Below are 55,311 nucleotides of genomic sequence, written 5' to 3' on the forward strand. Positions count from 1 at the left end.
AAGTTCTTGAACGAACGGCTGGCCGTCGGGCCGCGCTGGCCTTGGTAGTGCGAGCCGTACTTCGCTGAGCCATACGGGTTGTCGACCGGGCTGGACAGGCGGAAGAAGCAGAGCTGGCCGACCTTCATCCCCGGCCAGAGCTTGATCGGCAGAGTCGCGACGTTGCTCAGCTCGAGCGTGACGTGACCGGAGAATCCCGGGTCGACGAAGCCGGCGGTCGCGTGGGTGAGCAGACCGAGGCGGCCCAGGCTCGACTTGCCCTCGACGCGGGCGGCGATGTCGTCGGGGAGGGTGACCGTCTCGTAGATGGAGCCGAGCACGAACTCGCCGGGGTGCAGGACGAACGGCTCGTCGGCCTCCACCTCGACGAGACGGGTGAGGTCGGGCTGGTCCTCGGAGGGGTCGATGTAGGGGTACTTGTGGTTGTCGAACAAGCGGAAGTAGCGGTCGAGCCGCACGTCGATGCTGCTGGGTTGGATCATCTCGGGATCCCACGGGTCGAGGACAACCCGTCCATGGTCGATCTCGGCACGGATGTCGCGGTCGGAGAGCAGCACCACGCCAATGTAGTCGGCGTGGTGCTGCCACGTTCGGTCAGTGCACCGGCGTCTGGCGCGGACGTTCGAGAGGCGATGAGGTCTTGGCTCAGCGGTTCGCCGAGGCGACGCCCTCGGACTCCTGGGACCCGCTGTCCTCGCGGCGGTGTTCGCGGATGCGCCAGATGACGAACCCGATCAGGACGACCCCGAGGATGACGAAGGCGACGTCGCGCCCGACGACCTTCTCGACCTTCGCGTAGGACGCGCCGGCGAGATAGCCCGCGGTGACGACGGTCGCGCCCCAGAGCACTCCGCCGGCGGCGTTCCATGCGAGGAAGGTGGGGTACGGCATCTTCGCCGTCCCTGCAAGCGCGGGCATCACGGCGCGGAAGAAGGCGGTCCACCGTCCGAGGAACACGGCAGCACCACCGCGCCGGGCGAGGAAGTCCTGCGCTCGGTCCAGGCCCTGCTTCCGCTTCGCGAGAATGCGCCAGGAGAGGATGCGCGGCCCCAGGTGCCGCCCCACCTCGTAGCCGACCGAGTCGCCGACGATCGCGCAGACGATGACGGTGGCGAGCACGGCCGCGAGCGACACGTGCCCCAGCTTGGCCGCCACCCCACCGAGGAGCGCCGCGGTCTCCCCCGGGATGACGAAGCCGACGAAGAGCGCGTCCTCGGCGAACACCACCAGGCCCACGACCAGAAGGACGGCCCACGCGGGCGCGCCGAGGACCTGGTCGAGAAGCGACGTCAAGGGCGGGCCTGCCTTGTGAGGATGTGTGCAGGGTGGGGTGGATGTTCGTCGCTCTCGACACTAGCGGCGTCTTCCTGAGCGGCTGCTGTGGCGAATGAGCCGCCTGGACGCTGCCGGGCCCATCGTGCTTGGCGGGCGGCGCCGAGCGTGGAGCTCCCTCGGGTTAGACTTCCTGCCGCGCCATCAACCTGATCCCTGTTTGCAGGGTCCGGGCGGGCGCTTGCCGGTGTAGCTCAATGGTAGAGCGCCAGCTTCCCAAGCTGGACACGCGGGTTCGATTCCCGTCACCGGCTCCACCACGTCTTCGCAGCGGCGCTCAGCGCCTCCGGAAGCGGCTGGCGGAGAACGGCTCGAGCGCCGGCACCGTCACGCCGCTGACGATCAGCTCCGTGAGCGCAGCTGCCGTGCCAGGTGCCAGCGTCACGCCGAGCATGCCGTGGCCCGTTGCGACGTAGGTGTTCTCGAGCCGACCGAGCCGACCGATGATCGGCAGTCCGTCGGGTGTCATGGGTCGCATCCCCGCACGCGGAGCCGTCGTCGCCACCTCCGGCGGCCAGTGGCGGAAGTAGGCAGCAGGCCCCCGCCGGATTGCGGCGACCCGCACCTCGTCGACACTCTCGTCCAGGCCGCCGAGCTCCATCGTGCCTGCCAGCCGAAGGCGCCCGTCGAGCGGCGTGACGGCCACCTTGGCCTCCGACAGGCTCACAGCGCTCCGCAGCGGCAGAGGCGAGGCGTCGACGGAGTAGCCCTTGCCCGACCACACCGGCAGCGGCTCACCGAAGAGGCGCGACAGCGGCCCCGTCCACGCCCCCGCGGCCAGCACGAAGGACTCACCCTCGAAGCGGCGTCCACGCGACGCGATGCCCGTCACCCGATCGCCGCTCAGGACGACCTCGTCGATGGGCGCGTCCTGGACGACCTCGACGCCGAGGGAGGCCAGTCGCGCGCGGAGCGCAGCCATCAGGGCACCCGGGTCGACGAAGCGTTCGTTCGGGAAGTGGATGCCGCCCCGGACCGCCTCGGAGAGCAGCGGCTCCTGGTCCCGCACCGCGTCCCCGACGAGAACACGCGACGCCACGCCGTGCGCACCCACCAGCTCCAGATCCTCGGCGTAGTGCTCGAGACGGGACTCGTCGAGGAAGGCCAGCAGCAGCCCGGTGTGGTGCATCTCGAAGTCGAGCCCGTCGGAGTGGTACTCGTCGAGCATTTCCATGCTCCCGGCCGCCAACCGGAGGTGCGCCTCGAAACCTCGGCGGTAGTCGCGCGCGTTCGAGTGCCGCGCCATGCCGAGCAGGAACCGGACGAACTCGGGGCGCACGGACGGCCGGATCGAGAGCGGACTGTCCCGACGGAGCATCCACCTGAGCGTCGACAGCACCATGCCGGGCGCTGGCACCGGCCCCGAGACGGACGGCACCACCCAGCCGGCATTGACGTCGGAGGCGCCCTGACCCGGCGTCCGCGCATCCACCACGCACACCGAGCGACCCTCGCGAGCGAGGCGGTACGCAGTGGTCAGGCCGATGATGCCGCCACCGATCACGATTGTGCTCACGCCTCACCCTTTCAAACACCCGGTATGCCGCGTCGCCCCGTCCCGAGGACCTCGCGCGAGTCCGCGGTCTCCGGTTCGGGGTGCCCACGGGAACCACGCTCCAGCGTCTCAGGGCACCACCCGCTCGGCGACCCCCGCGAACTTGCGGACCCGGCCCGAGCCCAACCAGTGGGCCCACAGTCGGTGACTTGAGATCAGTCCCGCAACCACGTCCTCCTCACCAGCGGCCCTGACCTCCGCTTCCACCCCGATATACGCCCCAACCAATGCATCCACCGTCCTGCGATGCGTGGCGCTCCGGTCCGAAAGCCAACGCAACCGCAGGCCGAGGCTGGCCAGGTCGGACTGGAGGTCGGAGAAGGTGGTGAGCCACACAGTGTCCGCGTCCGGCATCGCAGCGCGCTCCGCGGCGCTGAGGGGCCGACCCGCCTCGACCGTGAACACGAACCGACCGCCGAGCGACAGCGCCGCAGCGACCTCGGCCAACAACCCACGCTTGTCCCGGAACGCCAGCAGGGTCTCGAGGAGCATCACGACGTCGAAGTTCCCAGGCGGCAATGGTGGCACCGTGGCCACGTCGAAGCGCGCCTCCACACCCTGATCCGCAGCACGCAGTCGAGCCCCAGCGACGGCGTCAGGATCAGCGTCGACTCCCAAGTAGTCGCAACCGAGCTGGCGCGCAACGAGGAGCCCCGGTCCACCCACACCACAACACAGGTCGAGCACCCTCACGCCGTCGCGGACCCCGGCGCGCTCGGCGAGCCAGAGGATCTCCGTGGCGCTGACGAAGCTCTCCTGACCGACGAACTCCCCCGGTGGGAAGGCCGACTTCCGCGCCTGCCAGAGGAGCCGGTCGACGAGCGGCCACGTGGCGACCTCGGTGACGCTCACGGCGCACCACTGCCAAAGGCGCCCAGGAAGCGGTCACGGAAGGCGCTCATCGGCCACACCGCAGACCCCTGCTCCGGTCGCAGCCCAGGGGCCCATCCCCACCCCGAGACCCGATCGATGACCTTGGGGTCGCGGCTGATGACACTGATCGGCACGTCCCTGTTGCCCCCGAACCCACTGACGATGGTCGCCGGCTGGTGGTCCCCCACGACGACGAGCACGAGGTCGTCGCTGGCCTGGTTCTCGACGAACGACAGCACGCTCGTGAGCGAGTACTCGATCGACGACCGGTATGCCGCCGGCACGTTGGCGCGGTCGCCCCACAGGGCGGCAGCGCTTACCGCCTTGCTCTCCACCTCCCGATAGATCGACCCGTCTCCGAGGACGCTCGGGTCGACCATCGTCGGCAACGGCGCCCACGGGCCATGGCTCGAGGTCAGCTCGATCTCCGCCATCACCGGCCGAGGCCTCCCCTGCCCCAGCTCCGCCTTCGCGAAGGCCGCCAGGGCGTACTGGTCCGGCATGGCCGAGAAGCCGAACCTCGGGCCGGCATACCCGAGAGAGGAGTCTCCATAGACCTCGTCGAAGCCATAGAAGTCGCGCCCCTCCGGCCAGCTCCCATGCGTCGACGGCAGCACCGCCACGGTGCGCCAACCGGCGCGGGAGAACGCCGATGTGAGGGTCGTCCGATCAGCCGACAGGAGCCGGTCGTAGCGCGACTGGTCGCTCACGGGCAGTCCCGACTGGAGCGTGGAGTGCGCGAGCCAGCTGCTGCCTCCGAACGTCGAGGACGTGAGGTAGCCACTTCTCGCGGTGAAGCCGAGAGCCGCCAGTCGATGCGTCCCATCGTCCAGAACGGTTCGCACAGAGGCGGATTCGGACCCTTCCAGGGCCACCCGTCCGTAGCTCTCGACAAAGACGAGGAGCACATCCTTGCCAGCCAGTGCCGACAGCTCCCCCGTCGCTGGCCTCCAGTAGCCGTCCACCGCCAGTGCGCCTTCGAAGCGTTCACGATCCTGGTATGCCGTCCGAGCGGCTTCCATTTTGCGTGCGGCATACGGACCCAGACCGTTCAACGCGACCGGTGTCGCGGAGGCCAGGTGCGCGCCTGTCAGGGCGCAGACGACCCACACGCCGGCGAGGGCTGCGACAACCCGACGTCCTCGGCGACGACGGGACGTGAGGACGCCGACGAGCTGCCCCACCGCCCAGGGCGAGCCGATGAGGAGCCCGGCAACGAGAAGCACGACCGCCACCACGCTCCCCGCGGCGGCGAGCGGGCCGAACGAGTCGCGCACGAACGCCACCCCCGAAGGCACCAGGCTCCCGTCCGTGACGACGTTGAAGGGCCGGTCGAGCACCGTGAACGCCGCGAGGTCGAGGGTCTTGAGCAGCGCGACAACAGCAAGAACCGACCCGGCGAGCACCGCGAGGAGACGGTGCCAGCGGGGAGGGACGACGAGCCCCGCAGCCCCCACAACCACGACCTCGACCGGCAACCGCAGCGATCCGAGCAGTGTGAACCGGTCGGGCTGGTTCGGTGCCACGAGGGTGAACCACAACAGCGCCACCACCACCGTGGCCGTCAGCGCGGACCTCGCACCGCGCCACCGCGAAGAACCGGCACGAACGTCCCGCCCTCTCCACAACGACCACACATCACGACCGAAGGACTCGGCCAGGAGGGCGAGCGCCCCGAGAACCACAGCCACCGTCAGCGGTCGAGGCAGCACGTCCGCCACCGCGACGGTGAGGGCGATGCCCACCGACGCAGTCACGACCTTGCGCCAGTAGCGGAACTCGAGCGACCCCCTCATCCACGGCAGCACCCAGCCCGCCGCCCCGAACACGTAGCGCACCAGACCGGCGGCGAGGACCCACCACCCGACCACCGGCACGGCCGCGACGCTCAGCACGAGGATGAGGAAGGCGTCCACCTCGCCGTCGAAGCGACCACCGATGGCGGACACCGTGCCCGTGCGACGAGCGACCACGCCGTCGACCGCGTCGAGAGCCAGGGCCGGGACGGTCAGCATGACGAGGACAACGGTGACGTGGTGCCCGAGCAGGGACTCGGTGGTCAGCCCGGCCACCGCGCACGCCAGAAGGCCACGACCCAGGGTGACCACGTCCGCCGGCCCCAGGGACTCCCGCTCGGCCCGAACCAGTGCTCGCACGAGGAGCGCGAGAAGCCCCAAGCCGCAGCCCAGGGCCACCGCCCAACCCCCGACACCGACTCCCACCGTCGTCCCCAGGGCGGCCAGGACCGACACGAGGACGACGCCACCAGCCACAGCCGCCGCTCCCACCGGCGCCGCCGCAGCACCGGCTGTGTCCACCCGCTCGACGGTCGTGCGGCTCACGACGCCTCCGCCCGCGCTCAGGCCTCGAGCCGGAGGTCGTCCAGCGGCTCGAACGTGTGGTCTCCACGAGTGGCCTTGGCCATGAGGTAGCGAGCGTTCGACGGACACCAGTACACGCCCGTGGCAACCCGTTCGGTGACCTCGACGCCCAGACGAGTGAGCTGCTCGGCCTTGTCCGGGTTGTTGCTGAGCAGCGCCACCGACGGCAGGCCCAGGGTGTGGATCATCTGGGCCGCCACGGTGTAGTCGCGGGCGTCAGCGCGAAAGCCCAGCGCGAGGTTCGCTTCGTAGGTGTCGAGCCCGAGGTCCTGCAGCGCGTAGGCGTCGAGCTTGGCGTACAACCCGATCCCTCGACCCTCCTGGCGCAGGTAGAGCAGGTATCCACCGACCTCCGCGATCCGCTCGACCGCCTCACGCAGCTGAGCTCCGCAGTCGCAGCGCTCGCTGCCGAAGACGTCACCGGTGAGGCACTCGCTGTGCAACCGCACGAGCGGCGGCTCTCCACCCGGGGCACGCGTCGGCTCGTCGCCCAGGCCCAGAGCCAGGTGCTCTCGGCCGTCGACGAGGCCGTGGAACGTCAGGACCCTTGCCTGAGTGCTGTAGCCGTCGGCGAACCGCAGCGGCACGCTCACCTCGGAGCGCACCGACGCTGCCGGAAGCCTGGGCCTCATGCCACCACCTCCGCCGACTCGTCCTCTGCGAACCGGTCCGAGAGGGCGTAGCGCAGGAGGACGACGTCCTCAATCCTGCGAACCTCCATCAGCTGTGCGCGTCGGCCCCGGTTCCACGGGAACGGACCATCCCCGACGACCCGGTGTGCGCGAGAGTCCCCGACGAAGAACGGTGCGACGACGACGTGGAGCTCGTCGGCGAGCCCCAGGGTGAGGAACTGGGTGTGCACGTTCTGGCCTCCCTCGACGAGGAGCCGGCGCACACCCCTCGTCGCCAGGTCTTCGCTCACCGCGACCACCGACGGGTCGCTGCCCGCGTCGACGACCGTCGCCACTGCGCGCAGCCGATCCCGCGTTCCGGGGACGGACCCGGTGGCGCAGTAGACGAGCTTGTCGCAGTTCCCGGTGGTGAAGAAGGCGGCCGAGGGATCGAACGAGGTATGCCGTGTCACCGTGACCTTGAGCGGTGACGGTCCGCGCCCCTCGGCGACGCGCCGCGCCTGCCGGTGCTCGGAGCGTACGAGCAGCCGTGGGTTGTCGGCGCGCACCGTACCGGCACCGACGAGGATCGCGTCGGCCCTCGCCCGCACCTCGTCCACGCGGTCGAGGTCCGCGGCGTTGGACAGGACGAGTCGGTTGCCCGAGCTGTCGTCGAGGTAGCCGTCGAGCGACATCGCGCAGCTGAGCACCGTGTACGGCAGGTCAGTCATGCCACCACCTCTCTCCTTGCGTCTGCGCCAAAGGTGGCTGGAGCAGCCGCATCGGCAGACGCAAGGGAAACGGTTGGTGCGGTTGGTGCTGTGGGGACCGTCCGTGCGGGGCGTCGTGATCGAGCGACGAGGAGCAGGGCGGCACCGGGGAGGGTGCCGACGAGGACGATCACCCCGAAGGCCACGGCGACCGCGAGCCCCTGGCTCGCGGTGGACCCGCTGGCGGCGAAGGCCCACGCCGCGACTCCTTCGCGCGGACCCCAGCCGGCGAGGTTCAGCGGTATGCCGGCCGCCACCAGGACGAGCAGCGCGAGGGGCGCGACGTCCGCCAGCGGCATACGGACTCCGACAGCACGGGCGGCGAGGGTGAAAGTGACAACGTGGCCACCGACGACCACGAGCGAGGCGGCCGCGATCCTGAGGACGGCAGAGGGTGAGGACAGTCGTCGCGCGTCGTCGACCACAACTCGGCCGAAGGATGACCAGCGTGCGAGCGCCGTCACTCCCACTGCAACGAACGCTCCCCCCGCGACCACGAGTGGCAACGCGGTGAACGACCCACCAGCGGCCAAGGCGGTCAGCGTCACTCCAGCGAGGACGACCTGGCCTGCTGTGCGTTCCCACGCGACCGCCCGCAGGGCCCGGCCGACGTCATCGACGAGGCGACCGTGGTGGACCGCGCGGTCCACGTCCCCAAGCACTCCGGCGGGAAGGGTGACGTTGAGGAACTGGGCGCGGTAGCAGGCAGCGACCGCCGAGGGCATCGACAACGGGACCCCGAGCCGACCGGCGACCACGCGCCACCGCCAGGCGGCAACCACCGTCGTGACCGCAGCGAGCGCGGCACCCGCCACGAGGACGCCAACATCCAAGCCGTGCAGGGCAGTGCTGACACCCTGGGTGCCGAGGTGGAGGAGGAGGGCGAGGAGGACCACCGCCCCACCGACGGTCCGGGCCCACCTCCGCTGCGCTTGCGCGGTCATCGGCCTCCGATCGCGTGCTGGCGTTGCTCTGCTCCTTCCCTCTGACACGAGGGCCAGGGCCGCGGGGTTCACTTCCGGCTCCCGACGTTCGGTGCGGGCAGGGCCAGCAGGTCGACGTGCTGCACCGTGACCACCAAGAGGCCAGCGGCGAGCTCGGCCCTACGCCGCTCGAGGTAGGCATCACCAGCCGCCGCCAGCTCCGGATGCTGCTCGGTGGCGGCTCCCACCCAGCCATGCAGCCACTCTGCAGTGAGCTCTGGGCTGTGGGCGCCCAGGTGCCACGGGGCCCGGTCCAGCTCGACCCGGAAGCCGGCGTCGGTGAACAGGCCCGCCGCGATGCCGGCCGCTTCCGGGCCGAGGAGCGTTCGGCCCCCGACCCTGCGTCGCTGGTGCTCGTTGAAGGCTGCCTCCAGCTCGACGTCCAGGGGTTCCGACGGGTGAAGCCGGACGCATCCGGTGACCGAGAGGGTGAGCAGCACGGGGCAGTCGGCTGCCACACAGGCCGCCACGAAGCGCTCCAGCTCGTCGGCGCAGAACATGTCGAGCAGCGCGGAGGCCGTGAGGATCGAGGCCCCCGCGAGATGGTCGGCTCGGAGCCGGGTGATGTCCGAGCGGCGCGTCTCGACCGTGACGCGGGCACCGTCCGCGGCTGAGTCAGGCGCGTCATCCGCAGCAGCTCTCAGCAGGCGCGGGTCCCGGTCGTGGAGGACCCAGTGCTGCGGTCCGGCCACCAACGGTGCCAGCCAGCGCCCCATCGACCCGCTGCCGCAACCGAGGTCGTGCACCACCATCGCGGCGTCGCCGACAGCGGTCCGCCTCTCAGGGAGCGCCTGCGTCAGCCGATGCACCAGGGCAGCCGATCGGGCAGCCGCATCCGCGGGCTCCCGCAGTCGCAGCCATCCTTGGCTGACGCCGGCGGACAGGTGCGACTCGACGGTGGTCATGCGGCCACCTGCCGGAGCACAGAGCCCAGCGCATCGGCTGTCGCCGACCAGTTCGCGAGGACCTCGCGGCGCTCTCGGGCTGCCTCGCGCAGGGCACCGCGCAGCGTTTCATCCGTGAGCCACCGGCGCAGTGCCCGGGCGAGTGCCTGCGAATCCGCCGCGGGGACGAGCATTCCCGGCCGCTGACCGCTCGACGAGCTCCCCAGGGTCGACGGCACCCCGCCGACCTCGCTGGCGACCACGGGCACGCCTCGGGCCAGTGCCTCGGTGACGACCATGCCGTAGGTCTCGGTTCTGGACGCGACGACGACAAGGTCGGACCCGGCATACCGCGCGTCGAGGTCGGCACCCACACGAGGACCGTCGAAGGTGATCCGATCCCCCACGACCGAGCCCGCGGCGCGCGCCCGGACGCGGTCCGCATACCCCCTGTCGATGTCGAGGGAGCCCACGCACCGGCACGACCACTCCAGGTCGGTCATCTCGAGAAGGGCCTCGACGAGCACGTCCTGTCCCTTGGTCTCGGTCACCGCACCCACACACAGCAACCGGCCTCCCGCACCCACCACCGGCGCGAGGGCCGCGACGTCGACCCCCGGCTCCACCACACGCACTGACACCGGATCGAGGCCGTAGGCACTCATGAGCCAGTCGCGGGTCCAGCTGCTCGTCGCGACCACCCCCGCGACGGCATGGAGCACCGCGCCCTCGCGCCGCAGCATCTCCCCGCCCCCGCCAGCCTCCGTGCCGCAACCCAGCGGCAGGTGGACGAGGACGAGCAGCCGCAGACGGCGCGCCTGCGGCACCATGACCTCGGGCAGGGCACAGGCGAGGAGTCCGTCGACGACCACGACGCTCCCCTCGGGGATGGCGCCGAGGGCAGCCCCCAGCGCAGCCCTCGACCTCCCGTCCCATCCCGGCCACGGCCCGGCCACCTCGTGGCGGCCCACCGCCCATCCACGGGCTCCCAGGCCCGCGCACACCTTCTGGTCGTAGGTGTTGCCGCCGCTGGGCCGGCGCGGATCCCCCACCCCGGCCGGGACGATGACGTGCACGGTGCTCACGGGGCACGCTCGTAGGACGCCCAGGCCACGTGCGACTCGCGGAGGGTGACGGCGATCGCCGACACGCGCCCCGCGGCGACACCGAGCTCACCCGACGTCAGCCGGTCGGCCATCCGGTCTGCGACGACCTGGGCCAGTCGCTCCGTCGTCGTGTTTACCCCGGAGAGGCTCGGGTCCTCATCGAGGTTGCGGTAGGACAGCCCGCCCATGACAGCCCTGAGCGCCTGCGACGCCCGGCCGATGTCGACGACCAAGCCGTCGGCGTCGAGCTCCGCGACGCGGAACGTCACATCGACGACATACGTGGCGCCGTGCAGTCGCTGCGCGGGACCGAACACCTCACCGCGCAGGCTGTGCGCGACCATCATGGAGTCCCTCACAGTCACGCTGAACATGCGCCCTCCCGGTCCGGCTCGTCGTAGCTGATGGTGTGGCACAACGCCGGCAGGCTGCCGTCGGCGAGGTTCCGCAGGACCACGGGCAGGTCCTCGAAGGGTGAGCAGCCGGTGAGGAGAACGTCGAACGCCGGGTCGCGCAGGAGCTCGAGGGCAAGCACGAGCCGGTCCCGCATCGACCGGTTCGCGCGTCGCGCCGGCGCCACCATGCCGACCTGGCTCGCCCGGATCGACAACCGGCCCGAGTGGAACCTGCCCCCCAGGCTCAGCGTCACCTCGCCGTCGCCGTACCAGCTGAGGTCCAGCACGGTCCCCTCGTCGGCGAGGAGCTCGAGGGATCGCTGCAGACCAGCAGACGTCGCGCTGGCGTGGACCACGAGGTCTCGCCCGCCCAGCGCCACCTCCGGCAGGGCGAAGCCGGCGCCCAGCGCGGCTGCCACCTCCGCCCGCTGCTCGTCGACATCGACGACGGTGACCTCCACGCCGGGCATCCCGGCCAGCAGCCGGGCCACGCACAGCCCCACCATGCCGCCGCCCACGACCGCGACCCGGTCGCCGACCAGCGGCGCGGCATCCCAGAGTGCGTTGACGGCAGTCTCGACCGTTCCGGCAAGGACGGCCCGCGACGGCGGAACGCCCTCGGGCACCACCACGACCGCCTCGCGAGGGACGACATAGACCGTCTGGTGCGGGTGCAGGCAGAAGACGGTGCGCCCCACCAGGTCCGCCGACCCTTCCTCCACCACCCCGACGTTGAGGTAGCCGTACTTGACCGGCCCCGGGAAGGTGCCCTCCTGGAACGGAGCCAGCATCGCGGCATACTGCGAGGCCGGCACGCCACCACGGAAGACGAGCGTCTCGGTCCCCCTGCTCACCCCGGACCGCAGGCTGCGCACCCGAACCTCCCCCGGGCCCGGCGCAGCGAGCTCGACCGGCCGGATCTCACCGGCGCCGGGCTCGCGCAGCCAGAACGCTCGGGCCGTCTCCGTCATGGGCGTACCTGTCGCACAACTCAGTACACGACGCGGGGGCGCCAGCGGTTCACCCGGTGGTGAACCAGATGTCCGGCGCGACCGTGATGCATGGCAGTGGGACGATCGGGTCGTCCCGGAGCGGAGAAGACCTCATGCGCATCCGGATCGTGACAGCACTGGCGGCCCTCGTGTCGGCGGCCGTGCACCTCATCCTGTTCTTCGACGGCTACAAGGACGTGGACGTCATCGGCCCCGCGTTCCTCACGAACGCGGTGGCCGGCGTGATCATCGCGGCGCTGCTCCTGCGGTGGCACCACTGGATCCCGGCGTTCCTCGTCGCAGGCTTCGGGGCGAGCACCCTGGGGGCGTTCGTCCTGTCCGCGACGGTGGGGCTGTTCGGGATCCACGAGAAGTGGACCGGTGGGTGGGTGCTCACCGCGGCCGTCGCCGAGGTCGTCTGCATCGTCGGTGGTCTCGTCCTCCTGAGCGAGCAGCTCCCTCTGCGAGAGCGGCTCCCCCTGCGGGAGCGGGCCGTCAGACGTTGAGCTGCAGGACGACGAGCCCGTCGGTCGTCTGCAGCTCCACTCGCTGGATGTCGTGCCGCTGGGCGGCCGTGGCCCCCTGCACGTGCATGGTGCGGCCCGGCAGCCCCTGCCAGGTCGCGACCTGCTCGGAGCGCCCGTCCGTGGTCCGGACCACGAGCGCATAGGTCGCATCGGGCCTCGCCTCGTACCCTCGCTCGGCCTCCTCGTAGGAGCACGTCAGGTCCACCCTGGTGCCCCACGCCACGCCCGCGAGCAGCAGGTCGGCCCGCACCGGGGTGTGCCCGACGGCCTCCATCGCGACCCCCGGCGCCGGACTGCTCGCCGTCACTCTCGGTGCCGCGACCTGCTCGTCACGCCCGCCCAGGTCCGTGGCCACGGCCAGCGACCCCACGGCGACGGCCGCGACCGCCGCGGCGATCGCCGCAACCAGAGCCGACCTGCGCCGCTGCGAGGCGCGCACCTCGCGCACCAGTGCCGGCAGGAGGGTGGCGGGCACCGGCGGGGGTGCCTCGGCCTCGAGGACTGCCGGGTCCACCTGCGCCAGAAGACCCGGTATGCCGGCCAGCTCGCGCACCGCGCTGCTGCAGTCCGCACACGTGGGGAGGTGGCGTTCGTAGGCCAGTCGCTCGGCCGGGGACAGGGACCCGAGGACGTAGGCAGCGTCGGCCTGCGCGAACTCACAGCTCATGCCCCCACCCCCATCTCCTGGAGCGCCAGACGCAGCGCCCGCAGAGCGTAGTGCGTCCTGGACTTCACTGTGCCCTCGGGGATGCCGAGCCGGTCGGCCGCCTGGGCGACCGACGCCCCCCGGAAGTAGCACTCGACGAGCACGGCGCGGTGGTCGGGCGAGAGGTTGAGCAGGGCGTCGGACACGACCCACGAGAGCAGGAGCTGGTCGGTCTCGTCGGTCGGTTCACGAACCTCGGGGACCTCCGCGACCGCCAGCTCGCCATGGATACGACGGGTGCGCCACTCGTCGATGACGATGTTGCGGGCGACGGTGAACAGCCACGACCGCACGGAGCCACGGCTCTCCTCGAGTCGGTCGCGGTTGCGCCAGGCGCGCAGCAGCGTCTCCTGGACGACGTCCTCGGCGTGCGCGTGGTCGCGCCCGGTGAGGCTCAGGCAGTAGCCCCACAGGGCGGCAGCATGTTCGTCGTGCAGCTGCTTCATCAGCACGGCGGCGCTCTCCGGCATACGACCTCCTACCCATCCATACGCAGACCGGGGCCGCCCGGTTCACGGCGTGACCGCAACAGTCCTCCAGCCTGTCCCGCCCGGTCAACACGAGGTCTTGACGAGGTGGCGCAGCGGGCAGACGCTGAGCCCATGCCCACTCGCCTTCGGCGAGGACTGGCTGATCGTCGTCCTGTGGCAGCACCGCCCGGCAGACAGGTAGGCACCCATGCCACGTCAGATCATCACGACCTCGGCCGCACCCGGTTCGCCGCTCTACAGCCAAGGCGTGCGGGCCGGTGCCCACGTCGTCCTCTCCGGGATCGTCGGCATCGACCCTGCCACAGGCGCTCTCGCGGGCGCGACCATCGAGGCCCAGACCCGTCAGGCCCTCACGAACTGCGAGGCCATCCTCCACGCGGGCGATGCCGCCCTTGACGACGTCATCGAGGTCGGGATCCTGCTGACCCGCCCTGAGGACTTCGCCGCCATGAACGCGGAGTACGCGCGGTGGTTCCCCATCGACCCGCCCACTCGCTACGTCGCCCGCCTGGGCGTCGACCTGCCCGGCCTGCTCGTCTCGATCCGCATGACGGCCTTCACGGGCTGAGGGCCTGCCAGCCCCAAGTTCAGGACCCTTGGACGCTCTCGTTGCGCACGGGCGGGTAGGGCGTGAACATGCCGTCCGGAAGGCCTGCCACCACGGGGCTGACCGCGGAGGCCGCGCCCTTGACGAGGTGCGCGGGCGCCGTGCCGGCGGGCAGCCGCAAGGCCTCTGCGAACGCCGCGGCGTCGGCCGGGCGCTGCTCGGGCAGCTTGGCGAGACCGGCCAGGACGACCGTGCGCAGCGGCTCGGGCACGGTGTCGGGCAGCTGCGGTGCGGGCTGACCCACGTGCGCGAGGGCCGTCGTGATCATCGACTCGCCCGCAAACGGCCGGCTGCCGGTGAGCATCTCGAACCCGACGACCGCCAGTGCATAGATGTCGCTGGCGGGGCCGGCAGGGCGGCCCTGGACCTGCTCGGGCGACAGGTAGTGCGCCGTCCCGAGCATCTCGCCGGTCTGGGTCAGGGCGGAGCCCGCCATCGCCTTGGAGATTCCGAAGTCGGTCAGCCGCGCATAGCCGTCGGCGTCGACCATGATGTTGGCCGGCTTCACGTCGCGGTGGACGACCCCGGCGTCGTGCGCGGTCTGCAGGGCCAGCGCCGCCTGGTAGAGGATCTCGGTCACCTGGTCGGGTGGCAGCGGTCCGCGCTTGCCGATGACTGCCGACAGCGGCTCGCCGTCGATGAGCTCCATCACGAGGAAGGCCGAGTGCTCGCCCTCGCCGAAGTCGTGCACGGTGACGATGTTGGGGTGCTGGAGCCCGGCAGAGTTCACCGCCTCGACGCGGAAGCGCTCGATGAAGGACTCGTCACCCTTCGCGTCGGGCCGAAGGACCTTGACGGCAACAGGTCGCTGGAGCCGCTCGTCCAGCGCACGCCACACCTGACCCATTCCGCCCTCGGCGATGAGCTCCTCGAGCCGGTAGCGGTCGGTCAGCAGCAGTCCCGGTGCGTAGTTCACAGGCGGTCCCCGGACCCGCTGGCGGCGAAGGAAGGAGCGGGTGTGGAGAGGCAGGGGCGAGCAGTGGTCACGAGGGTCCTGAGCGAGCGGGCTCCCTCCACAGTGGAAGGAGGACAGAACACCATTGTCGCAGGTCGCACGCCTCCCGGGGACCGCAACAGCCTGCGAGATGGCGGCCTCGGCCGACCGAGGTCAGCCTCCGGGAACCATCCAGCGCAGGATCTGCACCAGCCCGACGACGGCGCACACCACGACGATCGCCGCGATGACCCAGGCGATGATCTGGGCCGCGTCGATCCCGCCACCGGACCCCGAGGACGCCCCGGTCTCGGACGAGGAGGAGGACGCGACGCCGGAACCCGCGGGGTCGACCGTCGGGCCGGTGCTCGCGCGCGCCTCGAGCGCCTTGGACCTCAGCGCCTCGACCTTCTTGGACCGCGGCTCCTGACGCACCGAGCGGGGCAGCGAGCGCCACATCGCGCCGAAGTCGTCGCCGTGCGAGGACCGCCAGGCGTCGACGGCGGCCTCGACCTCGGGCCCCTTGACGCCGGCACCGAACCACGCCGCACCGGCCGCCGGGAGGTCGCCCATGCCGTGGTGCACCTCGCCGAGCAGCCGCAGCGCCTCGACGTCGCGCTCCTCGCGCACGTGCGCGGCGAGCAGGTCCCGGGCCACCCACAGCTGGTGGGCGTCGATGGCGTCGTGCGCCGACGCCACCACGGAGCTGGTCTCGTCCTGTGCGGTGGCATCAGCGGACGACGTCGACTGGGAGGGCAGGTCAGGCATGAGATCCAGCGAACCACACGACCGCACCGGTCTCGATGACCGGCACACGCGGCATACCGCCGCGTTCCGTCGTTTTCGCGTATGCCGTCCGCCCACCACACGTGGCCGGCGCCACTGAGCGTGCGCTCAGTCACAAACCTGGGACCCGCCTTGCCGGGGTGTACTCACCAGTAGCACCATGGCGGTATGGGCCACTACAAGAGCAACCTGCGCGACATCGAGTTCAACCTCTTCGAGGTGCTCGGTCGCGGTGACGTCCTGGGCCACGGCCCCTACGAGGACCTCGACTCCGACACCGCACGCGAGATGCTCAAGGAGATGGCGCGCCTCTCCGAGCACGAGCTCGCCGAGTCCTTCCAGGACGCCGACCGCAACCCGCCGGTCTATGACCCGCAGTCGCAGACCGTGACGATGCCGGAGTCGTTCAAGAAGTCCTACAAGGCCTACCGCGACAGTGGCTTCTGGGGCGTCGACCTGCCGGCAGACCTCGGCGGCACCGTCGCGCCACCCAGCCTGCGCTGGGCCATGAACGAGCTCATCCTCGGCGCCAACCCTGCCGTGGCGATGTTCAACGCGTCCTACGGCTTCGCCAAGCTCCTGCACATCATGGGCACCGAGGACCAGCGCAAGCTCGCCCGCTGGATCGTCGAGAAGGACTGGCACTGCACGATGGTGCTCACCGAGCCCGACGCGGGTTCGGACGTCGGCGCCGGTCGCACCAGGGCGACGCAGAACGAGGACGGCACCTGGGACATCACCGGCGTCAAGCGCTTCATCACCAGCGCCGAGTCCGACATGGTCGACAACGTCGTCCACTTCGTCCTCGCCCGCCCCGAGGGCGCCGGTCCCGGCACCAAGGGCCTCTCGCTCTTCATCCTCAGCAAGTACGACGTCGACCTCGAGACCGGTGAGCTCGGCGAGCGCAACGGCGTCTACGTGACCAACGTCGAGAAGAAGATGGGCCTCAAGGTCTCCACGACCTGCGAACTCACCTTCGGTGGCGACAAGCCCGCGACCGGAACGCTGCTCGGCGACGTCCACGACGGCATCGCCCAGATGTTCCGCGTCATCGAGAACGCCCGCATGCTCGTCGGCACCAAGGCCATCGCGACCCTGTCCACCGGCTACCTCAACGCGCTCGAGTACGCCAAGGAGCGCGTCCAGGGCGCCGACCTCACGCAGCAGACCGACAAGTCCGCGCCGCGCGTGACGATCACCCACCACCCCGACGTGCGCCGCAGCCTCATGCTGCAGAAGGCGTACGCCGAGGGCCTGCGCGCGCTCGTGCTCTACACCGCGGCGCAGCAGGACATCGTCGACACCGAGCAGCTGCGCACCGGCGCCGAGTCGCTCGAGCACGGCACCCCCGCCGAGCTCGCCAACCGCGTCAACGACCTGCTGCTCCCGATCGTCAAGGGCCTGGGCTCCGAGCGTGCCTGGGTGCTGCTCGGCACCGAGTCGCTGCAGACGTTCGGCGGGTCCGGCTTCCTGCAGGACTACCCGGTCGAGCAGTATGTCCGCGACGCCAAGATCGACACCCTCTACGAGGGCACGACCGCGATCCAGGGCCTCGACTTCTTCTTCCGCAAGATCATCAAGGACAAGGCCCAGGCCCTGACCACGATCTCGATGCAGATCCAGGAGTTCGCCAAGGACCTCGGAGGACACGGCGGCCGACTCGACCGCGAGCGCGAGCTGCTCGGCGAGGGCCTCGAGAACGTCCAGGGCATCCTGGGCTACATGGTCGGCGAGCTCATGAAGTCCGACCCGCGACAGGGCGGTGACGTCAGCAACCTCTACAAGGTCGGGCAGAACACGACCCGGCTGCTCCTGGGCGCCGGCGACCTCGTCGTCGGTTGGCTGCTCCTGCGCCAGGCCGACATCGCCCTCACGGCGCTCGAGGGAGAGGGGAGCGAGACGTCCCTTTCGGAGAAGGACACAGACTTCTACACCGGCAAGGTCGCGGCGGCGCAGTTCTACGCCCGCCAGGTGCTGCCCCGCCTCGCGGCCGAGCGCACGATGGCCGAGGCCACGGACAACGAGCTCATGGACGTGCCCGAGTCCGCCTTCTGACTCAAGGGCCACCAGAACGACCCGGTATGCCGGCCGCTCACCTTGCCGGCCGGCATACCTGCGTCTCGGTCCCGGATTCGCGAGGATGGGTGTCGAGATCGGCCCGCCTCGCTCGTCAGGGTGGTGAGGGCCGGCGACTGAACCGGCCACCGTGACAAGGAGCAGCCATGGCGCAGTACCTCATCTACTTCAACCAGCAGTGGGTCGGGGAGCACCCGCCCGAGTGGTTCCTCAGCCGCGTCGAGCCCTCGATGGCGGTCATCGAGGAGATGAAGGCGGCCGGGGTCTACGTGTTCGCCGGTGGGCTCGAGGAGGACGGCCCCATCTACACGGCCGACGCGACGAGTGGCACCGTGACGGTCACCGACGGCCCCTTCGCCGAGACGACCGAGCAGCTCGGCGGGTTCACCGTCATCGACGTGCCCGACGACGACAGTGCGAAGTTCTGGGCGGGCAGGCAGGCGCAGGGGTGCGGCTGGCCGCAGGAGGTCCGCAGGATCGGGGCCCCGCCGGAGCTCTGACCCCAGGTCGGCGCACCCACGACGCGGAAACCGTCAGAGGTCGCGGATAGTGCCGCGCCGTCTCCCGACTTCCCCGTCGTCCAGCCCGTCCCGCGGACGCACGAACGCCCCGGTGGCGAGCACCGGGGCGTTCGGGAGGACCGGCGTGTGCCGGGTCTCGAGTCAGAGACGCGAGTCCGGGTCGACGCGGGTCTCGTCAACCCGCGAGCCGGTGGTGGGGTCGACCTGCGACGAGCGGGTCGCGGTGTATCCCGCCGGACGGGCCCGGCCGCGCATCGCGAAGGAGAGCAGGATGGCCAGCACTCCCGCAGCGATGAGGATCCAGCCGAGCATGCCGTCGTCCATCCCCGGGATGTCCACCTGCAGGACGAACGCGAGGATCGCACCGATCACGATGAGGACGATTCCGAGTCCGATGTACATGGGTCACTCCTTGTGGCCGTGTCCGGGAAAAGGGGTCCCGGATCGGGAACCAACTCTACGCCGTGAAGCCTCTGACCTGCGGTTTCGCCACCCACTCATCCGCGCCTGTCTCGGGGCCGGTGATCGACGCCGTGCCTCCCGTCCGGATAATCACCGGATGAGCGAGTCGACCTCACCCGCACCGGCAGAGTCGGTCGACGCGCCGGGTGGTGTGATCGAGGGACTGGAGGCCCGGCCGGCCTGGGCACAGCTGCTCATCGCGCTCTCGCCGTTGAGCGTCATCCTCGCCGCCTATGCCGTGGCCCAGTGGCTCACCGCTCCCATCTCGCACGGACGCATCCGCGAGGGTGACGCCAACCGGCTGGGTGCCGGGCTGCACGTCTCCGGGCCGGCCGGTGCCGACGGCGCGCTCTTCGGCGAGGTGCCCACCGTGTGGCTGCAGGAGCGGCTCGCTGGTCAGGGAGGCCACTGGTACGACGCGCTCGCCTCGGTCGTCTACCTCAGCCACTACATCGTGCTGCCGCTGGTGACGGCCTACGTCTGGTTCCGCCTGCGCGACGAGTTCAGGGCCTGGATCCGGGCCGTCCTCATGCTCACCGTCGGGGCCATGACGACCTATGTGCTCTACCCCGCGGCGCCGCCGTGGCTGGCCTCCGACCTCGGGGTCGTGGCGTCGGTGGAGCGGCTGTCCGCGTCGGGCTGGGACCACCTCGGGCTCGGCGGGGTCGGCTCGCTGCTCGCGAGCACGCAGGCGGGCAGCAACCCGGTCGCCGCCATGCCCTCGCTCCACGCGGCGGTCCCCGTCCTCATCGCGGTGTTCATGTGGTCGGTGTCGCGCCGGAGGTGGCGCCTGGTGGCGTGCGCGTATGCCGTCGCGATGGCCCTGACCCTCGTCTACACCGGTGAGCACTACGTCGTCGACGTGGCGGCCGGTTCCCTGGCCGCGCTCGTTGCTGCCCTCGCCGGTCGAGCGACCACGACGACGAAGTAGGTTGAGGCGATGAACGTGGACGCAGGGGCGGGCCTGCATCGCACCGGTCGCCTCCCCGGAAGCGCGGCGTGACTCCGCGCGGTCCGTGGCCGACGGGTTCGTCAGCGCGCCCACTCACCGACGAGGAGCGCTACGACCGCGTCGCCCGGGAGGCGGCGGGCCTGGTCATCGGCGCCTACTCCTCCTCGTTCGGCCTTGCCTCCCGCCTGCTGCACGAGCCGGTGCGCGCCGGGGTGCGTGACGTCTACGCGTTCGTGCGCCTGGCCGACGAGATCGTCGACGGACCGATGGGCGTCTCCCGTCCCGAGCTCGCCGAGCAGGCCCTGCGCCGGCTCGAGGAGGAGACGGCGGTGGCACTGGAGCACGGCTACAGCCCCAACCTCGTCGTGCACGCCTTCGCCGGGACGGCCCGGCGGCACGGCATCGACCGCGAGCAGATCGACCCGTTCATCTCCTCGATGCGGATGGACCTCACCAGGTCCGTCCACGACGAGGCGAGCTTCGCCGAGTACGTCAACGGGTCCGCCGAGGTCGTCGGCCTCATGTGCCTCAAGGTCTTCCTCCACGCCGACGGGTCGCAGGGCACGGCGGGCAGCCGGGGCACGCTGGCAGCGCAGCTCGAGCCCGGGGCCATGCGCCTGGGGGCCGCCTTCCAGAAGGTGAACTTCCTGCGCGACCTCGCCGAGGACTACCAGTCGCGCGGGCGCCGCTACTTCCCCGGCATCGACCCGGAGCACCTCACCGAGGCCGAGAAGCACCGCCTGCTCGACGACATCGACACGGACCTGGCGGCGGCGCAGCCGGCGGTCGACGGGCTGCCGCGCAGCAGCCGCGCGGCGGTGGCCGTCGCGCACGCGCTCTTCCTCGAGCTGTCCCGACGCCTGCGTGCGACCCCGGCCACCACGATCTGCAGCTCCCGGGTGCGCGTTCCCGGCCTGGTCAAGAACCGGGTGGCCGCCGCCGCACTTCTCCGGGCGCGCCGGTCATGAGCGCGCCCCGGAAAGCCGTCGTCATCGGCGGAGGCATCAGCGGGCTCGCGTCGGCCGCCCTGCTCGCGCGCGAGGGCTACGACGTCGACCTGTTCGAGCAGGGGGAGCAGCTCGGCGGTCGTGCCGGCCGGTGGTCACGCGACGGCTTCCGCTTCGACACGGGTCCGTCGTGGTACCTCATGCCCGACGTCTTCGACCACTTCTTCCGCCTCATGGGGACCACGACGCAACGCGAGCTCGACCTCGTGCGTCTCGACCCGGCATACCGCGTCTTCTTCGAGGACGAGGGGCAGCCGCTGGACGTCCGCTCCGGGCACGACGAGGTCATCGCCCTCTTCGAGCAGGTCGAGCCGGGCGCCGGACGGGCCATGGCGCGTTATCTCGAGTCCGCGCGCACGACGTACGACCTGGCGGTCCAGCGGTTCCTCTACACGTCCTTCGAGTCGTTCACCCCGCTCGTGCGCCGCGACGTCGTCTCGCGGCTCGGGCGGCTCGGCCGGTTGCTGGCCCAGCCCCTCGACCGGTTCGTCGCTGCCCACGTGAGCGACTCCCGGCTCCAGCAGGTCCTCGGCTACCCGGCGGTCTTCCTCGGCACCTCGCCGGGACGCGCGCCGAGCATGTACCACCTCATGAGCCACCTGGACCTCGTCGACGGTGTGCGCTACCCCCGCGGCGGCTTCTCGCGCCTCGTCGACACCCTCGCCGGGCTGGCCGAGGGTGCGGGTGCCCGGCTGCACACCGGTGCCACCGTCACCCGTGTGGTCACCGAACTCCTCGCTGACGGCCCACGACGGGGTATGCCGGGTGCTCACCTTCGCGACCGGGCCCTGCGTCGTGACCGGGTTGCCCGCGCCACCGGCGTCATGGTGCGCGACGGTGGTGACGAGCGCTTCCACGCGGCCGACGTCGTCGTCGCGGCCCACGACCTGCACCACCTCGAGAGCGCTCTGCTGCCTGCGGAGCTGCGGGACCACTCGGCGCGCTGGTGGGACCGGCGCGACCCGGGCCCGGGCGCGGTGCTCGTGATGCTGGGCGTGCGGGGCGGCCTGCCCGAGCTGGCGCACCACTCGCTGTTCTTCACGCGCAACTGGCAGGAGCACTTCGACGTCATGCACGGCTCGGGGGACCCGATGCCCGACCCCGCCTCCATCTATGTCTCGCGCACCTCGGCGACCGACCCGTCCGCCGCACCGCAGGGGTGCGAGAACCTGTTCATCCTCGTGCCGGTCACGGCGGACCCGGGGCTGGGCCGAGGTGGCGAGGACGGTGCCGGCGACCCCGGTGTCGAGCAGATCGCCGATGCCGCCATCTCCCAGGTCGCGCAGTGGGCCGGGATCCCCGACCTCGCCGCACGCGTGGTCGTGCGCCGCACCATCGGCCCGGGCGACTTCTCCGGCGACCTCAACGCCTGGCGCGGCGGGGCCCTGGGGCCGGCACACACCGTGACGCAAAGCGCCTTCCTGCGTGGACGCATCTCCTCACGTCGCGTCGCCGGCCTGCTCTACGCCGGGGCGAGCACGATCCCCGGCATCGGGCTGCCGATGTGCCTCATCAGTGCCGAGGTCATGCTCAAGTCACTGCGCGGCGACGTCTCGACCGGCCCCCTGGCCGAGCCGGCCCTCGACGAAGGACGTCCGGCGTGAACCTGCAGCAGTGGTCCTATGCCGCGATGCTCGTGTTCTGCCTCATCGGCACGCTTCCCCTCGAGGTCGCCTTCCGCCTCGGCGTCCTGCGCCGCGTGGGTGCACTCTCCCTCACGGTCGTGCTCGCGGCCGGTCCCTTCCTGGTGTGGGACCTGTGGGCCACCTCCGTCGGTCACTGGAAGTTCGACCCGGCCCAGACCCTGCCGTGGCGGGTGGCCGGGGTCCCGCTGGAGGAGGTCGGCTTCTTCGTCGTCATCCCGCTGGCCGGCATCCTCACCTACGAAGCCGTCCGCACGCTGCGAGGTCGCCGGGCCGGGGCGCGAGCATCGGCACAACAGGTGAGCGCCCGGTGAGCTACACCGCGCTTGCCGCCGTGGCCGTCGTCCTGGCGCTCGCCCTCGACCTCTGGGCGCTGCGGACCCGCCTGACCACCACGAGCACCTGGTGGCTGTCCTACGTCATCGTCGTCGGCTTCCAGCTGCTCACCAACGGCTGGCTCACCGGCCGCGGCATCGTGCGCTACGACGGCGACGCCATCCTCGGCAGTGAGCGGATCACCTTCCTCGGGGACGGGCGCATCGCCTTCGCTCCCGTCGAGGACCTGGCGTTCGGCTTCGCGCTGGTGCTCGCGACCTGTGCCGTGTGGGTCCGGCTGCGCGGTCCGGTCGAGGAGCCGGCGTCATGAGCGGGACCAGCACCTCGCAGAAGTGGTCACCGACGGACCTGGGCATCGACGGCCCGAGCGCGCTGGACATGGCCCGGGCGTTCCGCTCCGTGCGGGCCGACCCGCTGACCTTCCTCGCGGACCTGCGGGCGCGGTACGGCGACCTCGTCGCGCTGCCGGTGCCCGGCCCACCCGCGCTCCTGCTCAACGACCCGGCCGACATCCGCCGCGTCCTGCAGACGTCCGCCCGGCACTGGACCAAGGACACGGTGCAGTACACCGCGCTTCGACGTGTCACGGGTGACGGACTCCTCGCGACGGCGAAGCCGACGTGGCTGGAGCACCGCCGGATCGCCGCACCGGCCTTCCACCACGAGCGCCTGGCCGGGGTCGGGGAGCAGGTTCGGGTCGCGACCGACGAGGCGCTTCGTTCGTGGCAGCCCCTGCCTCAGGCCGGCCGCACGGTGGACGTGCTCGAGCTCACGACGGGCGTGGCGCTCGACGTGGTCGGCCGGGCCCTGTTCTCGGCCGACCTGTCGTCTCGGGCCGAGCGCCTGCTTGCGGCCACCGGCGCGGCTGCGGGACTCATCGTGCGCCTGGGCCGCTCCATCCTCCCCATCCCGGAGTGGGTTCCCACCCCGCTGCACCGGCAGCTGCATGACGCCCGTCGCGAGCTCGACCGCCTCTGCGGCGAGCTCATCGTGGCGCGCCGCGCAGGGGCCAGCCAGTCCCATGGTGACGACCTCCTGGGCCTTCTCCTCGACAGCGGGATGGACGACGAGGCGGTGCGCGACGAGCTCGTGACCATGGTCATCGCCGGTCACGAGACGGTGGCTGCCGGCCTCGCGTGGACCCTCATGCTCCTGGCCGAGGACGAGGACGCGCAGGCCCGGGTGCGAGCGGAGCTCGGCGCCCTCGGTGACGAGCTGCCGCTCGTGGGTGCGGACCGGGTCGCCCCCTGGACCCGGGCGGTCGTCGACGAGTCGCTGCGCCTCTACCCTCCGGCCTGGGCCCTGTCCCGCCGCGCGACGGCCGAGGACGTGCTCGGTGGGCACGAGGTCCCGGTGGGGACGCTCGTGATCATCAGCCCCTGGCTCGTGCACCGCCATCCCGGACGCTGGAGCGACCCCGAGGCGTTCCGCCCCGACCGCTTCCTCGACGGCGCGAGCGGGGCGGCGCTCGACCGGGGCTACCTCCCCTTCGGCGCCGGTCCCCGTCTGTGCATCGGGCGCGAGTTCGCCCTTGGTGAGATGGTCATCGTCCTCAGCCGGCTGCTGCGGCAGCACCGGCTCAGCGTGCCGTCCGGCTGGGTTCGGCCCAGGGTTGAGGCGAGGGTGGCGCTCCACCCCGTGGGGGGCATGCCGCTCGTCCTGTCCCACACCGGCGAGCAGTCACCGTGACCCCGCTGCTGGTCCTGCTCCTCGTCGTTGCGGCGGCCCTCGCTGTGCGGCGCCAGCTTGCCGGCCTCACCGCCCTCGTGCCCCTGGCCGCTGAGGTCCCACCCGCAGGAGCGCCCGAGGTCTCTGTCGTCATCCCGGCGCGCAACGAGGGACATGCCCTGCCGCGCCTGCTGGGCTCCCTCACCGCGGCGGCGCCGTGGCTGTGCGAGGTCATCGTGGTCGACGACGGCTCGAGCGACGACACCGCCGCGGTGGCTCGCGCCGCGGGGGCCACTGTCCTCTCGGCCCCACCCCCGCCGGACGGATGGACCGGCAAGGCCCGGGCCTGCCACCTCGGAGCGCAGCACAGCACCGGGAGCGTGCTGCTCTTCCTCGATGCCGACACGAGCCTGGCACCGGGCGCCCTGCCCGCGCTGCTCGAGGAGCACGTTCGACATGGTGGGCTGCTCTCGGTGCAACCCCACCACGAGCCGCTCGAGGCCTACGAGCAGCTGTCGAGCTACTTCAACCACGTGTCCCTGGTGGGCTGTGGCGCGTTCACCCCACGAGGGGCGCGCCGACCCATGGCCTTCGGTCCCTGCCTGCTCACCACCCGCGCCGACTACGCGCGCGCTGGTGGGCACGCGGGCGTGCGGGCCGCCATCCTCGACGACGCCGAGCTCGCGGCCTCCTACGGACACGTCGGCCTGCCCGTCACCTGCCTGATCGGCGGCGAGGCGGTGCGGATGCGCATGTACCCCCGCGGCCTGCGCCAGCTCGTCGAGGGCTGGACCAAGAACATGGCCTCCGGGGCGACCGAGGCCGAGCCACTGTCGTCCCTCGTCGCCGTGGCATGGGTGTCGACCCACTTCGCCGTGGCCGCTGGCCTGGTCGGTGCGGGAGTCGACCTCGCCACGGGAGCCGACCTCCCCTCCACGGCCCTTGCCTGGCCCATCGCGTATGCCGTCGTCGCGGCCGAGATGCGACGTCACCTCCGCCGCATCGGCACCTTCCGGTGGTGGACCTGGGCGGTCTTCCCGGCGCCGCTGCTCGCCTTCGGGCTGATCTTCGCCCGGTCCCTGGTGCTGACGCGGGTGCTGCGGTCGGTGCGGTGGAAGGGTCGCGCCGTCGCCCTGTCGCCCAGCAACAGCGCCCACGAGGAGGGCTGATGCCCGTCTTCACTCTGCCGCTGCCCGCGACCGTGCTCGTCGACATCGTGGCCTGGGGCCTCTTCCACGGGGCCACCGGTCTGCTGGCACACCGCCTCGGGGAGCACCGGCTCCACGCCGACGGCTGGCTGCTGCGGCAGCGCGGCTTCGAGGACGGCGGCCGCTGGTACCGACGGGTCTGGCACATCCAGCGCTGGAAGGACCGGCTCCCCGAAGCGGGGGCGCTGTTCGCCGGCGGCGTGAGCAAGCGCCAGCTCCCCAGCGCCGACACCCAGGGGTTGCACCGGTTCGTGCGCGAGACGAGGCGGGCCGAGCTGACCCACTGGTGGGCCATGGCGTGCGGTCCGCTGTTCGTCCTGTGGAACCCGCCCTACGCCTCGGCCATCCTCATTGCCTACGGGATCGGGATCAACCTGCCGTTCATCACGATCCAGCGCTACAACCGGTTCCGCATCCAGGACCTCATCGCGCGTCGCGCACGCGCAGCGGGAGAACCGCACCGGGGTTGAGCAGGCCGTCGGGGTCGAGCGCGTCCTTGATGCGCTGGTTGAGCTCCATGACGTCGGGTCCGAGCATCGCGGGCAGGGCGTCGCGCTTGAGCCGGCCCACCCCGTGCTCGCCGGTGATCGTCCCGCCCAAGGCGATGGCGGCCGCGAGGATGTCCTCGAACGCCGCCCTCGCCCGGGTGGTGGAGTCCGCGTCGGCGGCGTCGTACATGACGATCGGGTGGGTGTTGCCGTCCCCGGCGTGCGCGACGCAGACGATGTCGACGCCCCGCTCGACGCCGATCTCCTCGACGCGGGCCACGAGGTCGGGCAGCAGGGGCACGGCGACCCCGACGTCCTCGAGGAGCAACGAGCCAGCCGCCTCGGCTGCGGGGAACGCGAGCCGGCGGGCGCGCACGAACGACTCGCCCTCGGCCGGGTCGTGGGTGAGAAAGACGTCGACCGAACCGGAGTCGACGCAGGCCTTCTCGATGACCGCCATCTCGGCCTCGCGCGCGCCCTGGGGTGCGTCGGACTGCACGATGAGCAGGGCCCGCTCGCGGTCCAGGCCCATGGGCGCGAAGTCCTCGACCTGGTTCACGGTCGGCCGGTCCATGAGCTCGACCATCGACGCACGCACGACCCGGCCCATCGCGACGACGGCCTCGGCGGCCGCTCGCACGGTGTCGAACGAGGCGACGAGGGTCGAGGGCGCGAGCTGAGCAGGGATGAGCCGCAACGTTGCTCGCGTGACGATGCCAAGCGTCCCCTCGCTCCCGACGAAGAGCTTGAGCAGCGACAGCCCGGCGACGTCCTTGACCCGCTTGCCACCCAGCGTGATGAGCCGCCCGTCGGCGAGGACGACGTCGAGCCCGAGGACGTAGTCGGTGGTCACGCCGTACTTCACGCAGCACAGCCCGCCCGCGTTGGTCGCGACGTTGCCGCCGATGGAGCAGATCTCGAACGAGCTGGGGTCCGGCGGGTACCAGAGGCCGTACTCGGCGGCGGCCTTCTTGACGGAGGCGTTGAAGGCGCCCGGCTCGACGACGGCGCAGCGCGCGGCCGGGTCGATCTCGATGGCGGTCATCCGCTCGAGGCTGATGACGAGCCCGTCCTCGACCGCCGACGCTCCCCCGCTCAGCCCGCTTCCCGCTCCACGGGGAACCACGGGTATGCCGTGGCTCGCCGCCCAGCGCACCGCGGTCTGGACGTGTTCGGCGACTTCGGCACGAACGGCGGCACACGGCATACCGGCGCCTGGGTCGTGAGCCCAGTCCCGGCGGTACTTCTCGAGCGCCTCGGGCGTCGTCGCGACGACGCCTTCCGGGAGGGAGGCGACGAGCTCGGCGACGGCAACGCTGCGATCGGTCACGGCCCCATCCTAGGAACGACGAGACTGGCGGGCCCAGCCCCTGACGACACGGAGACCCCGATGAGCACAGCGACGACCGCGGACCTCGACCTGCTGCGGGCGGCAGCCGCCGGTGACGTGGACGCTGCAGCAGCGGCCCTGCGGGCCGGGGCCGACGTGGAGACGCGTGACGAGCACCAGCGCACGCCGCTGCTCCTGGCGGCCACATCGGACGAGGTCGAGGTCGCTCGGCTGCTGCTCGAGGCCGGCGCGTCCCCGGATGCGCTGGACGACCGGCACGACACACCGTGGCTGGTCACCGGCGTGACCGGGAGCGTGGCGATGCTCGAGGCGCTGCTGCCGGCGAACCCTGACCTGACGATCCGCAACCGCTACGGCGGGGTGTCGGTCATCCCGGCGAGCGAGCGCGGCCACGTGGACTACGTGCGCCGTGTGGTGCAGACCGGCATCGACGTCGACCACGTCAACGACCTCGGCTGGACCGCACTGCTCGAGGCCGTGATCCTCGGAGACGGCGGACCGCACCATCAGGAGATCGTGGAGATTCTTCTCGAGGCGGGCGCCGACCGCGACCTCGCCGACAGGGAGGGTGTCACCGCCCTGGAGCACGCCAGGGCCAAGGGACAGGTCGAGGTCGCGCGCGTGCTCGAGGGCTGAGGGGGCGGCGGTCGCCGCCGGTGACCGTGCCGTTCGGCAGGATGGGGGCATGGCCACGATCGTCTTCCTGCATGCCCACCCCGACGACGAGGCCTCCGGCACCTCGGGCACGATGACGCGGCTCTCGCGCGAGGGCCACCGGGTCGTGGTGGTCTACGGCACCGGTGGCGAGCACGGCACGGCGCCGGCAGAGCTGGCCGAAGGCATGACGGTCGCCGACTTCCGTCGTGGAGAGGCGGAGGCCTCGGCCCGCGTCACAGGGGCGGAGCGCATCGTCTGGCTCGGGTACCAGGACTCGGGGATGCACGGCTGGGACCAGAACGCCCACGAGCAGTCCTTCCACAGCGCTGACCTCGACGAGGCAGCGGAGCGGCTGGTCGAGGTGCTCGACGAGGAGGATGCCGACGTGCTCGTGGCGTACGACTGGCATGGCGGCTACGGCCACCCGGACCACATCAAGGTGCACCACGTGGCCCACCGCGCCGCCGAGCGAGCCATGCAACGTCCGCGTCTGCTCGAGTCGACGATGAACCGCGACGCCATGCGAGCTGGTTATCGGGCGGCCAAGGAAGCGGGACATGACGCGAGCTTCGACCCGGACCAGCCGATGGAGGACGGCGAGCCGATCGGCACGCCCGAGACCCAGATCTCCTGGCGGGTCGACGTCTCCGCCGACATCGACGCCAAGCGGGCAGCGCTGTCCGCCCACGCGAGCCAGACGTCCAACGTCGGCATGATGCTCCAGCTGCCGCCCGAGACCTTCCTCGCGTGGTTCGGCACCGAGTTCTACATCGAGCCGGGTCGTGAGCCGGGCATGGTCGACGGGTGGCCGTTCGCCGACCTGAACGCCTGACTCGGGAGCGACCGGAGGGAACCTTGGGGGTCCGGAGGGTTAGCAACCATCCGGCCCCCAAAGGTCCCCTCATGGGGAGCAAAAGTCGGGGTCAGAGGTGGCGGTCAGCCAGGACCGGGAAGCCCTCTCTCGTGCTGAGCACCACGGCGGGGTCGATGTCGACGACGAGGACTTCCTCGTCGCTGCCGGCCTCGGCCAGCACCTCACCGCTCGGCGAGACCACCTGGCTGCGGCCGCCCATCTCCGTGCGCGCGTGGGTGCCGGCGGTGTTGCACTGCACGACGAACGCCTGGTCCTCGACGGCCCGCGCCCGCCCGAGCAGCGTCCAGTGGGCGACGCGCGCAGCCGGCCAGGCCGCGGGCACGAGGAACACCGTCGCGCCGGCGTCGAGCTGCTGCCGGTAGAGCTCGGGGAAGCGCAGGTCGTAGCAGGTCGAGAGCCCGACCGTCACGGGCTCGGCTGCACCGGACGGGATCTCGACGGTGACGACCTCAGTGCCGGCCTCGAGGAGCTTCGGCTCACCGGAGCCGAACCCGAACCGGTGGATCTTGCGGTATGCCGTCCGCCCACCCTGCGCAGTGACGAGGACGGAGGTGTTGGCCAGGGTGCGGCCGTCCGGCCCGGCCTCGGGCAGGCGCTCGATGAACGACCCGGCATGCAGGGTCACCCCGGCGTCGGTCGCGAGGGTGGTCATGGCGCTCACCCAGGGTCCGTTGAGCGCCTCGGCCAGGCCCTCCCACCGGCGGTAGTCGAACCCCGTCGGACCCCACAGCTCGGGCAGGACGACCAGGTCCGGCCCGTGCTCGTCGGACACCTCACGCACGAGGCCCGAGACCCGCTCGATGCGCTCCGGCATCGACTCGTCATCGTCGTAGCCCAGCTGGATGGCCGCGATCCGCATCAGTCGATCTCCTTGCTCTCTTGACCGAGGCGCCCGAGTCGCGCGTTGTAGGCGCGCAGCGCTGCGTCGTCGTCGCGGTCGGCCTGGCGGTCGAGCCGCACCGTCTCCTGACGGTCCCGGCTGAACCATTGTCGCGCGACGAGGACGGCGAGGATGAGCGTGGGCGCCTCACCGAAGCCCCACGCGATCTCGCCGGCGCGCTCCTGGTCGGCTAGCAGCGGCGGCCCCCACGGCAGGTTGATCTGCTCGAAGAAGCCCGGGGCCAGCACGAACTGCGTCCCCGTGAGCGTCACCCCGAAGAAGGCGTGGAACGAGATCGTCGCAAAGAGGATGAGGAGCAGGATCGTCGGCGACCACTTCGGCGGACCGGGGTCGATGCCGATGAGCACCCACGTGAAGAGGTATCCCGTGAGGAAGAAGTGGGCGATCATGAGCAGGTGCCCGGTGTGGGTGGTGAGCGCGACCTCGAACAGCGGCGACCAGTAGAAGGCCGCGAGGCTCCCGAAGAACAGAGCGGCCGCGACCACCGGGTTGGCGAGCAGCTTCATCGCCCGTGAGTGCACGACCTGGAGGATGAGCTCGCGAGGCCCCCAGGTGCGGTCGTGGCGTGACGGCAGGGCGCGCAGGGCCAACGTCAGGGGGGCGGCCGGGACGAGCAGCAGCGGCACGACCATCGCCACGATCATGTGCATGACCATGTGGACGGAGAAGAGCACCCGGCCCCAGATGTCGGGGGCACCGCTCGTGGCCCAGACGAACGCGATCCAGCCGAGGGTCCACAGGATCGTGCGGTGGACCGGCCAGGTGTCGCCGCGCCGTCGCAGACGGATGACGCCCGCGGCATACAGGCCGACGGCGAGCACCGCGATGGTGAGCATGAGCCAGTTGGGCCGCCAGGCCAACAGCCAGTCGGCCCTGGACATCGGCCCCGGGTCCGGGAAGCCGGTGAGGGTCAGCACCGCGCTCGGTGACTCCTCGGAGTCCGGCACGGGTGGGGGCGTACGCCCCAGCACCGCACCCAGACCGAAGGCGGCCGACATGAGCGCGAGCTCGAGGAGCACGAGGCGTGAGAACGCGTTGCCACCCTGGCCGATGGTGGCCATGACCCGGCGCCGCTGCTGCCAGCCGAGGATGCCGAGGGCGACGATGATGACTGTCTTGCCCACGAGCATCGCGCCGTAGGCCGAGTTGATGCCCGAGAAGGACCCGAGCCGGATCACGGCCTGCTGCAACCCGGTGAGGGCCACCGCGGCGTAGGCCCAGGCGGCGAGCACCGAGTAGCGGCCGACGGTGGCGCCGAGGTCCTCACCGATGCGCGGCCGCATGATCGCGATGGCGAGCAGTCCACCGACCCACACCGTGACGCCGATGAGGTGCACCCCGAGCGAGTTGACCGCGTCCTCGTGGCTGGCGCTGCCCGCCGCGTGCCCCGTGAGCGCGACGATGACGATGCCGCCCAGGGCCAGTGCCGCCAGCCAGGCAAAGGACGACCGCGCACGGGCGAGCAGTGCACCGCTGGTGACAGCCAGTGCCACTGCGGTCGAGATCGACAGGACACGGGTGACTTCGAGCGACCAGACGAACGTGAGGAACTGGCGACCCAGCTCCGGGTCGCCCAGGGTGAGGCCGGCGAGCGAGGCGAACGTGAGGAGGACTCCCAACCCAGCCGAGACGAACCAGATGACCCCGGTGACGGCGGCCAGGCGCGCGGCCTGGATGCGCCGCTCGGTGTTGCGCCGCTCCGGGACGAGGAACGCCGCCAGGACGAGCAGCCCGAGGGTCGCCGCAGACGAGAGGTCGCTGACCACCCGCACCAGGGGCAGGGCGACGCGCACGAGGGGGCCGGGGTCGTCGAGGACGAGCGGCGCCAGCACCCCGGCGAGCGCGGCTGCGACGAGGGCGACGAGCAGTCCGCTGACGGTGACGACAGCCACCGGCCCCAGGGCGGTGCGAGGGGCAGCGGGGGCAGTGCTCATGCCACCCAGCGTAGGCAGGCCGCTGTGGCCTCTCGGCCATGACCCAGCCCGCACGAGGCATCCGGCGGTGGCACAGTGGTGGGGATGAGGTTCCTGCCGCCGCCGGTCACCGTCGGACTCCACGTCGCCACCAGCCCCGACGTCGTCTGGGACCTGCTCACCGACGTGGACCAGTGGCCGCTCTGGGGCCCCACCGTGAGCGGTGCCACGGTCGATGGTGTGACCCTCGACGGGCGCCGGCGGATCGGACCGGGCGCCACCGGGACGGTACGCACCTCGCTCGGCCCCTCCCTGCCGTTCCGCATCGAGGTCTGGCAGGACACCGGTGAGGTTCGGCGCTGGTCCTGGCGCGTGGCCGGGCTGCCGGCGACCAGCCACACCGTCCGTGCTCGCCAGGGGGACTGCCGCGTCGAGATGACGGCGCCGTGGTTCGCGCCGGCCTACACCCCGGTGCTGTGGCTCGGGCTGCGCCGGATCAGAGGGCTCGCGCAAGCTCGGGCAGCTGCAGCCGGCACCACGGACTGACCTCGCGCCGTCCGGCGAGCACGTCCGCGCAGAACTCCTCCCAGTCCACCCAGGCGTGCTCCACCACCTCCGACGGGTCCGGCGAGAGGACGTCCGGCTGCGGACAGGTGGCGGCGTAGACCGGGCAGATCTCGTTCTCGACGACGCCGTCGTCCATGACCGCCCGGTAGCGGAAGTCGGGCAGGACGACTCTCAGGTCGGTGATCTCGGCACCGAGCTCTTGGCTCACCCGACGGCTGACGGCCTCTGCGGCGGGTTCCTCCGGCGCCGGGTGGCCGCAGCAGCTGTTGGTCCACACCCCGGGCCACGTCCGCTTCGACCAGGCTCGCTGCGTGATGAGCAGCCGCCCCTGCGGGTCGAACAGGTAGCAGGAGAAGGCGAGGTGCAGTGGGGTGTTGGCGTGGTGCACCTCGGCCTTCGGCGCCGTCCCGATCGGCTCCCCCGCCTCCGACAGCAGGACCACCCGCTCGACGCTCATGCCGGCCTCGCCAGCTGGTTGACCGCAGCCCGGAAGACGGTGGGGACCGCGCGCGCCGCAGGGACCAGGGCCCGGCGCACCACCGGGACGCGCGTGGCCGTGACGAGACCGAGTGTCAGCGCGTCGTGCCGGCGCCGGATCCGGCTCCACGACTTCTCGTATGCCGCCGGGTCGCCCGAGGCGACCGCGTCCACCGCCGCCCTGGCCTGGGCCATGCCCACGGCGAGCCCCTCGCCGGTGAGCGCATCGACGTAGCCCGCTGCGTCCCCGACGAGCAGCACGCGGCCCTGCACCCGCCGGCGCGAGCGCTGGCGCAGCGGCCCGGCGCCGCGCACCGACGAGCGGGAGTGCCCGGCGATCCGCTCGCGGACGAGGGGGAAGTCCTCGAGCAGCTCCTCGAAGGGTCGTCGTCGCGCACTCAGCACGGCGACGCCGATCTCGTCCGGGCCGACCGGCGTGAGGTAGGCCTCGCCCGCGCTCCCCCAGTGCACCTCGACCAACGACGTCCACGGGGCACAGCGCACGTGCACCCGCTGCCCGTAGCGACGCGGCGAGGTCCGGGCCACCTCCAGCCCGACCAGCCGGCGCACGGCGGAGTGCAACCCGTCGGCGGCCACCACGTGCCGCACGTCCTCGCCGTCGACCCGCACGTGGTCGCCGCGGTCCTCGATCTCGGTCACCGGGGACTCGACGACGCGGACGCCAGCCGACTGGACCCGCTCCCGCAGGGCAGCGTGCAGCTCGGTGCGGCGGACGCCCAACCCGGTGCCCGAGGTGAACCCGGCATCGACGTGGCGGTGCCGGTCGACGTAGCGGATGCCCGTGATCGGGGAGCCGCCGAGCTCCACCCCGAGGTCGCGCAGGGCGGCGACCGCGCCGGGCATGAGGCCTTCGCCGCAGGCCTTGTCGATCACCCCGGCACGCGGCTCACGCACGGTGACCTCGAGACCGGCGCGGACGGCATACAGGGCAGTGGCCAGCCCGATCGGTCCGCCACCGGCGATCAGGAGGTCACGCATCGCTGCCGACCGTGGCAGGCGGCAACGTGGCGAGCGCGGCGTTCTCGGCCCGCAGGCGCACGGTGAGCAGCACGGCGTTGGCCAGGGTGAAGGCCAGGGCGGTGACCCACGAGGCGTGGACGAGCGGCAGCGCGACACCCTCGGCGACGACCGCCACGTAGTTGGGGTGGGACAGGAGGCGGTAGGGCCCGGACCGCACGGGGGCAAGGCCCGGCACGACGATGACCCGCGTGTTCCAGCGGTGCCCGAGCGTGAGGATGCACCACCAGCGCAGCGCCTGCGCGGCGAGGACCACGGCGAGCATCGACCACGCGAGAGCCAGCGGCACCACGGGTCGGCGCACGAACGCCTCGACGAGCATGGCCACGAGGAAGCCGGTGTGGAGGACCACCATCGCCGGGTAGTGGCCGCGCCCGGTCTCGATGCCCCCGCGCGACAGGCTCCAGGCCGCGTTGCGGTTCGAGACGACCAGCTCGACCCCGCGCTCGGCCGCCACGAGGAGCACGAGGACGACGAACGCGGTCAGGCTGCTCACGCGTCCCCGTCCTCGCCGGTGGCCCGCAGGAGGACGAGCTCGGAGCAGAAGCCCGGCCCCATCGCCATGAGCAGGCCGTGGGTGCCCGGGGTGGGAGGGCGCAGGGCGAGGGTGTCGGCGAGCACGTGGAGCACCGACGCCGAGGAGAGGTTGCCGATCTGAGCCAGGCTGGCCCGGGTGAGCGCCACGTCCTCGTCGGTGAGGCCGAGGGTGTCACGCAGGGCGTCGATGACCTTGGGGCCGCCGGGGTGGCACACCCACCACCCGATCTCCTCGCGGGTCAGGCCGTGGTCGGCGAGGAACGCGTCGACGTCGCCGCCGAGGTGGCGCGAGACGATGGCCGGCACCTGGGCGTCGAGGACGATGCGCAGGCCGCTGGCGCCGATGTCGAAGCCCATGGTGCGCTCGCTGTCGGGATAGAGCCGGCTGCGGCTGCTCAGGACCTCGACCCTCGAGTCGCGGTACGGCCCACCGACGACGACGGCGGCGGCGCCGTCACCGAAGAGGCCGCTCGCGACGATGTTGGCGACGCTGGTGTCATCGCGCTGGACGGTGAGCGAGCACAGCTCGACCGCCACGAGCACGCCGATGTCGTCGGGGTGTCCCAGGACGTGGTCGTGCAGCCGGGCCACCCCGGCGGCCCCGGCCACGCACCCGAGGCCGAACATCGGGACCCGCTTGACGTCCTCGCGGAGCCCGACCGTGGCGGCGATGCGCGCGTCGAGCGACGGGACCGCCAGCCCGGTCACCGTCGTCGAGATGATGAGGTCGACGTCGCGCGGCTCCAGTCCGGCCGCCGCGAGGGCCTTCTCGAGGGCGCGGGCACCCAGCGCGACGGCGTGCTCGAGGAAGAGGTCGTTGGCCTGGCCGAAGTCCCCCATCGTGAGGTAGCCCGCGAGCGGCTGGACGAGGTGACGCTGCTCCACCCCGGCGTTGGCGTGCACCGACCGCAGCAGCCGCTCGCTCGCGCCCGCCTCCACGATCACCTGCGCGAAGGTGTCGGTGATGTCGCGCTGGGTGTGGCGGTGGTCCGGGAGTGCCGTCCCGACGGAGAGCAGTCGACTGTGCACAGCTGCCTCGATCCGAGCGCCAGGGCTCATCGGGCCACCAGCGTCACCACGTTGACGAACGCGATGCCGACAGCGGCATAGAAGGGCGCTCGACCGGGGCCGACGAGCGCGAGCACTGCCAACCCTGCCACGCCGATGCCCACCACGAGGGCGACGGCGACGTTCGATTCTGACCGCACGGGGCCGGTGACCAGCAACAACGCCGTCGCGACGACGAGGAGGGCGACCGCGAGCAGGATGCTGGCCCGGCCCCCGATCCGGTGAGGGAGCCCCCGCACACCGGTCGCGGCGTCGTCGGCGAGGTCGGGGACGACGTTGAGCAGGTGGGCCGCCACCCCGAGCAGCGCTCCCGCGGCAACGACTCCGGGCGGGGCCCAGGAGCCGCCCACCAGGTCGACGAAGACCGGGAGACCGCCGAACGACACGGCATACGGCACCCAGGATGCGAGAGTGCCCTTGAGCCACAGGTTGTAGGCCCACGCCGAGGCGACACAGAGCAGGTGCACGGACCCGGCGAGGAGACCGCAGGCCACGGAGAGCACGACGGTGGCGGCGAGGGCGAGCGCGCAGGCCTGCCGGACGGTCCTCACGGACAGCGTGCCGTTCGCGAGCGGCTTGTCCGGACGGCCCACTGCGCCGTCCCGGCCGCGGTCGCGCAGGTCGTTGCACCACCCGACCGACAGCTGTCCCGTCAGGACCGCGGCGGTGACCAGCACCCCGTTGGCGAGCGACAGGTCCGCGGCGGCCGCGAGCAGGGCCGAGAGCGTGGTCACCGCCAGTGCTGGTCCGAGGTGGGCGGCCTGCAGCAGGAGCCGCCCGCTCGTCTTCATGTCCCCCAGCCTAGGCACGAGTGGCTATGGTTCGGTCCATGCCGCTGAGCCCCAGCCTCTCCCAGGACCTGCCCGCCCTCACCGCGACGTACGCCCACACGGTGCAGTCGATTCTCGACCTCGGACGTTCCCTGCGGCCCGGTGACACCGAGCGTGAGACCGACTGTCCCGGATGGACCGTGCACGACCAGTTCGCCCACATCGTGAGCCTCGAGGCGTGGGTGCAGGGCGAGTCGGCCCCCGACGTCGACGTGAGCGGCCGTGCGCACGTACGCACCGAGCTCGACGCCCTCGTCGAGCGCTACCTCGAGTCACGCCGGGGTCGCCCCGTGGAGGAGCTTCTCGAGGAGCTCGAGGACCTCGCCGCCACGCGCATCGCCCACCTGCAGGCCGAGACCACGAGCCCCGACGAGCCGGCCACGGGACCGTTCGGCCCGACCACGCTCGTGGGCCTGATGCAGAACCGCGTCTTCGACCTGTGGAACCACGAGCAGGACATCCGTGAGGCCATCGACCGCCCCGGAAACCTCGACAGCGCCGGCGCTGCCCACATGGTGCGCACACTCTTTGCGGCCTTCCCGCGGATCGTCGCCCGCACTGCAGGGGTGCCCGCGGGGCAGGCGGTCATCCTCGACCTCACCGGACCGCTGGTGGGCCGCGCCGGCGTGCGGGTGGAGGAGCACGACGGCAAGCCGCACGGCATACCCCTGTTCGCCGGTGCGGCGGAGGAGCACGCGGACGTGGTCACCACGACCATCACCCTCTCGACGCGGGCGGCGACCCGGCGGGGGGCCGGCCGTGTCTCGACGGCCGACACGCACTACACCGTGACCGGCGACGACAGCATTGCCCGCCGGGTGCTCGACGCCCTCGTCATCGCCCCCTGAGTCCACGACAGTTGCATCCCGCAAGCATTCGGGGCACACTTGCTTGTATGCCGCAAGCAACAGACCCCGGGACAGCGCGCGACACCTTCGGTGACGCCCTCGTGCGCTGCATGAAGCTCATGGGAACGGTCAAGCAGCGCGCCCCCCGGGTGCACCCACGCATCGACCCCGTCAGCTACCCGATGATGTTCAACCTGCGCGACCAGCCCCGGCGCGTGTCCGAGATCGCCGAGCGCATCCACCTCGACATCTCCACGGTCAGCCGACAGGTGAGCGCCCTGGTCGCCCAGGGACTCATCGCCAAGGTCGCCGACCCGAGCGACGGCCGTGCCCAGATGCTTACCCTCACCGACGACGGCGAGCAGATGCTCACGCTGTTGCGCGACCGCCGCAACGGCTGGCTGGGCGAGGTCGTCACCGACTGGTCGGACGACGACCTCGCCACCTTCGACGCCCTCCTCACCCGCTTCGCCGACGCCGTCGAGGCCCATCCCCTCCTGACCCCCAAGGACCACGAATGAGCGCCGCCTCCACCAGCGCCGACGCCACCGCGTCGGAGCAACCCCTCACCCACCGACAGATCGTCACGATCCTCATCGGCCTGATGTCGGGCATGTTCCTCGCCGCCCTCGACCAGACGATCGTCGCCACCGCGATCCGCACCATCGCCGACGACCTCCAGGGTCTCGAACACCAGGCCTGGGCGACGACGGCCTACCTCATCACCGCCACGATCGTCACGCCGCTCTACGGCAAGCTGTCCGACATCTACGGCCGCAAGAAGTTCTTCGTCACGGCCATCACGATCTTCGTTCTCGGCTCGATCCTGTGCACCTTCTCCACGTCGATGATCGAGCTCGCCTTCTTCCGCGCCGTGCAGGGGCTGGGTGCCGGTGGCCTCTTCTCCCTCGCCCTCGCGATCGTCGGCGACATCGTGCCGCCGCGTGAGCGCGCGAAGTACCAGGGCTACTTCCTGGCCGTCTTCGGTACGTCCTCGGTGCTCGGTCCGGTCATCGGCGGGTTCCTCGCCGGCGCCGACAGCATCCTCGGCGTCACCGGCTGGCGCTGGGTCTTCCTCGTCAACGTCCCGATCGGCATCGCTGCCCTCACGCTCGTGAGCAAGACGCTGCACCTGCGTCACACCCGCTTGGACCACCGCATCGACTGGAGCGGCGCCGCCCTGCTCTCGGTCTCGCTCGTGCCGCTCCTGCTCGTCTCCGAGCAGGGTCGCGAGTGGGGCTGGACCTCCGGCAACGCCATCGCCTGCTACGCCGTCGGGGTCCTTGCCGCAGCCGCGTTCTTCTGGCAGGAGGCGCGCATGGGCGAGGAGGCGATCCTGCCGCTGGCCATGTTCAAGAACCGCACCGTCGGTGTCTCGTCCCTTGCCTCGGTCCTCATCGGCATCGCCATGTTCGGTGGGCTCGCCTCGCTCCCGCTCTACCTCCAGATCGTCAAGGGCGCGACGCCGACCGAGGCCGGGCTGCTGCTCCTGCCCATGACCCTGGGCATCATGACCGGCTCGATCTCGTCCGGCCAGGTCATCAGCCGCACCGGCCGCTACCGGATCTTCCCGGTCGTCGGCGTCGGCCTGCTCATGGTCTCGCTCTTCGTCTTCCACTACATCCACTTCGACACGCCGCTGTGGCAGACGATGATCGTCATGGTCTTCTTCGGCCTGGGGCTGGGCTTCAACTTCCAGCCGCTCACCCTCGCGGTGCAGAACGCCGTGCCGCCGCAGCAGATCGGCGTCGCCACCTCGACCGCGACGTTCACGCGTCAGATCGGTGGCACCATCGGCACCGCGGTCTTCCTGTCGATCCTGTTCTCACTGGTGCCCGAGAAGATCGCCAGCGCCATGAAGGTCGTCGTCCCCACCCCGCAGTTCCAGGAGGCGTTGCGGGACCCGGCCAACGCGGCCTTCGCCAAGGAGTTCGCGCAGTCCCAGTCCTCAGGTGGTGGCTCGGCCGCCGCGAGCAGCGGTGTGCTGCAGGACAGCTCGTTCCTGTCCAGCCTTGACGAGCGCCTCGCCAAGCCGTTCCTCATGGGCTTCTCCGACGCGATGGACCACGTGTTCCTCGTCGGCGCGGCCGTCATGGTCATCGGCTTCGTCGTCATGTGGTTCCTGCCCGAGGTCGAGCTGCGCAAGGGTTCGGCCTACCAGGAGCGCGCCGACGCCGAGGCGGAGGCAAAGGTCTGAACCCCTGAACCACCTCGCCTTGTGTGCCTCAGCGCGAGCCAGGGCTCGCGCTGAGGCACACGAGGCGAGGGTTCAGGCGCGTGCTGCTGAGCCGATCCGGCGGCCCCAGGCTGCGGCGATGAGCGCCGAGACGAGGGCAGCGGCCACCGGGAGGGCATAGGTCTCGTGGGCGCCCCATGAGTCGACGAGCACCCCGCTCAGTGCCGTCCCCGAGGCCAGGCCGACGAGCATGCCGGTGATGACCACGGCCATCCCTTCGGTGATGAAAGCCCGCGGCACGAGGTGCTGCACGAGCGTCATGCCCGTGATGAGCGTCGGTGCCGTGGCGGACCCGGCGACGAGCATCATCGCCGCCAGCCCCCACAGGTCATCGATGAACAGCACCGGCAGCTCGAGCAGGAACATCGCGAGGGCGCACCACACGAAGCGCCTGGCGATCGAGCCGCTGAAGACGCGCGTGCCGAAGAGAACGGCCGAGAGCGCCGACCCCAGCGCGAAGGCACCGAGGATCACCGAGCTCATCCCGGTGCGCCCGGCCTCCTGGGCGACGGCGACCGCCACGACCTCGTTGCCGCCGAAGACCGCCCCGACCATGAAGAGCGCCGCGGCCACGGCTGCGACTCCCGGTCGCTGGATGGCGAGCCCGTGCGGACGCTCGTCGTGGGGCACCAGGGGCGGCTCCGAGCGACGCTGGGAGAGGAACAGCACCGAGCCCAGCGTGAAGACGACGTAGGCGAAGAGCAGCCCCGCCTCGGGGAACAGCAGGGTGGCTGCCAGCACTCCCAGCACCGGACCGAGCACGAACGCCGCCTCCTCGACCACCTGCTCGAGCGACATCGCGGTGTGCAGGGCGTCCGGCTCGTCGCGCAGCAGGTACGCCCACCGGGCCCGGGACATCGGTCCCATCTCCGGCAGGAAGGACGACACGGCATACCCGGCAAAAAGGGTCCACGCCGGTGCGCCGGCCGCGGACAGGAGCACCGTGACCAGGCCCGCGACGAAGGTGAGCAGGATGAACGGCATCGATGCGCGGCGTTGGCCGTGCTTGTCGACGAGGCGCCCGATGACCGGTCCCGCCACGGCGAGGACGACGATGCCGCCGGCCGACACCGCACCGGCAAGCCCGTAGGAGTCGCGGCGCGTGGCGATCATGACGATGATCGCGACGCCGAACATCGCGCCCCCGACACGCGACAACGCGCTCGCGGCGACGAACCGCGCCGCTCCCGGGATCGCGAAGAGCGGGCGATAGGCATCGAGCACGGGCCAACTCTGTCACGCTCCGGCAGGCACCCAGACCTGCTCCGGCCCGGGGTTCGACCCGGAAATGCAGCGTTCCGCCCGGAACTGTTCCGGGCGGAACGCTGCGTTTGCCTGACCAAGCGGAAAAGGTGGGGTGCTGCGCGGGGTGGGTCAGCCCCAGACGAGGGCGCGGGAGGGGTCGTTGAGGATCGCCGCGACGTCGGCGAGGTAGCGCGAACCGAGCTCCCCGTCGACGAGCCGGTGGTCGAAGCTCAGCGCGAGCGTCGTCACCGAGCGCACGACGATCTCCTCCGTGCCGTCCTCGTCGGTGGCCACCCACGGACGCCGGTTGACCGCACCGAACGCCAGAATCGCGGCCTCGCCGGGGTTGAGGATGGGCGTGCCCGCGTCGACGCCGAAGACACCGACGTTGGTGATCGTGATCGTGCCACCGGACATGTCTGCCGGCTGGGTGCGGCCCTCACGGGCGGTCGCGGTCAGCGCGCCGACGGCCTCGGCCAGCTCGCGCAGGGAGAGCCGGTCGGCGTCCTTGATGTTGGGGACGACGAGCCCACGCGGGGTGGCCGCGGCGATGCCGAGGTTGACGTAGTTCTTGAGGACGATCTCCTGCGCTGCCTCGTCCCACGTCGCGTTGATGCCGGGGTTGCGGCGGGCCGCGAGGATCATCGCCTTGGCGAGGATGAGAAGGGGCGTGACCTTGACGTCGCGGAACTCCTTGTCCTTCTTGAGCTTCGCGACGAGGTCCATGGTGGCGGTGACGTCGACGGTGACCCACTCGGTGACGTGCGGAGCCGTGAAGGCGCTGCCGACCATCGCCTGCGCGGTCATCTTGCGCACGCCCTTGATGGGTACGCGCACCTCGCGCTCACCCTGGCCCAGACCCCCGCCGTATGCCGGTGACGCACCTCGCGTCGAACCCGCACCACCAGCGTCGGCCGAGTCGGGGGCGGAGCTCGAGCCCGCGGCATACGCCTCGAGGTCCGAACGCGTCACGATGCCTCGGTCACCCGAGCCGCTGACCGAGGCCAGGTCGACGCCGAGGTCCTTGGCGAGCTTGCGGACCGGCGGCTTGGCGAGCACCTTGGCCGAGGACTCCGGCGCTGCGTCTGGAGCAGACGTTGCCGAAGGGGCGGGGGCAGGAGCGGGAGCGACAGCCGGGGCGGGGGCCGGCGCGGCGGCAGCCTTGCGCGGACGACGGCTGCTGCCACCGGCCTTGGGGCCGTAGCCGACGAGCGTCTTGACCGGCTCCTCCTCGACCTCGGCGTCAGCGGCCTCGGCAGCACTCCCCGGACCGACCTCGACGGACGACTGGGCGCCGGCGGCCACAGGTTCGGGTGCAGCAGAACCGGACTCACCACCGAGCCCGTCGTCGATGGTGATGATCGGCGTACCGACCTCGACCTCGTCGCCCACGCTGACGTGCAGCGCCGACACGGTGCCCGACCACGGGATGGGCAGCTCGACGAGCGACTTGGCCGTCTCGACCTCGACGACGATGTCGTTGACCTTGACCGTGTCGCCGACCTTGACCTTCCACTCGACGATCTCTGCCTCGAGCAGGCCCTCACCCGGGTCCGGGAGGTTGAAGTGCTTCACACCCATGCGTTTCGTTCTCCTCGGACTCAGTAGGCCAGCGCGCGGTCGACACCGTCGAGCACGCGGTCGAGATCGGGCAGGTAGTGCTCCTCGAGCTTGCTCGCCGGGTAGGGCGTGTTCCAGCCCGCGACCCGGATCACCGGTGACTCCAGCGAGTAGAAGCAGCGCTCGGTCACGAGCGCAGCGATCTCGGAACCCACGGACACGAACGACGGCGCCTCCTGGGCGACGACGAGCCGGCCCGTCTTCTCGACGGAGCGGGTGATGGCGTCGATGTCGAGGGGGCTGACCGAGCGCAGGTCGATCACCTCGAGCGAGCGACCCTCCTCGGCGGCGACCCTGGCGGCGTCGAGGCAGACCTTGACCATCGGACCCCAGCACGCGAGCGTGAGGTCGGTGCCCTCGCGCACGGTGTGCGCCGAGAAGAGGTCGCGCGGGGCGGAGGGCGCGTCGAAGTCGACCTCGCCCTTCTCGTGGTAGCGCCGCTTGGGCTCGTAAAAGATCACCGGGTCGTCGCACTCGATGGCCTGCTGGATCATCCAGTAGGCGTCCTCGGGGTTCGAGCAGAACACCACGCGCAGACCCAGGGTGTGCGCGAAGTAGGCCTCGTTGGACTCGCTGTGGTGCTCGACCGCGCCGATGCCGCCACCCATGGGGATCCGCACGACGACGGGCACCTTGACCGCCCCGCGCGAGCGCGAGTGCAGCTTGGACAGCTGGGAGACGATCTGGTCGAACGCGGGGTAGACGAAGCCGTCGAACTGGATCTCGATCACCGGCCGGTAGCCGCGCAGCGCCAGCCCGATGCCGGTGCCCAGGATCCCGGACTCGGCCAGGGGCGTGTCGATGACGCGGTCCTCGCCGAAGTCCTTCTGGAGGTGCTCGGTGATGCGGAAGACGCCACCGAGCTTGCCGATGTCCTCGCCCTGGAGGATGACCTTGGGGTCGCGCTCCATCGCCCTGCGCAGACCGGTGTTGAGGGCCTTGGCGATCGTGGTCTTCTGCATGCTCACGCCTGGACCTCCTGTCCCTCGAAGGACTCGAGGTAGGCCGTGAAGGTCGCCTTGTCGTCAGCCACCTGCTGGTGGGGCTCGACATAGACCTGGTCGAAGATGTCGCCCACGTCCGGGTCGGGCATGGACACGGTGGCGGTGCGCACGTGCTCGCCGAGCTCGTCGGCCTCGCGGTCGATCGCCTCGAAGTAGTCGTGGTCGGCGATGCCCTCGCTCATGAGCCAGCGCTTGTAGCGGGCGATCGGGTCGCGCAGCTTCCAGATCTCGACCTCCGCGGAGACGCGGTACTTGGTCGGGTCGTCGGAGGTCGTGTGGGCAGCCATGCGGTAGGTGTAGGCCTCGACGAGCGAGGGACCGTCACCGGAACGCGCGCGGTCCAGCATCGTCTTGGTCACGGCATACGAGGCAAGGACGTCGTTGCCGTCGACCCGGATCCCGGGGAAGCCGAAGCCGTCGGCCCGCTTGTAGATCGGGGCTCTCGTCTGGCGCGCGTTGGGCTCGGAGATGGCCCACTGGTTGTTCTGGCAGAAGAAGACGACAGGGCTGTTGTAGACGCCGGCGAAGACGAACGCCTCGTTGTTGTCGCCCTGGGCCGTGGCACCGTCACCCATGCACGCGATGACGGCCGCGTCACGCTGGTCGTCGCCGGTGCCCACGGCGCCGTCTCGCTGGATGCCCATGGCGTAGCCGGTGCCGATGAGGCTCTGGTTGCCGATGACGATGGTGTAGCCGTGGAAGCCGAACTCGGCGGGGTCCCAGGCACCCTTGTCGACCCCGCGGTACATCGCGATGAGCCGCATCGGGTCCAGGCCGCGGGTCCAGGCGATGCCGTGCTCGCGGTAGCCGGGGAAGGCGTGGTCCTGCGTGCGCATGGCGCGGCCGCAGCCGATCTGGGCGGCCTCCTGCCCGAGGAGCGAGGCCCACAGCCCCAGCTCACCCTGGCGCTGCAGGGCCGTGGCTTCCTGGTCGACGCGGCGGATGAGCACGAGGTCGCGATAGAAGGCACGCAGCTCGTCGTGGCTCAGCGCGTCGATGATCGCGTCGTACTCGGTGTGGTGCACGCGCTCACCCTCGGGGGTGAGCAGCTGGACCATGTCGGGGCCACCATCGGCAGCCGGACGGGGCTCGGTCACGATGGCCGGATCCACCGAGACGTGGTGGTCCATACCGCCGGACGGCGAGGCGGCGACGTCGGTGTCGCTCACGGGCACTCCTGTTCCCTGGGACGTCCGTTCGTGACGGACGCCCGGCTCGGGCCGCCGGCTCCACGCGCTGGTACGCACGCGGCCCGGACGGCGGTGTCTGGGACTCCCCACGGGGTGTGTGGGGGGTCACCAAGCCTGCTGGGGCAAACGTACCGCGACCGCCCGCCCCGTCACCAAACGCGCCGGTCAGGGAACCGTCCCGGGGCCCGCGACGTCCTAGGTTCATGGGTGTGCACCTCTTCTCGAGACGACGGACGACCGGGTATGCCGCGAGCGCGCTGTGCGCTCTCGGCTTCCTCTCCGCGTGTGGTTCCGCGCAGGACCCGCCGGGAGGCTCCAGTCCGGCGAGCACCGCGTCGCCCTCCGCGAGCGCCTCGGCGGCGACCCCCTCGACCTCACCGTCGGGCACGCAGATGCCTCCGATCGGACGGGCTCGTCCCGCTGTCATGTCGGGACGCGTGACGAGCACCGACGGCGGCTGCGTGGTGTTCAAGAACGACCGGGACGCCCACCGGTGGGTGCTCATCGGTGGGCCGGAGAGCCTGACGGCAGGCACGGCATACGTCATCCAGGGCGTCGCGATGGATGCGATGGACCCCGCGTGCCCGCAGGGCCTCCCCTTCCAGGTGAGCGAGGCGACGCCTGCGGAGAGGGACGACCGGCCCATCCCCCTGCCCAGCACGAGCCCGGCGGGCGCGCCGGTGACGCTCACGGGTGTCGTGACGGCGGGGGTCGAGGCCGGGTGCCGTGTGCTGCGCACCGATGACGGGACCTTCACCCTCATCGGCGAGGTGTGGGTGGCTGACGGCACCCGCGTCACCGTGCGGGGAACGCGCAGTGACAACCTCCGCTCCACCTGCATGCAGGGTCCGGTTCTCGAGGTCGCCACCCTCACCCCGGCGGGGTGAGTGCGATGCGACCCCGGGACAGGACGCTCACCGGCCACCTCGTCGAGGCCGTCGAGAGCAGCTGCGTCGTGCTGCGGACTGCCGACGGGGACACCTTCACCCTCGTCGGCCCTGCCGCGCGTCTGCTGCCGGCGTCCGGTGGCGGCGCAGAGTTGACGGTGCGCGGACGGGTGGAGCCCGAGATGCTCAGCCACTGCATGCAGGGCCCGGTCTTCGTCGTCACCGAGGTCGTCCGCGACGCCTGATCCCGGTGCCCGGACGCCAAGAGGCCCCCACCGCGGTGGTGAGGGCCTCTCGGGTGTGCCAGGTGGTCAGCTGGTGACCTCCACCGTGGTCGAGGCGACGCGGGTGCCGTCGATCGCGTGGGAGACCGAGCCCAGCCAGGTGTCCCCGGCGGCCAGGCCCGACCACGCCAGTCCGACCTGAACCTTCGTTCCCGCCGTGGCGGTCGTCGGGCTGCCCGACGTCACCGACAGGCTGCCTCCCGTCGCGTTCGGGACGAGCCACGACCTGAGGTCGAACGCGACCGGTGTGGCACCGACGGCCCAACCGTGGACGACCATCGTGTACGTGCCGTCCGCAGGCCGGTCGAGGTCGATCTGCTCGTCCGTCCCGCCGTTGGTCGACGCGGCCACCTGCTTGCCGTCCGGCCCGAACAGGTAGACGTCGATGTCATACGGCTCCGGAAGTTGGAGCTTCCAGCGCGCGTGGTCCACCCCACTGAGCGTGAACGACTTGCGCACGACACCGGCACCGTCATCGGCGCTCGGGAACGTCTGGTCCGGGTCCTGCGCGACCGTGCCGGTGGTGTGGGTGGTGCCCACCAGCCCGTGCGGAACGGCCGTGTAGGTGCCGGCCTGACCGACCGTGACCGAGAGGGTGGCCGTGCCAGAGGTGCCGGAGCCCGACACGGTGGCGGGTGCCGCGATGGCGACCCCCTTGACAGCGATCGGGCTGCGGACCTCGTAGCCAGTGCCCTTCCAGGTGAGCGAGCCGAACTTCCACTCGCCGACCTTGGCGCCCGTGTTGCGGACGGTCAGCGTGAAGGACTTCGACGCACCCGGTGCCAGCTGGAGCGAGCTCGGGCTGGCAGTGGCGGAGTAGCCGGCCGGCGCCTCGATGACCGCGTCGACCGAGACCTTCTTGGCGCTGACGTTGGTCACGGTCCGGGTGACCGTCTGCTCGCCCGGGACGGCTTCCATGCCGATGGAGGCGTAGTTGAGGTTCGCCGCCGTCGTCGCGATGCCGGCATTGGCCAGGCTCTTGCACGTGGCGGCCGGGTTGCCGAACACCTCAGGACCTTCGGCGCAGAGGAAGCCGAGGTAGTCGTTGAAGCCGGCGTCGTAGACGAGGCCGGGCTGGAACGCCGACCCCTTCTTGGCCGGCTCACCCAGCTTGGCCATGCCGGAACCGGTGTCGAACGGCGTTGCCGGTGACACGCGGTCGCTGTCTCGCACCGCCGTGTAGGCGGTCGTCATCATGGCCGACTTTGCGGCCGCAGGTGACCAGTCGGGGTGCGCCTGCTTGAGCAGGGCGTAGGACCCGGCCACGACCGGGCTCGACATGGACGTGCCCGCGATGGCCTGCCAGAGCTCACCCGAGGGCTGGCTGCCACCGGTGGGCAGCGGCGTGTTGCCGGCCATGATCTGGGCACCCGGAGCAGCGATGTCGGGCTTGATGATGTCGCCGTTGGGGACGGTCTCACCACGGCTCGAGAAGTAGGTCACGGTGGGGCTGTAGTGCCACAGCGTGTTGATGCCGTCGTTGACGATCTGGGCGGTCGGCGCCGACTGCGAGTTGGCCCACGCGACGATCTCCTCACCCGGGGTGTTGTCCATCATCACCGTGGGCACGAAGAAGTTGTCCGAGAACATCGTGTCGGAGTCGACGGCGTTGTAGAGGACCATGCCGACACCGCCGGCACGCTTGACCTCGCCGCTCTTGGCGATGCGCCCGTTGGAGCCGCGCTCGCAGAGCACGATCTTGCCCTTGGCCTTGGCCGGGTCCAGCGAGCCCTCGACGCACAGGCCGGGGTTGGCCTTGCCGGCCAGGCCCGCCTTGGCGGCGTCGATGACCGGGGCGACAGCCGTGCCCCTGGTGACCGAGGTGCCGTTGTAGACCTTGCCGTTGCTCAGGTGGATGGAACCGGCGTAGTTGCGCGGCAGCGTCGTCGCGCCGACCGAGGTCACCCACGGCACGTTGGACGGGCCACCGATGGTCTTCGGGCCGGGTCCGCTGTTGCCGGCGGAGACGGCGGCGAAGACACCGGCGTCCGCGGCGAAGAGGAACGAGAGCGTGTCCGCGGAGACGACGCGGGCGCCGCCACCGATGGAGTAGTTGATGACGTCCACGCCGTCGGCCACTGCCTGGTCGATGGCCGCGGACAGGTCCGAGGTGTAGCCACCGCCGTCACCAAGGGCCTTGTAGGCGATGACCTGGGCCCGCGGGGCGATGCCGGAGACGACGTCCTTGGCGACACCGAAGATCTCGGACTGCACGTTGGCGTTGCCGGCAGCGGTCGTCGCCGTGTGCGTGCCGTGTCCTTCGTTGTCACGGGCCGAGTCGAACTCCTCGGGCGTGAGCCCGGCGTTCGCCTTGTAGGTGTCGAGGAACTCGCGGGCACCCACCAGCTTGTTGTTGCACGTGAAGGGCTTGTCGTTCGTGTTCCACGCGGTGTTGCCGAAGTCGCAGGCCGAACGCTCGGACTCGTCGAACTTCGGTGCCGCCGGGAAGGTCCCGTCGTCGGCGAGCATCGGCTGCTCGGGCCAGATGCCGGTGTCGATGACCCCGACGAGCACGCCGTTGCCGGTGACGCCGCTGTTGTAGGCGTCCTTCTTGTCGGTGAGGCCGAGGAAGGAGTTGAGGGCGTTGGGCCCGGTGCGGTCGGCCTTGGCCTGGTCGACGGCGGAGGCGATGGACTGCGCCTGGCGCATCTCGTCCGGGATCACGGCTGCGACACCGGACTGCTTGGCCAGTCGCTCGGCGCCCTGGAGGTCGGTGCGCACCGCGAAGCCGTTGAGGGTGTTGCTGAAGTCGGTGGTCCTGCGCGAGCTGGAGACACCAGCTGCCTTGAGGACCTTGTCGTGCGAGGCCTTGATCGCCTTGCGCTTGGACTTGGCGGGAGCCTTGTTGAGGTCCTGCTGCTTGACCGAACGGACGAGCGGATCGGCCTTCATGAGCACGATGTAGCTGCCCGTGCTCGACTTGGCCACGGGCGACGAAGCGGTCTGGGCCGCACCGTCCCCGGTGGCACCGACTGCCGCCTGGGCGGTGGGCGCCAGGCTTGCCAAGGGCAGGATCGCTGCAGCGACGGCTCCGGTGGCCACCACTGCGAACTTCCTCCCCCGGGACTGGAGTTGAGACATACGTCTTCCCCTCTACGGGTCCTTCGCGTGGCACGTCGTCGTGTCCGCGTCACCCGCAGCGGGAGCCAACGGGTGACGACAGTGTGACCCCTGGATCGACGGCGCGCCAGAGGTTCGCAGAGAATCCTGTGCCGTCCGCACGAACCCATCCGTCGAGAGTGGGCAAGGTCCTGCCTCGGGTACCCCGGAGCGGGACTCTGTCCACTCTCGACGGCTTCTCAGCTGGCGGTGTGGGCTCCGACGTCGCGCAGCACCGCGACGGCCCGGCCGACGACGGCGCGTTCGGCGCGGTCCGGACGGGCCAGCGCCACCACCCAGCGGCGGGCGTTGACGCCGCGCAGCGGCCGCAGCGCGAGGCCGTCGCGAGGGCGGGACGTGAAGCGCGGGAGCAGAGCGACCCCGACGCCGGCGACCACGAGGGCCTCCACGACCCGGTTGTCGCGCACACGCTGGACGACACGCACGGGCCGTCCCGTGACACCCTCCAGTCCGTCGAGGACCGCCGCGAAGGGGTAACCCGGCGGCACACCGATCCAGGGCTCGTCGATGACGTCGCGCGGTGACAGCACGTCCTTGGCCGCGAGGGCGTGGCCGCTCGGCAGGGCCACGTCGAGGGGCTCGCGGGCGAGGACCGTGCGCGCGAGGTGCTCAGCGCCACGCGGGACGGCACTGAGCAGGCTGTGGCCGATGACGAGGTCGTGGTCGGCGGCGAGCGACGCGTAGTCCTCCTCCGACACGTCCGTGTCGCTCAGCTCGACGTCGATGCCCTCCCCGGCCAGCTGCACCAGAGCAGGCGGGACGAGGAACTCGGCGGCGCTCGTCAGGGCCGCGATCCTCACGGTGCCGGACGGTCGGCCCCGGAACTCGTCGAGCCGTGCCTCGACCCGCGCCAGCGCGCTCGCCACGTCGACTGCTCCGTCGGCGAGGAGCCGGCCGGCGTCGGTGAGCCGGAGCCCGCGCCCGACGGGTTCGACGAGCCGGACGCCGAGGTCACGCTCAGCCGTGCGCAGCTGCTGCGACACGGCCGAGGCCGTGCGATGGGTCGCTGCGGCCACGGCCGTGACGCTCCCGCGGTCGGCGAGCTCCCGCAGGAGGGCGAGATGACGAGCATCCATGCAGGCAGCCTAAACACTTGACCAACAAACTTTCACTGGACCGAAGCAGTGCCAGCAGGAACGCTGGAGCCGTGCCAGCACGCCACCGCCTCCTCGCCATGCTCGTCGCCGTCCTCTGGGGCGTGAACTTCATCGCCATCCACGCCTCGCTCGAACAGTTCCCACCGTTCTTCACGGTGGCACTGCGATGGCTCCCGCTCGCGGTGGTTGCGGTGCTGTTCGTCCCGAGGCCGGACGTCGCCTGGCGCTGGGTCCTGCTCTACGGGCTCGGGTTCGGGATGCTCCAGTTCGTCTTCCTCTACTGGGGGATGGCCACGGGTATGCCGGCCGGCCTCGCCTCGCTCGTGCTCCAGAGCTCGGCGCCCTTCACCGTCGTCCTGGGCGCCCTTCTCGGGGAGCGCCTCTCACCGCGACGGGGGCTCGGAGTCCTCGTCGCCCTCGTCGGCCTGGCCATCGTGGGCTCGCAGCGCGGCGACGCCTCGGCCGCCTGGCCGTTCGTCCTCACCGTGCTCGGCGGGCTCGGCTGGGCCTTCGGCAACCTCGCGGTCAGGCGGGCCCGCTCGACCCAGCCCTTCCGCCTCACGATGTGGATGAGCGTCGTGCCGCCGCTACCCATGTTGCTGCTCAGCCTCGTCGTCGAGGGCCCGCAGCGGATCGGCAGCTCGCTCACCTCCGTGTGGAGCTCGGTCGGGGGCCTGGCCGTGCTCGGCCTCGTCTACACCAGCCTCATCGCGACGGTCATCGGGACCGGCATCTGGTCCTGGCTCATGGCGCGGCACCCGGCGGGCACGGTCGCCCCCTTCTCGATGCTCGTGCCGGTCACCGGCCTCACCGCCGCGTGGGTCCTGCTCGGGGAGCGTCCCGCGGCACTGGAGTGGGTCGGCTGCGCGGTGGTCGTGGTGGGGGTCCTCATCACCTCGGGGCAGGGTCAGTCGCGCGGGAAGGACCCGGTCACCTCGAGCAGCCGGTCGTTGGCCTCGGGCTCGGCGATGGTCGCGCGGACCCCGTCGGTGCCGTAGGGCCGCACCGTCAGGCCCACCTCCTGGCACGCCGCGGCAAGCTCGCCCGTGCGCTCGCCCACCGGGAACCACACGAAGTTGGCGTCGGTCTCGGGCAGGTCCCAGCCCTGCTTCTCGAGCTCGGCCACCACACGGGCCCGCTCCGCGACGAGCTGCTTGACCCGCACATCGAGCTCGTCGAACGCCTCGAGGGAGGCGATCGCCGCCACCTGCGCCAGCGAGCTCACGCCGAAGGGAATCGCCGCCTTGCGCAAGGCCTCGGCCACGGGTTCGTGCGCCACGGCATACCCGACCCGCAGTCCGGCAAGGCCGTAGGCCTTGGAGAAGGTGCGCAGGACCGCGACATTGGGGCGCGCACGGTGGACGGCCAACGCGTCGGGCGCGTCGGCGGAGGAGACGAACTCGAGATAGGCCTCGTCGAGGACCACCAGCACATCGTCGGGCACCGCGTCGAGGAACGCCTCGAGCTCGTTGGTGCGCACGCTCGGACCCGTGGGGTTGTTGGGGGTGCAGACGAGGACGACCTTGGTGCGCTCGGTGACCGCCGCCGCCATCGCGTCGAGGTCGTGACGCGCCTCGCTGGTCAGCGGCACCCGGACCGCCGTGGCACCGGACAGGGCCACGAGGATCGGGTAGGCCTCGAAGCTGCGCCACGCGAAGACGACCTCGTCACCGGGGTCGCACAACGCCGTGATGATCTGGCTCAGCACCCCGACACTGCCGGGGCCCGTCGCGATGCGCGCGGCCGGGACGTCGAGCCTGGCGGCGAGCGCCTCGGTCAGCGCCGCCACCCCCATGTCGGGGTAGCGGTTCATCTGGCCCGCGTGCTCGCGCACGACCTCGAGGACGGACGGCAGGGGCGGATAGGGGTTCTCGTTCGACGACATCTTGTATGCCGTGACGCCCTCCAGAACGGCCGCCGGCCGGCCCGCGACGTAGGCCGGGACACCACCCAGCGCCTCCCGGAGGCGGACGCGGGAGGACGGGGTCGGAGCAGCACCATCGGTCATGCTCGCCACTGTAGAGGGCCATGTCGAGCGGTCCCGTGCGAGCATGATCGCGTGCAGAACTTCGTGATCCGAGTCCTCATCAACGCCGTGGCCCTCTGGGCGGCCGCCGGCCTCGTCAACGGCATCAGCTTCGGCGAGGACGACGCCTGGACGAGCAAGGTCGTGACGATCGTGCTCGTGGCGCTGGTCTTCGGCCTCGTCAACGCCGTGATCCGCCCGATCGCCAAGATCCTGTCCTTCCCCGCGATCGTCCTGACGCTGGGCCTGTTCACGTTCATCGTCAACGCGTTCATGCTCCAGATCACCGAGTGGATCGCGAAGCCCCTCGGGCTCGCGTTCACGATCGACCAGTTCTTCTGGGACGCCGTGATCGGTGCCGTGATCATCACCATCGTCTCGTGGCTCCTCAGCGTGGTCCTGCCCGACGGCGACGACGACTGAGCCGTTTGGCTACGACGTCCTGTCGTAGATACTATCGACGGTAGTAGTTTCTCCGTCGATCCCGAGGAATGCCATGGAGCCCGTCGACCTCGCGCGCTGGCAGTTCGCCATCACGACCGTCTACCACTTCCTCTTCGTCCCCGTGACGATCGGGCTCTCGCTCGTCGTCGCGGCGATGCACACGGCGTGGCTGCGCACCCGGCGACCGGAGTGGCTGCGGCTGACGAAGTTCTTCGGCAAGCTCTTCACGATCAACTTCGCGCTCGGGCTCGTCACCGGCATCGTCCAGGAGTTCCAGTTCGGGATGAACTGGTCGGACTACTCGCGCTTCGTCGGTGACATCTTCGGGGCGCCGCTGGCCCTCGAGGCGCTGCTCGCATTCTTCGTCGAGTCGACCTTCCTGGGGCTGTGGATCTTCGGGTGGGGGCGCATCCCCGAGAAGCTGCACGTGGCGACGATGTGGGTGGTGCACGTGGGCACGCTGCTGTCGGCCTACTTCATCCTCGCGGCGAACTCCTTCATGCAGAACCCGGTCGGCTTCCGCTACAACCCGGAGTCCGGGCGGGCCGAGATGACCGACTTCGTCGCGATCCTGCTCAACAAGGTGCAGCTCGTCGCCTTCCCCCACATCGTCACCTCGGCCTACATGGTCGGAGGGGCCGTGGTCATGGGCGTCGCGCTCTGGCTCTGGCGGCGTGCGGCCGCACCCGGCGCGCACGACGCCGACGACGTGCCCATGTACCGCCGCGCCACCCGCCTCGGCGCCGTCCTGACCCTCGTCGCGAGCCTGGGCGTCATCGTGTCCGGTGACGTGCAGGGCAAGATCATGACCGAGGTGCAGCCGATGAAGATGGCGGCGGCCGAGGCGCTCTACGAGACCGAGGCCGGTGCGGGCTTCTCGGTCCTCACCATCGGCTCGCTCGACGGTCAGCACGAGGTCTTCGCCCTCAAGGTCCCCAAGGTGCTGGCCTTCATGGCCACCGGCAGCCCCAGCGGCACGGTCGAGGGCATCAACCCGATCAAGGCGCGCAATGCGGAGCTGGTCGCCCAGATCGAGCGCACCTATGGCAGCGACGTCGCCCGCATCACGGCCGACGCCGACTACACCCCCAACATCCCGCTGGCCTACTGGACCTTCCGCCTCATGATGGGGGTCGGGTTCGCGTCGATGGCGTTGTCCGCGCTCCTGCTCTGGGTGACCCGCGGCAGCTCGCGTCCACCGGTGTCACGGTGGGGGATGGCCGCGGCGGCCGTTGCTCCGCTGCTGCCGATCTTCGGCAACAGCTTCGGCTGGGTCTTCACCGAGACCGGGCGGCAACCCTGGCTCGTCAACGGGCTCATGACGACTGCCTTCGGCGTCTCGCCGTCGGTGTCCGCGGCCGAGATCTGGACGTCGATGACCGTCTACACCCTCCTGTATGCCGTGCTGGCCGTCGTCGAGGTCCGTCTCTTCCTGCGTTACGTCGCCCATGGCGCAGAGCCCTTCCACGAGCCGGACGAGGCGCCCGCCGAGGACGCGCCGCTCCAGTTCGCCTACTGACTGCCGCACTGCTGAGAAAGAAGAGCTCGACATGGACTACCCGCTCATCTGGTTCATCCTCATCGCGGTGCTGTGGACCGGCTACCTCGTCCTCGAGGGGTTCGACTTCGGGGTCGGGGCACTGCTGCCGGTCCTGGGCCGCCACCCGCATGTCGGCGCCGGCGTTGACGAGGCGGAGAAGCGCCGTCGCGTCATGCTCACCGCGATCGGTCCCCACTGGGACGGCAACGAGGTGTGGCTCATCACCGCCGGCGGCGCGATGTTCGCGGCCTTCCCGCACTGGTACGCCACGATGTTCTCCGCGTTCTACCTGCCCCTGCTGCTCCTGCTCGTCGCGCTCATCGTGCGCAACATGGGCCTCGAGTACCGCCACAAGCGCGACGACGACACCTGGCGCCGGCGCTGGGACGCGGCCATCATCACGGGGTCGCTGCTGGCGCCGTTCCTCGTCGGGGTGGCGCTCACCAACATCGTGCGTGGCGTACCCCTGGACAAGGACTTCGAGTTCGTCGGCTCGCTCGGGACCCTGCTCAACCTCCCGAGCCTGCTCGGTGGTGCCACCTTCGTGGCCCTCTCCGTGACCCACGGCGCCCTGTTCCTCACGGTGAAGACCGAGGGCGCGGTCCGCGAGGACGCTCGAGAGGTCGCCGCCCGGTCGGGCGGCGTGGCAGCGGTGCTCGCACTCACCCTGCTCGGCTGGCTCCTCGGCACCCAGTGGTCGGTCACGGTCGCTTCGCTGGCCCTCATCGCGGCACTGGGGCTGGTCGCCGGGCTCGTCGCCAACCACGCCGGGCAGGAGCACGCAGCCTTCGCGGGCACGGCAGTGGCGTGGGTCGGGGCGGCCTCGGCGTACTTCGTCGCGCTCTTCCCGGCGGTCATGCCCACGACCCTCGCCGACGGTGCCTCGCTCACCATCGATAACGCCGCGAGCACGACGATGACCCTGCAGATCATGTCGGTGGCCGCACTGCTCTTCCTGCCGATCGTCCTGGCCTACACGGCCTGGACCTACTGGGTGTTCCGTCGCCGCCTCTCGACCTCCCACATCCCCGCGCCGGTCCTGGTGAAGTGAGCGGACGGCATACGGATGAAGCCCTTTGACCCACGACTGCTGCAGGTCGCACCGACGGTCCGCCGTCCGGTGATCCTGCTCGGCGCCGTCGCGGCGGGGCAGGGCGCAGCAGCCATCGGTCTCGCCTTCGCCCTGGCGCGGCTCGTGACCGATGTCGTGGCACACGAGGACTGGGTGCGCTCCGCCGGCTGGGTCGTCGTCGCCTTCCTCGT

General features: G+C 71.0%; 57 protein-coding genes and 1 tRNA gene (2 of these 58 only partly in view). 26 read left to right on the forward strand and 32 right to left on the reverse strand.

What is annotated here, in order from left to right; translation table 11 throughout:
- Together dcd and ASG74_RS09305 are read right to left on the reverse strand one after the other, a co-directional pair.
- A protein-coding gene (dcd, locus tag ASG74_RS09300; RefSeq protein ID WP_056143444.1) for a dCTP deaminase crosses the window boundary here: on the reverse strand, positions 1-557 show its 5' portion. It extends 19 nt beyond the left edge of the window; the window shows 557 of its 576 coding nt (coding positions 1-557); its start codon is at positions 555-557; its stop codon lies off the left edge, out of view.
- Between the two features lie 88 nt (positions 558-645).
- Positions 646-1,293, reverse strand: coding sequence for a DedA family protein (locus ASG74_RS09305; protein ID WP_056141854.1), 648 nt, complete (start codon positions 1,291-1,293; stop codon positions 646-648).
- A 222-nt stretch (positions 1,294-1,515) separates the two neighbouring features.
- Between ASG74_RS09305 and ASG74_RS09310 the strand changes: the two genes are divergently transcribed.
- A tRNA-Gly gene (locus tag ASG74_RS09310) sits at positions 1,516-1,589 on the forward strand.
- A gap of 20 nt (positions 1,590-1,609) precedes the next feature.
- On the opposite strand, the gene ASG74_RS09315 is transcribed toward ASG74_RS09310, so the two are convergent.
- From ASG74_RS09315 to ASG74_RS09360, 10 genes are all read right to left on the reverse strand, one after another.
- Positions 1,610-2,848 carry an NAD(P)/FAD-dependent oxidoreductase gene (locus tag ASG74_RS09315; protein ID WP_056141857.1) on the reverse strand — a complete coding sequence of 413 codons (1,239 nt, stop codon included), beginning with the start codon at positions 2,846-2,848 and terminating at the stop codon, positions 1,610-1,612.
- Positions 2,849-2,956: 108 nt separating this feature from the next.
- Positions 2,957-3,739 (reverse strand): class I SAM-dependent methyltransferase, encoded by a 783-nt coding sequence (locus ASG74_RS09320; protein ID WP_056141861.1) that lies wholly within the window; start codon positions 3,737-3,739, stop codon positions 2,957-2,959.
- Complete coding sequence (locus tag ASG74_RS09325) at positions 3,736-6,102, reverse strand: CDP-alcohol phosphatidyltransferase family protein (RefSeq protein WP_082569623.1); 2,367 nt, start codon at positions 6,100-6,102, stop codon at positions 3,736-3,738. The genes ASG74_RS09320 and ASG74_RS09325 overlap by 4 nt, the downstream gene beginning before the upstream one ends.
- Positions 6,103-6,119: 17 nt before the next feature.
- Positions 6,120-6,773 carry a GTP cyclohydrolase II gene (locus ASG74_RS09330; RefSeq protein WP_056141864.1) on the reverse strand — a complete coding sequence of 218 codons (654 nt, stop codon included), beginning with the start codon at positions 6,771-6,773 and terminating at the stop codon, positions 6,120-6,122.
- Positions 6,770-7,483, reverse strand: a complete 714-nt coding sequence (locus ASG74_RS09335) for a RibD family protein (RefSeq protein ID WP_056141866.1) — start codon at positions 7,481-7,483, stop codon at positions 6,770-6,772. The genes ASG74_RS09330 and ASG74_RS09335 overlap by 4 nt, the downstream gene beginning before the upstream one ends.
- Positions 7,480-8,466 carry a lysylphosphatidylglycerol synthase transmembrane domain-containing protein gene (locus tag ASG74_RS09340; protein ID WP_082569624.1) on the reverse strand — a complete coding sequence of 329 codons (987 nt, stop codon included), beginning with the start codon at positions 8,464-8,466 and terminating at the stop codon, positions 7,480-7,482. The genes ASG74_RS09335 and ASG74_RS09340 overlap by 4 nt, the downstream gene beginning before the upstream one ends.
- A gap of 68 nt (positions 8,467-8,534) precedes the next feature.
- Positions 8,535-9,410: a hypothetical protein gene (locus ASG74_RS09345; RefSeq protein ID WP_056141869.1), complete on the reverse strand. Its 876-nt coding sequence runs from the start codon at positions 9,408-9,410 to the stop codon at positions 8,535-8,537.
- Entirely contained in the window at positions 9,407-10,474 is a 1,068-nt protein-coding gene (locus ASG74_RS09350) for a glycosyltransferase family 4 protein (RefSeq protein WP_056141872.1), read from the reverse strand. The genes ASG74_RS09345 and ASG74_RS09350 overlap by 4 nt, the downstream gene beginning before the upstream one ends.
- Positions 10,471-10,869 carry a 6-pyruvoyl trahydropterin synthase family protein gene (locus ASG74_RS09355; protein ID WP_056141875.1) on the reverse strand — a complete coding sequence of 133 codons (399 nt, stop codon included), beginning with the start codon at positions 10,867-10,869 and terminating at the stop codon, positions 10,471-10,473. Before ASG74_RS09355 ends, ASG74_RS09350 begins: the two co-directional genes overlap by 4 nt.
- Entirely contained in the window at positions 10,857-11,861 is a 1,005-nt protein-coding gene (locus ASG74_RS09360) for a zinc-dependent alcohol dehydrogenase (RefSeq protein WP_056141878.1), read from the reverse strand. Before ASG74_RS09360 ends, ASG74_RS09355 begins: the two co-directional genes overlap by 13 nt.
- A 134-nt stretch (positions 11,862-11,995) precedes the next feature.
- Here ASG74_RS09360 and ASG74_RS09365 point away from each other — a divergent pair, with 134 nt between their 5' ends.
- Positions 11,996-12,388, forward strand: a complete 393-nt coding sequence (locus ASG74_RS09365) for a hypothetical protein (protein ID WP_056143451.1) — start codon at positions 11,996-11,998, stop codon at positions 12,386-12,388.
- Here the strand turns inward: ASG74_RS09365 and ASG74_RS09370 are convergent.
- On the reverse strand, positions 12,378-13,076 hold the full coding sequence (locus ASG74_RS09370; protein ID WP_056141880.1) for an anti-sigma factor family protein: 699 nt from the start codon (positions 13,074-13,076) through the stop codon (positions 12,378-12,380). The genes ASG74_RS09365 and ASG74_RS09370 overlap by 11 nt on opposite strands.
- Complete coding sequence (locus tag ASG74_RS09375) at positions 13,073-13,585, reverse strand: sigma-70 family RNA polymerase sigma factor (RefSeq protein ID WP_056141883.1); 513 nt, start codon at positions 13,583-13,585, stop codon at positions 13,073-13,075. The genes ASG74_RS09370 and ASG74_RS09375 overlap by 4 nt, the downstream gene beginning before the upstream one ends.
- 208 nt (positions 13,586-13,793) lie before the next feature.
- On the opposite strand from ASG74_RS09375, the gene ASG74_RS09380 reads away from it, so the two are divergent.
- Complete coding sequence (locus tag ASG74_RS09380; RefSeq protein WP_056141886.1) at positions 13,794-14,174, forward strand: RidA family protein; 381 nt, start codon at positions 13,794-13,796, stop codon at positions 14,172-14,174.
- Positions 14,175-14,193: 19 nt separating this feature from the next.
- Here ASG74_RS09380 and ASG74_RS09385 read toward each other — a convergent pair whose 3' ends face one another.
- The gene (locus ASG74_RS09385) at positions 14,194-15,129 is read right to left on the reverse strand and encodes a serine/threonine-protein kinase (RefSeq protein ID WP_056141889.1); all 936 of its coding nucleotides are present in this window, start codon (positions 15,127-15,129) and stop codon (positions 14,194-14,196) included.
- A gap of 192 nt (positions 15,130-15,321) precedes the next feature.
- Complete coding sequence (locus ASG74_RS09390) at positions 15,322-15,915, reverse strand: hypothetical protein (protein ID WP_056141892.1); 594 nt, start codon at positions 15,913-15,915, stop codon at positions 15,322-15,324.
- A gap of 186 nt (positions 15,916-16,101) precedes the next feature.
- Here ASG74_RS09390 and ASG74_RS09395 point away from each other — a divergent pair, with 186 nt between their 5' ends.
- Complete coding sequence (locus ASG74_RS09395) at positions 16,102-17,988, forward strand: acyl-CoA dehydrogenase (RefSeq protein ID WP_056141895.1); 1,887 nt, start codon at positions 16,102-16,104, stop codon at positions 17,986-17,988.
- Between the two features lie 167 nt (positions 17,989-18,155).
- A complete protein-coding gene (locus tag ASG74_RS09400; RefSeq protein WP_056141898.1) occupies positions 18,156-18,509 on the forward strand; it encodes a YciI family protein in 354 nt (117 codons plus the stop codon).
- A 162-nt stretch (positions 18,510-18,671) separates the two neighbouring features.
- Here ASG74_RS09400 and ASG74_RS09405 read toward each other — a convergent pair whose 3' ends face one another.
- A complete protein-coding gene (locus ASG74_RS09405) occupies positions 18,672-18,932 on the reverse strand; it encodes a DUF6458 family protein (protein ID WP_056141903.1) in 261 nt (86 codons plus the stop codon).
- Between the two features lie 157 nt (positions 18,933-19,089).
- On the opposite strand from ASG74_RS09405, the gene ASG74_RS09410 reads away from it, so the two are divergent.
- The 8 genes from ASG74_RS09410 (at position 19,090) to ASG74_RS09445 (ending at position 26,276) form a co-directional block, all read left to right on the forward strand.
- Positions 19,090-19,923, forward strand: a complete 834-nt coding sequence (locus ASG74_RS09410) for a phosphatase PAP2 family protein (RefSeq protein ID WP_056141906.1) — start codon at positions 19,090-19,092, stop codon at positions 19,921-19,923.
- 68 nt (positions 19,924-19,991) lie between these two features.
- Complete coding sequence (locus ASG74_RS09415) at positions 19,992-20,912, forward strand: phytoene/squalene synthase family protein (RefSeq protein ID WP_056141909.1); 921 nt, start codon at positions 19,992-19,994, stop codon at positions 20,910-20,912.
- On the forward strand, positions 20,909-22,555 hold the full coding sequence (crtI, locus tag ASG74_RS09420; RefSeq protein ID WP_056141912.1) for a phytoene desaturase family protein: 1,647 nt from the start codon (positions 20,909-20,911) through the stop codon (positions 22,553-22,555). Before ASG74_RS09415 ends, crtI begins: the two co-directional genes overlap by 4 nt.
- Complete coding sequence (locus tag ASG74_RS09425) at positions 22,552-22,908, forward strand: lycopene cyclase domain-containing protein (RefSeq protein ID WP_200942560.1); 357 nt, start codon at positions 22,552-22,554, stop codon at positions 22,906-22,908. The genes crtI and ASG74_RS09425 overlap by 4 nt, the downstream gene beginning before the upstream one ends.
- The gene (locus ASG74_RS09430) at positions 22,905-23,240 is read left to right on the forward strand and encodes a lycopene cyclase domain-containing protein (RefSeq protein ID WP_056141915.1); all 336 of its coding nucleotides are present in this window, start codon (positions 22,905-22,907) and stop codon (positions 23,238-23,240) included. Before ASG74_RS09425 ends, ASG74_RS09430 begins: the two co-directional genes overlap by 4 nt.
- A complete protein-coding gene (locus ASG74_RS09435) occupies positions 23,237-24,619 on the forward strand; it encodes a cytochrome P450 (RefSeq protein WP_056141916.1) in 1,383 nt (460 codons plus the stop codon). The genes ASG74_RS09430 and ASG74_RS09435 overlap by 4 nt, the downstream gene beginning before the upstream one ends.
- Positions 24,616-25,767, forward strand: coding sequence for a glycosyltransferase (locus ASG74_RS09440; protein ID WP_056141919.1), 1,152 nt, complete (start codon positions 24,616-24,618; stop codon positions 25,765-25,767). The genes ASG74_RS09435 and ASG74_RS09440 overlap by 4 nt, the downstream gene beginning before the upstream one ends.
- On the forward strand, positions 25,767-26,276 hold the full coding sequence (locus tag ASG74_RS09445) for a hypothetical protein (RefSeq protein ID WP_056141923.1): 510 nt from the start codon (positions 25,767-25,769) through the stop codon (positions 26,274-26,276). Before ASG74_RS09440 ends, ASG74_RS09445 begins: the two co-directional genes overlap by 1 nt.
- Here the strand turns inward: ASG74_RS09445 and ASG74_RS09450 are convergent.
- On the reverse strand, positions 26,230-27,624 hold the full coding sequence (locus ASG74_RS09450; RefSeq protein ID WP_056141926.1) for an FAD-binding oxidoreductase: 1,395 nt from the start codon (positions 27,622-27,624) through the stop codon (positions 26,230-26,232). The genes ASG74_RS09445 and ASG74_RS09450 overlap by 47 nt on opposite strands.
- Positions 27,625-27,684: 60 nt before the next feature.
- Between ASG74_RS09450 and ASG74_RS09455 the strand changes: the two genes are divergently transcribed.
- Positions 27,685-28,281 (forward strand): ankyrin repeat domain-containing protein, encoded by a 597-nt coding sequence (locus ASG74_RS09455; protein WP_056141929.1) that lies wholly within the window; start codon positions 27,685-27,687, stop codon positions 28,279-28,281.
- Positions 28,282-28,330: 49 nt separating this feature from the next.
- Entirely contained in the window at positions 28,331-29,134 is an 804-nt protein-coding gene (locus ASG74_RS09460) for a PIG-L family deacetylase (protein WP_056141932.1), read from the forward strand.
- A 91-nt stretch (positions 29,135-29,225) separates the two neighbouring features.
- Here the strand turns inward: ASG74_RS09460 and ASG74_RS09465 are convergent, their stop codons facing one another.
- A complete protein-coding gene (locus tag ASG74_RS09465; RefSeq protein WP_056141935.1) occupies positions 29,226-30,035 on the reverse strand; it encodes a carbon-nitrogen family hydrolase in 810 nt (269 codons plus the stop codon).
- Positions 30,035-32,011, reverse strand: a complete 1,977-nt coding sequence (locus ASG74_RS09470; protein ID WP_056141938.1) for a cytochrome c oxidase assembly protein — start codon at positions 32,009-32,011, stop codon at positions 30,035-30,037. Before ASG74_RS09470 ends, ASG74_RS09465 begins: the two co-directional genes overlap by 1 nt.
- A gap of 84 nt (positions 32,012-32,095) precedes the next feature.
- Between ASG74_RS09470 and ASG74_RS09475 the strand changes: the two genes are divergently transcribed.
- Positions 32,096-32,536: an SRPBCC family protein gene (locus ASG74_RS09475; RefSeq protein WP_056141943.1), complete on the forward strand. Its 441-nt coding sequence runs from the start codon at positions 32,096-32,098 to the stop codon at positions 32,534-32,536.
- Here the strand turns inward: ASG74_RS09475 and idi are convergent.
- From idi to ASG74_RS09500, 5 genes are read right to left on the reverse strand one after another with little or no spacing between them, the layout of a single operon-like run.
- On the reverse strand, positions 32,487-33,014 hold the full coding sequence (gene idi, locus ASG74_RS09480) for an isopentenyl-diphosphate Delta-isomerase (protein ID WP_056141945.1): 528 nt from the start codon (positions 33,012-33,014) through the stop codon (positions 32,487-32,489). The genes ASG74_RS09475 and idi overlap by 50 nt on opposite strands.
- Positions 33,011-34,033, reverse strand: coding sequence for an NAD(P)/FAD-dependent oxidoreductase (locus tag ASG74_RS09485; RefSeq protein WP_056141949.1), 1,023 nt, complete (start codon positions 34,031-34,033; stop codon positions 33,011-33,013). The genes idi and ASG74_RS09485 overlap by 4 nt, the downstream gene beginning before the upstream one ends.
- A complete protein-coding gene (locus tag ASG74_RS09490; RefSeq protein WP_056141950.1) occupies positions 34,026-34,568 on the reverse strand; it encodes an isoprenylcysteine carboxyl methyltransferase family protein in 543 nt (180 codons plus the stop codon). Before ASG74_RS09490 ends, ASG74_RS09485 begins: the two co-directional genes overlap by 8 nt.
- Positions 34,565-35,668 (reverse strand): type III polyketide synthase, encoded by a 1,104-nt coding sequence (locus ASG74_RS09495; protein ID WP_056141954.1) that lies wholly within the window; start codon positions 35,666-35,668, stop codon positions 34,565-34,567. Before ASG74_RS09495 ends, ASG74_RS09490 begins: the two co-directional genes overlap by 4 nt.
- Positions 35,665-36,468 (reverse strand): UbiA family prenyltransferase, encoded by an 804-nt coding sequence (locus tag ASG74_RS09500; RefSeq protein ID WP_056141957.1) that lies wholly within the window; start codon positions 36,466-36,468, stop codon positions 35,665-35,667. The genes ASG74_RS09495 and ASG74_RS09500 overlap by 4 nt, the downstream gene beginning before the upstream one ends.
- 38 nt (positions 36,469-36,506) lie before the next feature.
- Between ASG74_RS09500 and ASG74_RS09505 the strand changes: the two genes are divergently transcribed.
- From ASG74_RS09505 to ASG74_RS09515, 3 genes are read left to right on the forward strand one after another with little or no spacing between them, the layout of a single operon-like run.
- Positions 36,507-37,355 (forward strand): maleylpyruvate isomerase family mycothiol-dependent enzyme, encoded by an 849-nt coding sequence (locus ASG74_RS09505; RefSeq protein ID WP_162252795.1) that lies wholly within the window; start codon positions 36,507-36,509, stop codon positions 37,353-37,355.
- A gap of 47 nt (positions 37,356-37,402) precedes the next feature.
- The gene (locus ASG74_RS09510) at positions 37,403-37,876 is read left to right on the forward strand and encodes a MarR family winged helix-turn-helix transcriptional regulator (RefSeq protein WP_082569626.1); all 474 of its coding nucleotides are present in this window, start codon (positions 37,403-37,405) and stop codon (positions 37,874-37,876) included.
- The gene (locus ASG74_RS09515; protein ID WP_056141966.1) at positions 37,873-39,552 is read left to right on the forward strand and encodes an MDR family MFS transporter; all 1,680 of its coding nucleotides are present in this window, start codon (positions 37,873-37,875) and stop codon (positions 39,550-39,552) included. Before ASG74_RS09510 ends, ASG74_RS09515 begins: the two co-directional genes overlap by 4 nt.
- A 72-nt stretch (positions 39,553-39,624) precedes the next feature.
- Here the strand turns inward: ASG74_RS09515 and ASG74_RS09520 are convergent, their stop codons facing one another.
- From ASG74_RS09520 to pdhA, 4 genes are all read right to left on the reverse strand, one after another.
- The gene (locus ASG74_RS09520) at positions 39,625-40,815 is read right to left on the reverse strand and encodes an MFS transporter (RefSeq protein WP_056141969.1); all 1,191 of its coding nucleotides are present in this window, start codon (positions 40,813-40,815) and stop codon (positions 39,625-39,627) included.
- A 150-nt stretch (positions 40,816-40,965) separates the two neighbouring features.
- Positions 40,966-42,417, reverse strand: a complete 1,452-nt coding sequence (locus ASG74_RS09525) for a dihydrolipoamide acetyltransferase family protein (protein ID WP_056141972.1) — start codon at positions 42,415-42,417, stop codon at positions 40,966-40,968.
- A gap of 20 nt (positions 42,418-42,437) precedes the next feature.
- Positions 42,438-43,418: an alpha-ketoacid dehydrogenase subunit beta gene (locus tag ASG74_RS09530; protein WP_056141974.1), complete on the reverse strand. Its 981-nt coding sequence runs from the start codon at positions 43,416-43,418 to the stop codon at positions 42,438-42,440.
- A gap of 2 nt (positions 43,419-43,420) precedes the next feature.
- Complete coding sequence (pdhA, locus tag ASG74_RS09535; protein WP_442910083.1) at positions 43,421-44,629, reverse strand: pyruvate dehydrogenase (acetyl-transferring) E1 component subunit alpha; 1,209 nt, start codon at positions 44,627-44,629, stop codon at positions 43,421-43,423.
- 224 nt (positions 44,630-44,853) lie between these two features.
- Here pdhA and ASG74_RS09540 point away from each other — a divergent pair, with 224 nt between their 5' ends.
- Together ASG74_RS09540 and ASG74_RS09545 are read left to right on the forward strand one after the other, a co-directional pair.
- Positions 44,854-45,537 carry a hypothetical protein gene (locus ASG74_RS09540; RefSeq protein WP_056141977.1) on the forward strand — a complete coding sequence of 228 codons (684 nt, stop codon included), beginning with the start codon at positions 44,854-44,856 and terminating at the stop codon, positions 45,535-45,537.
- A gap of 5 nt (positions 45,538-45,542) precedes the next feature.
- Positions 45,543-45,782, forward strand: a complete 240-nt coding sequence (locus ASG74_RS09545) for a hypothetical protein (protein WP_056141979.1) — start codon at positions 45,543-45,545, stop codon at positions 45,780-45,782.
- 66 nt (positions 45,783-45,848) lie between these two features.
- On the opposite strand, the gene ASG74_RS17875 is transcribed toward ASG74_RS09545, so the two are convergent.
- Both ASG74_RS17875 and ASG74_RS09555 read right to left on the reverse strand, forming a co-directional pair.
- Entirely contained in the window at positions 45,849-48,866 is a 3,018-nt protein-coding gene (locus tag ASG74_RS17875; RefSeq protein WP_056141982.1) for a S8 family serine peptidase, read from the reverse strand.
- Between the two features lie 254 nt (positions 48,867-49,120).
- Entirely contained in the window at positions 49,121-50,017 is an 897-nt protein-coding gene (locus tag ASG74_RS09555) for a LysR family transcriptional regulator (RefSeq protein WP_056141984.1), read from the reverse strand.
- Positions 50,018-50,088: 71 nt separating this feature from the next.
- Between ASG74_RS09555 and ASG74_RS09560 the strand changes: the two genes are divergently transcribed.
- Positions 50,089-51,036, forward strand: coding sequence for an EamA family transporter (locus ASG74_RS09560; RefSeq protein WP_056141987.1), 948 nt, complete (start codon positions 50,089-50,091; stop codon positions 51,034-51,036).
- On the opposite strand, the gene hisC is transcribed toward ASG74_RS09560, so the two are convergent.
- Positions 50,946-52,046: a histidinol-phosphate transaminase gene (gene hisC / locus ASG74_RS09565; RefSeq protein WP_056141991.1), complete on the reverse strand. Its 1,101-nt coding sequence runs from the start codon at positions 52,044-52,046 to the stop codon at positions 50,946-50,948. The genes ASG74_RS09560 and hisC overlap by 91 nt on opposite strands.
- Before the next feature lie 51 nt (positions 52,047-52,097).
- Here hisC and ASG74_RS09570 point away from each other — a divergent pair, with 51 nt between their 5' ends.
- From ASG74_RS09570 to cydD, 4 genes are all read left to right on the forward strand, one after another.
- Positions 52,098-52,487 (forward strand): phage holin family protein, encoded by a 390-nt coding sequence (locus ASG74_RS09570; protein WP_056141994.1) that lies wholly within the window; start codon positions 52,098-52,100, stop codon positions 52,485-52,487.
- A 73-nt stretch (positions 52,488-52,560) separates the two neighbouring features.
- Complete coding sequence (locus ASG74_RS09575) at positions 52,561-54,027, forward strand: cytochrome ubiquinol oxidase subunit I (protein ID WP_056141997.1); 1,467 nt, start codon at positions 52,561-52,563, stop codon at positions 54,025-54,027.
- A gap of 31 nt (positions 54,028-54,058) precedes the next feature.
- Positions 54,059-55,099 carry a cytochrome d ubiquinol oxidase subunit II gene (gene cydB / locus ASG74_RS09580; RefSeq protein WP_056142000.1) on the forward strand — a complete coding sequence of 347 codons (1,041 nt, stop codon included), beginning with the start codon at positions 54,059-54,061 and terminating at the stop codon, positions 55,097-55,099.
- Between the two features lie 15 nt (positions 55,100-55,114).
- Positions 55,115-55,311 carry the 5' portion of a thiol reductant ABC exporter subunit CydD gene (cydD, locus tag ASG74_RS09585; RefSeq protein WP_056142003.1) on the forward strand. The gene runs 1,396 nt beyond the window's last position, so only the first 197 of its 1,593 coding nucleotides appear in the window; the start codon lies at positions 55,115-55,117; its stop codon lies off the right edge, out of view.

Source organism: Knoellia sp. Soil729, assembly GCF_001427985.1.
GTDB lineage: Bacteria > Actinomycetota > Actinomycetes > Actinomycetales > Dermatophilaceae > Knoellia.

Coding starts and splice junctions, on each gene's coding strand:
- ASG74_RS09365 (WP_056143451.1), top strand. CDS start 11,996: ATGCGCATCCGGATCGTGACAGCACTGGCGGCCCTCGTGTCGGCGGCC.
- ASG74_RS09555 (WP_056141984.1), bottom strand. CDS start 50,017: ATGGATGCTCGTCATCTCGCCCTCCTGCGGGAGCTCGCCGACCGCGGG.
- ASG74_RS09405 (WP_056141903.1), bottom strand. CDS start 18,932: ATGTACATCGGACTCGGAATCGTCCTCATCGTGATCGGTGCGATCCTC.
- ASG74_RS09330 (WP_056141864.1), bottom strand. CDS start 6,773: ATGAGGCCCAGGCTTCCGGCAGCGTCGGTGCGCTCCGAGGTGAGCGTG.
- ASG74_RS09575 (WP_056141997.1), top strand. CDS start 52,561: ATGGAGCCCGTCGACCTCGCGCGCTGGCAGTTCGCCATCACGACCGTC.
- ASG74_RS09515 (WP_056141966.1), top strand. CDS start 37,873: ATGAGCGCCGCCTCCACCAGCGCCGACGCCACCGCGTCGGAGCAACCC.
- ASG74_RS09530 (WP_056141974.1), bottom strand. CDS start 43,418: ATGCAGAAGACCACGATCGCCAAGGCCCTCAACACCGGTCTGCGCAGG.
- ASG74_RS09395 (WP_056141895.1), top strand. CDS start 16,102: ATGGGCCACTACAAGAGCAACCTGCGCGACATCGAGTTCAACCTCTTC.
- ASG74_RS09540 (WP_056141977.1), top strand. CDS start 44,854: ATGGGTGTGCACCTCTTCTCGAGACGACGGACGACCGGGTATGCCGCG.
- ASG74_RS09435 (WP_056141916.1), top strand. CDS start 23,237: ATGAGCGGGACCAGCACCTCGCAGAAGTGGTCACCGACGGACCTGGGC.
- hisC (WP_056141991.1), bottom strand. CDS start 52,046: ATGACCGATGGTGCTGCTCCGACCCCGTCCTCCCGCGTCCGCCTCCGG.
- ASG74_RS09345 (WP_056141869.1), bottom strand. CDS start 9,410: ATGACCACCGTCGAGTCGCACCTGTCCGCCGGCGTCAGCCAAGGATGG.
- ASG74_RS09505 (WP_162252795.1), top strand. CDS start 36,507: ATGCCGCTGAGCCCCAGCCTCTCCCAGGACCTGCCCGCCCTCACCGCG.
- ASG74_RS09380 (WP_056141886.1), top strand. CDS start 13,794: ATGCCACGTCAGATCATCACGACCTCGGCCGCACCCGGTTCGCCGCTC.
- cydB (WP_056142000.1), top strand. CDS start 54,059: ATGGACTACCCGCTCATCTGGTTCATCCTCATCGCGGTGCTGTGGACC.
- ASG74_RS09375 (WP_056141883.1), bottom strand. CDS start 13,585: ATGCCGGAGAGCGCCGCCGTGCTGATGAAGCAGCTGCACGACGAACAT.
- ASG74_RS09545 (WP_056141979.1), top strand. CDS start 45,543: ATGCGACCCCGGGACAGGACGCTCACCGGCCACCTCGTCGAGGCCGTC.
- ASG74_RS09465 (WP_056141935.1), bottom strand. CDS start 30,035: ATGCGGATCGCGGCCATCCAGCTGGGCTACGACGATGACGAGTCGATG.
- ASG74_RS09400 (WP_056141898.1), top strand. CDS start 18,156: ATGGCGCAGTACCTCATCTACTTCAACCAGCAGTGGGTCGGGGAGCAC.
- ASG74_RS09445 (WP_056141923.1), top strand. CDS start 25,767: ATGCCCGTCTTCACTCTGCCGCTGCCCGCGACCGTGCTCGTCGACATC.
- ASG74_RS09355 (WP_056141875.1), bottom strand. CDS start 10,869: ATGTTCAGCGTGACTGTGAGGGACTCCATGATGGTCGCGCACAGCCTG.
- ASG74_RS09460 (WP_056141932.1), top strand. CDS start 28,331: ATGGCCACGATCGTCTTCCTGCATGCCCACCCCGACGACGAGGCCTCC.
- ASG74_RS09495 (WP_056141954.1), bottom strand. CDS start 35,668: ATGAGCCCTGGCGCTCGGATCGAGGCAGCTGTGCACAGTCGACTGCTC.
- ASG74_RS09360 (WP_056141878.1), bottom strand. CDS start 11,861: ATGACGGAGACGGCCCGAGCGTTCTGGCTGCGCGAGCCCGGCGCCGGT.
- ASG74_RS09390 (WP_056141892.1), bottom strand. CDS start 15,915: ATGCCTGACCTGCCCTCCCAGTCGACGTCGTCCGCTGATGCCACCGCA.
- ASG74_RS09525 (WP_056141972.1), bottom strand. CDS start 42,417: ATGGGTGTGAAGCACTTCAACCTCCCGGACCCGGGTGAGGGCCTGCTC.
- crtI (WP_056141912.1), top strand. CDS start 20,909: ATGAGCGCGCCCCGGAAAGCCGTCGTCATCGGCGGAGGCATCAGCGGG.
- ASG74_RS09370 (WP_056141880.1), bottom strand. CDS start 13,076: ATGAGCTGTGAGTTCGCGCAGGCCGACGCTGCCTACGTCCTCGGGTCC.
- ASG74_RS09455 (WP_056141929.1), top strand. CDS start 27,685: ATGAGCACAGCGACGACCGCGGACCTCGACCTGCTGCGGGCGGCAGCC.
- ASG74_RS09510 (WP_082569626.1), top strand. CDS start 37,403: ATGCCGCAAGCAACAGACCCCGGGACAGCGCGCGACACCTTCGGTGAC.
- ASG74_RS09340 (WP_082569624.1), bottom strand. CDS start 8,466: ATGACCGCGCAAGCGCAGCGGAGGTGGGCCCGGACCGTCGGTGGGGCG.
- ASG74_RS09335 (WP_056141866.1), bottom strand. CDS start 7,483: ATGACTGACCTGCCGTACACGGTGCTCAGCTGCGCGATGTCGCTCGAC.
- ASG74_RS09475 (WP_056141943.1), top strand. CDS start 32,096: ATGAGGTTCCTGCCGCCGCCGGTCACCGTCGGACTCCACGTCGCCACC.
- ASG74_RS09470 (WP_056141938.1), bottom strand. CDS start 32,011: ATGAGCACTGCCCCCGCTGCCCCTCGCACCGCCCTGGGGCCGGTGGCT.
- ASG74_RS09500 (WP_056141957.1), bottom strand. CDS start 36,468: ATGAAGACGAGCGGGCGGCTCCTGCTGCAGGCCGCCCACCTCGGACCA.
- idi (WP_056141945.1), bottom strand. CDS start 33,014: ATGAGCGTCGAGCGGGTGGTCCTGCTGTCGGAGGCGGGGGAGCCGATC.
- ASG74_RS09485 (WP_056141949.1), bottom strand. CDS start 34,033: ATGCGTGACCTCCTGATCGCCGGTGGCGGACCGATCGGGCTGGCCACT.
- ASG74_RS09410 (WP_056141906.1), top strand. CDS start 19,090: ATGAGCGAGTCGACCTCACCCGCACCGGCAGAGTCGGTCGACGCGCCG.